The 57,671-nt window shown below is 60.3% G+C and carries 48 protein-coding genes and 3 pseudogenes (2 of these 51 cut by a window edge); 13 read left to right on the forward strand and 38 right to left on the reverse strand.

Going from position 1 to position 57,671, the window contains the following annotated elements; genetic code table 11:
- A protein-coding gene (locus BUA38_RS08595; protein ID WP_072817552.1) for an IS110 family transposase crosses the window boundary here: on the forward strand, positions 1-690 show its 3' portion. The gene continues 465 nt to the left of window position 1, outside the view; the window shows 690 of its 1,155 coding nt (coding positions 466-1,155); its start codon lies off the left edge, out of view; its stop codon occupies positions 688-690.
- Positions 691-1,231: 541 nt separating this feature from the next.
- On the opposite strand, the gene BUA38_RS08600 is transcribed toward BUA38_RS08595, so the two are convergent.
- From BUA38_RS08600 to BUA38_RS08615, 4 genes are all read right to left on the reverse strand, one after another.
- Complete coding sequence (locus BUA38_RS08600; RefSeq protein WP_072817553.1) at positions 1,232-2,281, reverse strand: SMP-30/gluconolactonase/LRE family protein; 1,050 nt, start codon at positions 2,279-2,281, stop codon at positions 1,232-1,234.
- Between the two features lie 344 nt (positions 2,282-2,625).
- Positions 2,626-2,946: a hypothetical protein gene (locus BUA38_RS36590; RefSeq protein WP_156898448.1), complete on the reverse strand. Its 321-nt coding sequence runs from the start codon at positions 2,944-2,946 to the stop codon at positions 2,626-2,628.
- A 540-nt stretch (positions 2,947-3,486) separates the two neighbouring features.
- Positions 3,487-3,876 (reverse strand): hypothetical protein, encoded by a 390-nt coding sequence (locus BUA38_RS08610; RefSeq protein ID WP_156898449.1) that lies wholly within the window; start codon positions 3,874-3,876, stop codon positions 3,487-3,489.
- Positions 3,877-3,912: 36 nt separating this feature from the next.
- Positions 3,913-5,886 (reverse strand): LVIVD repeat-containing protein, encoded by a 1,974-nt coding sequence (locus BUA38_RS08615; protein ID WP_156898450.1) that lies wholly within the window; start codon positions 5,884-5,886, stop codon positions 3,913-3,915.
- Between the two features lie 715 nt (positions 5,887-6,601).
- On the opposite strand from BUA38_RS08615, the gene BUA38_RS08620 reads away from it, so the two are divergent.
- The gene (locus tag BUA38_RS08620) at positions 6,602-9,025 is read left to right on the forward strand and encodes an alpha/beta hydrolase domain-containing protein (RefSeq protein ID WP_072817557.1); all 2,424 of its coding nucleotides are present in this window, start codon (positions 6,602-6,604) and stop codon (positions 9,023-9,025) included.
- Positions 9,026-9,440: 415 nt separating this feature from the next.
- Here the strand turns inward: BUA38_RS08620 and BUA38_RS08625 are convergent, their stop codons facing one another.
- From BUA38_RS08625 to BUA38_RS08635, 3 genes are all read right to left on the reverse strand, one after another.
- The gene (locus BUA38_RS08625) at positions 9,441-10,424 is read right to left on the reverse strand and encodes a LysR substrate-binding domain-containing protein (RefSeq protein ID WP_072817558.1); all 984 of its coding nucleotides are present in this window, start codon (positions 10,422-10,424) and stop codon (positions 9,441-9,443) included.
- A gap of 540 nt (positions 10,425-10,964) precedes the next feature.
- A complete protein-coding gene (locus BUA38_RS08630; RefSeq protein WP_072817559.1) occupies positions 10,965-13,241 on the reverse strand; it encodes an alpha/beta hydrolase domain-containing protein in 2,277 nt (758 codons plus the stop codon).
- 593 nt (positions 13,242-13,834) lie between these two features.
- A complete protein-coding gene (locus BUA38_RS08635; RefSeq protein ID WP_156898451.1) occupies positions 13,835-15,889 on the reverse strand; it encodes an LVIVD repeat-containing protein in 2,055 nt (684 codons plus the stop codon).
- Between the two features lie 247 nt (positions 15,890-16,136).
- On the opposite strand from BUA38_RS08635, the gene BUA38_RS08640 reads away from it, so the two are divergent.
- The 3 genes from BUA38_RS08640 to BUA38_RS08650 all read left to right on the forward strand — a co-directional run bounded on the left by BUA38_RS08640 (position 16,137) and on the right by BUA38_RS08650 (position 18,960).
- Positions 16,137-16,619 carry a hypothetical protein gene (locus BUA38_RS08640; RefSeq protein ID WP_072817561.1) on the forward strand — a complete coding sequence of 161 codons (483 nt, stop codon included), beginning with the start codon at positions 16,137-16,139 and terminating at the stop codon, positions 16,617-16,619.
- A gap of 43 nt (positions 16,620-16,662) precedes the next feature.
- On the forward strand, positions 16,663-18,150 hold the full coding sequence (locus BUA38_RS08645) for a hypothetical protein (protein ID WP_072817562.1): 1,488 nt from the start codon (positions 16,663-16,665) through the stop codon (positions 18,148-18,150).
- Between the two features lie 111 nt (positions 18,151-18,261).
- A complete protein-coding gene (locus BUA38_RS08650) occupies positions 18,262-18,960 on the forward strand; it encodes a hypothetical protein (RefSeq protein ID WP_156898452.1) in 699 nt (232 codons plus the stop codon).
- A 131-nt stretch (positions 18,961-19,091) separates the two neighbouring features.
- Here the strand turns inward: BUA38_RS08650 and BUA38_RS08655 are convergent, their stop codons facing one another.
- Positions 19,092-20,456 (reverse strand): sigma-54-dependent transcriptional regulator, encoded by a 1,365-nt coding sequence (locus BUA38_RS08655; RefSeq protein ID WP_072817564.1) that lies wholly within the window; start codon positions 20,454-20,456, stop codon positions 19,092-19,094.
- On the reverse strand, positions 20,453-22,240 hold the full coding sequence (locus BUA38_RS08660; protein WP_072825952.1) for a sensor histidine kinase: 1,788 nt from the start codon (positions 22,238-22,240) through the stop codon (positions 20,453-20,455). Before BUA38_RS08660 ends, BUA38_RS08655 begins: the two co-directional genes overlap by 4 nt.
- A gap of 461 nt (positions 22,241-22,701) precedes the next feature.
- Here BUA38_RS08660 and BUA38_RS08665 point away from each other — a divergent pair, with 461 nt between their 5' ends.
- Positions 22,702-23,478, forward strand: a complete 777-nt coding sequence (locus BUA38_RS08665) for a recombinase family protein (protein WP_083587511.1) — start codon at positions 22,702-22,704, stop codon at positions 23,476-23,478.
- A gap of 171 nt (positions 23,479-23,649) precedes the next feature.
- On the opposite strand, the gene BUA38_RS08670 is transcribed toward BUA38_RS08665, so the two are convergent.
- The 12 genes from BUA38_RS08670 to gspD all read right to left on the reverse strand — a co-directional run bounded on the left by BUA38_RS08670 (position 23,650) and on the right by gspD (position 35,027).
- Entirely contained in the window at positions 23,650-24,318 is a 669-nt protein-coding gene (locus BUA38_RS08670) for a hypothetical protein (protein WP_072825953.1), read from the reverse strand.
- Positions 24,318-24,839 carry a type II secretion system protein GspM gene (gspM, locus tag BUA38_RS08675; protein WP_338076348.1) on the reverse strand — a complete coding sequence of 174 codons (522 nt, stop codon included), beginning with the start codon at positions 24,837-24,839 and terminating at the stop codon, positions 24,318-24,320. The genes BUA38_RS08670 and gspM overlap by 1 nt, the downstream gene beginning before the upstream one ends.
- A gap of 29 nt (positions 24,840-24,868) precedes the next feature.
- Complete coding sequence (locus BUA38_RS08680; protein ID WP_244553216.1) at positions 24,869-25,894, reverse strand: PilN domain-containing protein; 1,026 nt, start codon at positions 25,892-25,894, stop codon at positions 24,869-24,871.
- A gap of 50 nt (positions 25,895-25,944) precedes the next feature.
- Positions 25,945-26,925, reverse strand: a complete 981-nt coding sequence (locus BUA38_RS08685) for a general secretion pathway protein GspK (protein WP_072817567.1) — start codon at positions 26,923-26,925, stop codon at positions 25,945-25,947.
- Positions 26,922-27,653: a PulJ/GspJ family protein gene (locus BUA38_RS08690; protein ID WP_072817568.1), complete on the reverse strand. Its 732-nt coding sequence runs from the start codon at positions 27,651-27,653 to the stop codon at positions 26,922-26,924. The genes BUA38_RS08685 and BUA38_RS08690 overlap by 4 nt, the downstream gene beginning before the upstream one ends.
- A complete protein-coding gene (locus BUA38_RS08695; RefSeq protein WP_072825956.1) occupies positions 27,650-28,003 on the reverse strand; it encodes a general secretion pathway protein GspI in 354 nt (117 codons plus the stop codon). The genes BUA38_RS08690 and BUA38_RS08695 overlap by 4 nt, the downstream gene beginning before the upstream one ends.
- Positions 28,004-28,034: 31 nt before the next feature.
- Entirely contained in the window at positions 28,035-28,511 is a 477-nt protein-coding gene (locus BUA38_RS08700) for a prepilin-type N-terminal cleavage/methylation domain-containing protein (RefSeq protein WP_072817569.1), read from the reverse strand.
- Positions 28,495-28,986: a type II secretion system major pseudopilin GspG gene (gene gspG / locus BUA38_RS08705; RefSeq protein ID WP_083587514.1), complete on the reverse strand. Its 492-nt coding sequence runs from the start codon at positions 28,984-28,986 to the stop codon at positions 28,495-28,497. Before gspG ends, BUA38_RS08700 begins: the two co-directional genes overlap by 17 nt.
- A 19-nt stretch (positions 28,987-29,005) precedes the next feature.
- A complete protein-coding gene (locus BUA38_RS08710) occupies positions 29,006-30,220 on the reverse strand; it encodes a type II secretion system F family protein (RefSeq protein ID WP_072825957.1) in 1,215 nt (404 codons plus the stop codon).
- 11 nt (positions 30,221-30,231) lie between these two features.
- Positions 30,232-31,932, reverse strand: a complete 1,701-nt coding sequence (locus BUA38_RS08715; protein ID WP_072817570.1) for a GspE/PulE family protein — start codon at positions 31,930-31,932, stop codon at positions 30,232-30,234.
- A gap of 235 nt (positions 31,933-32,167) precedes the next feature.
- Positions 32,168-32,647 (reverse strand): tetratricopeptide repeat protein, encoded by a 480-nt coding sequence (locus tag BUA38_RS08720; protein WP_083587515.1) that lies wholly within the window; start codon positions 32,645-32,647, stop codon positions 32,168-32,170.
- Positions 32,628-35,027, reverse strand: coding sequence for a type II secretion system secretin GspD (gspD, locus tag BUA38_RS08725; RefSeq protein WP_244553217.1), 2,400 nt, complete (start codon positions 35,025-35,027; stop codon positions 32,628-32,630). The genes BUA38_RS08720 and gspD overlap by 20 nt, the downstream gene beginning before the upstream one ends.
- 869 nt (positions 35,028-35,896) lie before the next feature.
- Between gspD and BUA38_RS08730 the strand changes: the two genes are divergently transcribed.
- The 3 genes from BUA38_RS08730 to BUA38_RS08740 all read left to right on the forward strand — a co-directional run bounded on the left by BUA38_RS08730 (position 35,897) and on the right by BUA38_RS08740 (position 40,511).
- Positions 35,897-37,210 (forward strand): MBL fold metallo-hydrolase, encoded by a 1,314-nt coding sequence (locus BUA38_RS08730; protein ID WP_156898453.1) that lies wholly within the window; start codon positions 35,897-35,899, stop codon positions 37,208-37,210.
- 222 nt (positions 37,211-37,432) lie between these two features.
- Positions 37,433-37,840: a hypothetical protein gene (locus tag BUA38_RS36595; RefSeq protein WP_156898454.1), complete on the forward strand. Its 408-nt coding sequence runs from the start codon at positions 37,433-37,435 to the stop codon at positions 37,838-37,840.
- Between the two features lie 724 nt (positions 37,841-38,564).
- Positions 38,565-40,511, forward strand: a complete 1,947-nt coding sequence (locus tag BUA38_RS08740; protein ID WP_083587516.1) for a carboxylesterase/lipase family protein — start codon at positions 38,565-38,567, stop codon at positions 40,509-40,511.
- Positions 40,512-40,946: 435 nt separating this feature from the next.
- Here BUA38_RS08740 and BUA38_RS08750 read toward each other — a convergent pair.
- The 5 genes and pseudogenes from BUA38_RS08750 to BUA38_RS08765 all read right to left on the reverse strand — a co-directional run.
- Positions 40,947-41,849, reverse strand: a pseudogene (locus BUA38_RS08750) (IS110 family transposase); the annotation flags it as partial.
- A complete protein-coding gene (locus BUA38_RS08755) occupies positions 41,821-42,534 on the reverse strand; it encodes an IS110 family transposase (protein WP_072817577.1) in 714 nt (237 codons plus the stop codon). The pseudogene BUA38_RS08750 and the gene BUA38_RS08755, both read right to left, overlap by 29 nt.
- A 201-nt stretch (positions 42,535-42,735) precedes the next feature.
- Entirely contained in the window at positions 42,736-42,984 is a 249-nt protein-coding gene (locus BUA38_RS36605) for a hypothetical protein (protein WP_156898456.1), read from the reverse strand.
- Positions 42,985-43,768: 784 nt separating this feature from the next.
- Positions 43,769-44,065, reverse strand: coding sequence for a conjugal transfer protein TraD (locus BUA38_RS08760; protein ID WP_072817578.1), 297 nt, complete (start codon positions 44,063-44,065; stop codon positions 43,769-43,771).
- Between the two features lies 1 nt (position 44,066).
- Entirely contained in the window at positions 44,067-44,393 is a 327-nt protein-coding gene (locus BUA38_RS08765; protein ID WP_072817579.1) for a conjugal transfer protein TraD, read from the reverse strand.
- A 171-nt stretch (positions 44,394-44,564) separates the two neighbouring features.
- Here BUA38_RS08765 and BUA38_RS37980 point away from each other — a divergent pair.
- Positions 44,565-44,867: pseudogene (locus BUA38_RS37980) on the forward strand (MobA/MobL family protein); the annotation flags it as partial.
- Between the two features lie 16 nt (positions 44,868-44,883).
- On the opposite strand, the pseudogene BUA38_RS36610 reads toward BUA38_RS37980, so the two are convergent.
- Positions 44,884-45,897: pseudogene (locus BUA38_RS36610) on the reverse strand (tyrosine-type recombinase/integrase); the annotation flags it as partial.
- 489 nt (positions 45,898-46,386) lie between these two features.
- Between BUA38_RS36610 and BUA38_RS08790 the strand changes: the two are divergent.
- On the forward strand, positions 46,387-47,331 hold the full coding sequence (locus BUA38_RS08790) for a hypothetical protein (protein WP_072817581.1): 945 nt from the start codon (positions 46,387-46,389) through the stop codon (positions 47,329-47,331).
- Between the two features lie 75 nt (positions 47,332-47,406).
- Here BUA38_RS08790 and BUA38_RS08795 read toward each other — a convergent pair whose 3' ends face one another.
- Positions 47,407-48,207 carry a response regulator gene (locus BUA38_RS08795; protein WP_072817582.1) on the reverse strand — a complete coding sequence of 267 codons (801 nt, stop codon included), beginning with the start codon at positions 48,205-48,207 and terminating at the stop codon, positions 47,407-47,409.
- Between the two features lie 229 nt (positions 48,208-48,436).
- Between BUA38_RS08795 and BUA38_RS08800 the strand changes: the two genes are divergently transcribed.
- Entirely contained in the window at positions 48,437-48,643 is a 207-nt protein-coding gene (locus tag BUA38_RS08800; RefSeq protein ID WP_072825959.1) for a NepR family anti-sigma factor, read from the forward strand.
- Complete coding sequence (locus BUA38_RS08805) at positions 48,643-49,188, forward strand: sigma-70 family RNA polymerase sigma factor (protein WP_072817583.1); 546 nt, start codon at positions 48,643-48,645, stop codon at positions 49,186-49,188. The genes BUA38_RS08800 and BUA38_RS08805 overlap by 1 nt, the downstream gene beginning before the upstream one ends.
- A 71-nt stretch (positions 49,189-49,259) precedes the next feature.
- Here the strand turns inward: BUA38_RS08805 and BUA38_RS08810 are convergent, their stop codons facing one another.
- The 10 genes from BUA38_RS08810 to urtE form a co-directional block, all read right to left on the reverse strand.
- Positions 49,260-50,915, reverse strand: coding sequence for an HWE histidine kinase domain-containing protein (locus BUA38_RS08810; RefSeq protein WP_072825960.1), 1,656 nt, complete (start codon positions 50,913-50,915; stop codon positions 49,260-49,262).
- A gap of 273 nt (positions 50,916-51,188) precedes the next feature.
- Complete coding sequence (gene ureG / locus BUA38_RS08815) at positions 51,189-51,842, reverse strand: urease accessory protein UreG (RefSeq protein WP_072817584.1); 654 nt, start codon at positions 51,840-51,842, stop codon at positions 51,189-51,191.
- Between the two features lie 159 nt (positions 51,843-52,001).
- Positions 52,002-52,691, reverse strand: coding sequence for an urease accessory protein UreF (locus BUA38_RS08820; RefSeq protein WP_072825961.1), 690 nt, complete (start codon positions 52,689-52,691; stop codon positions 52,002-52,004).
- Between the two features lie 64 nt (positions 52,692-52,755).
- Complete coding sequence (locus tag BUA38_RS08825) at positions 52,756-53,388, reverse strand: urease accessory protein UreE (RefSeq protein WP_072817585.1); 633 nt, start codon at positions 53,386-53,388, stop codon at positions 52,756-52,758.
- Entirely contained in the window at positions 53,388-53,687 is a 300-nt protein-coding gene (locus BUA38_RS08830) for a putative quinol monooxygenase (RefSeq protein WP_072817586.1), read from the reverse strand. The genes BUA38_RS08825 and BUA38_RS08830 overlap by 1 nt, the downstream gene beginning before the upstream one ends.
- A gap of 42 nt (positions 53,688-53,729) precedes the next feature.
- Positions 53,730-55,445, reverse strand: a complete 1,716-nt coding sequence (ureC, locus tag BUA38_RS08835; RefSeq protein WP_072817587.1) for an urease subunit alpha — start codon at positions 55,443-55,445, stop codon at positions 53,730-53,732.
- Between the two features lie 51 nt (positions 55,446-55,496).
- The gene (locus tag BUA38_RS08840; protein WP_072817588.1) at positions 55,497-55,802 is read right to left on the reverse strand and encodes an urease subunit beta; all 306 of its coding nucleotides are present in this window, start codon (positions 55,800-55,802) and stop codon (positions 55,497-55,499) included.
- A 12-nt stretch (positions 55,803-55,814) separates the two neighbouring features.
- Positions 55,815-56,117 carry an urease subunit gamma gene (locus tag BUA38_RS08845; protein WP_072817589.1) on the reverse strand — a complete coding sequence of 101 codons (303 nt, stop codon included), beginning with the start codon at positions 56,115-56,117 and terminating at the stop codon, positions 55,815-55,817.
- 24 nt (positions 56,118-56,141) lie between these two features.
- Positions 56,142-56,978, reverse strand: a complete 837-nt coding sequence (locus BUA38_RS08850; protein WP_072817590.1) for an urease accessory protein UreD — start codon at positions 56,976-56,978, stop codon at positions 56,142-56,144.
- 45 nt (positions 56,979-57,023) lie between these two features.
- Positions 57,024-57,671: the 3' portion of an urea ABC transporter ATP-binding subunit UrtE gene (gene urtE, locus BUA38_RS08855; RefSeq protein WP_072817591.1), read on the reverse strand. 48 nt of this gene lie beyond the right edge of the window; 648 of the gene's 696 nt are visible here — the last part of the coding sequence; its start codon lies off the right edge, out of view; it ends in the stop codon at positions 57,024-57,026.

The following is a 57,671-nucleotide window of genomic DNA, read 5'->3' on the forward strand; positions in this document are numbered from 1 at the left end:
GTCCGGGAGCGGAGTGAGCTGGTCTCCGAGCGCGTCGGCCTCGTGAATCGGATCGGCGCCATTCTGGCGACACTGGGCGCGGACGATTACAATCCCCTTCTTCAAAGCCGTCGCCGCCGGCTGACTGAGCTGCGGACCGGCCTTGGCAATCCGATACCGCCAAATGCATTGGCCAAGATCGCGCGTTTGCTTACGAGGCTGGAACTCGTGCTTGTGCAGATTGCGGAGTTAGAACTTGAACGTGATGCCGTCGCTAAAACTGACGCTCCGGACCAGGCCGGAAAAATGATCCAGCAACTCATCCGCCTGCGCGGCATCGGTGTGCAGAGCGCAACCGTGCTGGTGCGAGAAGCATTTGTTCGACGCTTCGCTAATGGCAAGGCGCTCGGGTCATACGCCGGCCTCACCTCGACCCCGTATAACAGCGGGGGCATCGATCGTGAGCGGGGCATCGGGAAAGCGGGCAACCGTCGGCTCAGAACAGTGATGGTCGAATTGACCTGGCTTTGGCAACGCTACCAACCGGGCACCACGCAGGTGGTCTGGTTCCGTGAGCGCGTCGGTTCGACTGGCCGCCGCGTTCGCAAGGTCATGGTGGTCGCGCTCGCGCGTAAACTCCTGGTTGCCTTATGGCGGTTCGTCATCGACGGTGTGATGCTTGAGGGTGCGGTCATGAAGCCCTCCATCTAACCGTCGCCGAAACCGGGCAGCGCTGCAACGGCACAGAGGTCCGGTGATCCGAGGGAACGTCGCCGTTGTCCGGCGTGGCGCTTCGGCGCCGTCTTCACAGAGTGGTGCCGTTCCTTCGAAGCTCTCCCGTCCCGAATGCGGGACAGTGGTCGGGATTACCATCCCGCCGGATGTGAGGTTAGCAGGGAAGCCCTGCAGCAAGAGAGCTCACCTCGGATCGCCGTCGGCAGAAAACCGTTGACAGAGGAATCATCATGTGAGGCCGGATACTTATCAGCGACTTCCGATACCTACGCTCAATCTCTGTTGCGAAACGCAGCCGGTCCATACATTTGGGTCGCAAGCCGACATGAGCGACGTGGCGGAGCGACCTCCGCTTTACGCCGATAAGGGGCAACGCAGCGACAAATGCTGCAGGTCAACAATGGGCCATAATCAGACCTGCCAATCCCTATAATCAGCGGCGTGGCAATGGGCAGACGCTAGACGGCTCGAGTGTAGTACCATTCCACGAGCAGCGCGCCGCCCACCGGCCACCGATTTAATCGCGGTCGGAGTTGAATGGCGGAATCTTCGCCCGGATCGCCGACACCGTGTATTGCTTGGCCTGTAGCGTCCAGGCCGAGTCCACGGCTGCCATCGCACTCGCAAACGGCAGGAACAAGGTCAGGTTCGAGACGTAGAGCGTTTTGCCGTCGAGCGAGAAAGCAAGGCTCGCGGGGAATAACAGGCCGCGGACCACGCCGTCCTTGTTGAAGCCGTTGAAGTCGCCCAGCTTCGCTATCACTTTGCCCGTCTTGTCGATCACGACGATATCATCTTCCTGGTTGGCGCAGATCCAGATGTTGCCGTCGCGATCAAGCGCTATTCCATCCGGCGCATTGATGCCGGTGATGAACACGGACGCCGTACCCGCGCTGCCGTTCGGGTTCACCGGAATCTGGATGATTTGGTGAAACGCCGTGTTGGCTACATAGAGGACTTTGCCGTCATTGCTGAATTCGACGCCGTTTGCGCCGAATGGTGGCGTCAGGCCGCTGCCCGGGCCAAGCAACGGGCTGTTCGACCAGACCGTCGGCGTCCCGCCATTGGGGCCGACCTTCCAGATCACGCCATTAAACGAATCCGAAATGTAAGCGTTGCCGAGCTTGTCGAAGGTCAGTGCATTGAGACCGGAGTTCGCGATCGCCGGAACGAAGATACTCGACGAGCCACTCATCGGGTCGACATGAAGTACCGTGCCGGCACCGAAATCGAGGACCAGCAAGAATCCGTTGACGGGGTTGAAGCGCAATCCAAGCGTATGGGGGCTCGAATTTGCGATCGTAACCTGGCGCACCACCTTGCCATTCGGGTTGAGGACGTAAAGCGTCGCGTTGCCCGTCAGCGCGCCGCTGGCGTTGAAGCCGAATGTCGTCACGTAGACGTTGCCATCCGGACCGACGGTCAGGCCCTCAACGCTAGATGGCTGGCCGGAGGACGTGTTGGGCAGCACCGTCAGTAGGTCGACATCGCCGCGATCCCAGGCATTGGCGGAAGGCGCCGCCATGATAAGGCCAAGCAAGACAGCGGCGCACCAAGTTCGCGTCATGTTCTCCTCCCTAATTTAACTCCAGGATTTCCTGGATAACGGCTAATTTGCCCTGCAAAATCCCAAACTGTCTACGTCGCCGACGGGTCCACAAGCAGAAATCGGGTCCCGGTGTGGGATGTGTCTGCTTAAGCTTCGAAGCGGGATTGGCTCCATCTAATTCGCACACCGCCTTACGGCCAACCTGGCACCTACGTGCCGGTTAGAGCACCGCAGCTAGCATACATCATGCCTCTCAACCCAAACTGTGAATCGTTCCGAGGCGGGCAAAGGCCGCCGCTTCGAGCCATCGTCGCCTGTCTGCCCCGTCGTGCGGCCATCTTTCGGCATGGAGCGTAGCCGCATCAATGCCGCTGCGCGCCTCTGGGTAGAGGCTGCTCGTCAACGTAATCCGCGGTATTGACGATCGGAATCGTTCCGAATGAATTAGGGACGGGCGGCGACACGGCAGCAACGCGCACCGCAGGCGCTTCTCCCGGTGGCGGATCAAGCAACAAGGTTTCCTCAACGTCCTTCACCAGGGTCGCCTCGCGCGCCTTGACCAGGCGCAGCACCCAACCCTTATGTTCCTCACCGAGGCGCAGGCGGACGATTTTACTCGTTGCTTTCTCAAGAAAAATTCCGATCTGGACGTCGGTGCCGATGACCGTTCCGATCAACGACACCGAAAGGCGCTCCGGCTCTGGCGGCTTGGCTGACTGCCGAACGGCCATTGGCGCGACATAGGTCAGCGGAGGCGGTAGCGGGCGACGGGATGGCGAAAAGATTGGCCGCTCTCGCGTGATAGACAATCGCTCGAGCGGCAGCTCCCATAATGGATTTGGAGACTCGGCGTTGGAGCTCAGCCGCTGAGATGGCGACTCTCGCCCCTCGCGACCCTCCGACAGCGGCGAAAGAAGAACGCCCACGGACCGCTCCTGTGCGGTTGCGTCCGTAAGCTTCTCCGTCGCGACCTGATAAGTCGCGACGTCGCCCTGCTGGAGCGACTGCGAGGTGCCCCGCGCTTTTTCGCCCGCCGCATCGACGACTGATGGCGGAGTGCCCGCCATCATCTCATCGAAGCCAGCGAACGCGCCGAGCAACGCGACGCCTGCCAGTAACAAAAAGGAGTGACCTGTTTTCATTCAATCCATACACGCCAACCGCAACGTGGCCCTTGCGAGGACCACAACGAGTTTATCTCGAAAATTGCTGTCGGCGATCCTCTAATGTTGGTGCTCCTTCTCGACGGCGTAGGCCAGGACCACGGGTTTAACGCCCTTTTGGATCTTCGCGACCACGCTCACCTTGCCGTCCTTGCTGAACGCCACGTGAATGCGGGAAAATTTGCCGTTTGCTTCATCGACCAAATATTCCCACGCCTCGCCGTATTGTTCTGCCTCGCAATCGGCATCGTTGCTGGTGCGCCACGGTTGGCCCATCAAGCGCGAGACGTCCGAATGGGTGGCACGGCCGACCTCGATCTTTAACGCCTGCCGGGTTGGCTCATCCTGCGCCACCACGGGACTCGTGCAGATCCAGGCGAACAGGCTGGCGACCTCCGTGTCTTGTGCCACGGAGAACGACGCCAGCCCGAACACGCCGGCCAGGATCAATGGGATCCTTGCTTTCATGGGCTATTGTCTTTCTTGCTAGTGTTGATTGCCATGGCCGTTGCCTTGATCGTTGTCATTGCCTTGCCCGTCATCGTTGCCTTGGTCGTTATCACTGCCATTGCCGGCCGCTGCCGCCTGGCCGGTGAGCCTGATGATGTGCATGCCCGTGCCAGCACGATCGGCAATGTAGACCAGACCGCGGTCATCCACCTCGGCGTTGTTGGTGTGTATGGCGTTGACGGTGTGACCGTCGCGACCCGTGTTGGCCATCGTGCAGCCCGGACCGGGCGAAGGTCCTCCCTTCGGGCCGCAGCCCGTGTCGTTGGGCGCAGGGATGAAGTAGGCGATCGCGCGCGGATCGTCGGGATTGCGAATGTCAAACACACGCAGCCCGCCGGTGAACCACGCCAGGATTGCCAACCTGCCATAGTAGGGAGGATAGAACAGCTCCGTAGACGAGTGGATGCCAAAACGGGCTCCCTGGTTGCAGAAGTTGTTCGGATTTGTGCCCTTCGGCGAATCCTGCGGTGTGACGCTGTTGCCGTAGATGCCCGACTGGGAGCAGTTCGCGGTGCCGCAGTGGTTGTCTGCGACCCCATTCCCGGGAATGATCCCCACCCACTTGTAATCGAACCCGTTCGGCACATCCATCTTGGTGCGCGCGGGATCGCTGGGATCTTCTGCGATGTATTTCGGATGTGCTTCGTCAGTCACGTCATAGAGCCAAGCCGCGTGCGGGGCACTGCCGGCCGTGCATTCGTTACCCCCTTCTTCGGAAGTGACCAGGATCAGGTTGCGAGGGCGACCATCCTGCTCGCCGTAGATGGGGAATGATGTGTGTCCGCCCTGAAGGCTGGTGCCGGGCAAGGTGAACCATCCGATCTGCGGAGCCAGCATCTCACTCTGTGTGGGACTCTTGGCGCAGTTGGCCGACGCGCCGGGTGCCTTGCAGCCGTTTAGAACCTTGTTGCGGTCGAGTATCTGCACCACACCGTTGCTGCCGACGCCATAGGCGGCGTAAACGCGATTGCCCGCAGAAATTGGTCCGTGAATGCCGGTCGGTGGCGTAACCAGCCCTTCGATGGCTGAGCCCATAGCCGTAGGCTGCTGGCCGACGAAACCAAAGTCGCGGATATACTCGGGATTTGCCGGATCGTGCAGGTTGTAGATTTTCATGTGCTGGGTGGAGCCGCTCTGCTGCCAGCCCGGCGCGGAGTCAGGGCTAACGGCCGAGGCCGTGCCGTCATTCGCCACCAGGTACGCAACGCCCGAATAGCATTCCCACCAATCTTTGTGAGTGTTCGTTGCGCCGGAGTCGATCGCCTTCAGCAAGGTCGGACTGCTGGGATTGGTAACGTCCCAGACTTCGTGCGATTCCGTGCCCGGTTGGCCGGATGCGTTGCCGTTGGTTCGGAGCATGTAGTAATGGCCGCGCTTGCGGCTAGCTTCGCCTGGCGAGGTGGACGGTAAAGTATCGCCGCCGCATACGTGGACCATCTGGTTGCCGGCAGCGTCGAGAGAGCCAGTGCAAGTCGCGCCATCCGACGGCGAGTTCGGGATGTGCGTCAGATAAATCGGATGCTGCGGATCTGTTACATCGACGAGCGACGTACCGTTCACTTCGTTGGTGAGGTTGAGCCGGTTGATTGCGCAGCCCGCATGATGGGCCATGTAGGCAATGTAACGGTTGCCCTGGTGGACGACGAGCGGTTGGTAAGTCGAGCGTCCATCCAGACTGTCGTAGCCGAGCAACTGGGTATTCCATTCGGATTGCGCCGTTCTCACGTCCTGACAACTCGGTGACAGAACAGGACACATCAGATTTGGCGGCGGCGGTGTCATATGCGGCCGTTTGCCATGATCGAAGTGCGCGAGGGGAATATCGGAACCGTACGGCGGGTAGTTCTGCGCAAGGGCGTACCCCCCGAACAGGAACGCACTGGAAGCCGCAATCGTTGGCAGAAGAGATACAAACGTCTGGCGGAGTAACTTATTCTTCTTGGGAAACATGGTCGCTCCCTCCTTTTTTCGAAGTGAATCGTCACGCCCGCTGACCACCGCGATGCGGTGCAGCCTTTCATGTTCGCGCTGATGCTTCGTTGGAAAGAATTAACTCGGCGGAATACCTCAGCCGCACTAGGCGGCCGATGCGATCCGGTCATACGCAATACTCAGACAACGTCGACGCACGTACGCGGAGCGTCGACCAAAGCCAAACCTCCCCAATCGTCTCGTTATCGCTTTCTTGATCCCGGTATCTGTCGTCACCCGGACGCAAAAAAAATAATCAGGGTGGTCAGAAGTTGTCAAGCAGCGTCGTCTTTTCGAATAGCAGGCTTGGCGCGACCGCTCAGGTCATTCTCATCACCGTCGAGATGAACGCGAACAAGTACGTGTCGCTTTTAAGTCGTAAGCAATTATGGAGCACCCGTAGGCGCGGTGCCTGCAGCAGTGAAGCCTAGCTTCGAGAAGAGACTACATTCGCGCCAGTATGAACTTCGCGGCAGCGAAGCATCGGAAGTAACGCGAGCGTGAGCAGCTCTCGCAATTGCGAATAATGTTTTTTGCGTGACAAGATTGCGAATTTTTGCGTAGCGTAAAATGCTTTGTGTGTAGTTTTTGCGTACAAGAAATCATTTTTCAGAAAAACAAATATGGCGGCGGGCATTTGGGCATCCGTCTATGAAGCTCCCGATCCCGTCATCCAACCCGACGGGGGAAACAAATGTATTCCACGACAGTCAATCTGCTGCGGCACTTCCTGCCGGCACTAGCGATCTTTGGTGCAACGCTCGGCTGGAGTTCGCCGAGCGAAGCGTATGTCCAGAAGATCGTCATCGATCAGCAAATTTCGCTCAATATCGCGCCGATCACACTGGGGACTTCGACACCCGCTCCGGCGATACCCTACACGATCTATACGGGCCGGATTTTCGGCGAACTGGATCCAAGCGATCCGCAACACTCGATCATTACTGACATCGAGCACGCGCCCAAAACGCAGGGCAAGGTCACCTACGTCGCCAACTTTCAGATTGTCACGCCGACCGATCCACGCCAGCGCAGCGGCTTGTTGATCCACGAGGTGCCGAACCGCGGCAACAACGCGATCCCGATGACTGCGCTGGTGCAGGGTGCGACCTACTTGCAGAGCGGCTGGCAAGGCGACCTTCTGGCCCAATGCTCGCCCTCTCCGGCGATCCCGTATCCTTGCTTTGACCTGAACTCCGGACCCTATGGCAGCCTGAACCCCACTAGCGGGGCGCTCGTTCCTCCAACTGTATCCGACGTTGCAGGACCTTCGGGGCTGAAGGCTTTAGCGAGTTATGTCGTTCAGGTGCCGGTCGCGACCCACGGCAACACGTCGAACAATGGCAATGGACAGGGCAATCACAACGGCGACGATCATGGCGTCGGCAACGTCATTACGGGCCAGGTGTACGGCCACGTCTGCTCCGGTACGAACGGATGCGGCTTGCCTGTCCCGACGGGCACACCTCCGAGCACCGCGCAGCTGGCCATCCAGGGCCCGGCATTTGTCCCGTATCACCCGGCGAGCCTGGACACCAAGCAGGCTCAGTTCTGGAGCGTATCGTCTCAAACCGCCGCCGGCGTAACCAGCGCGAAGACGCCGATCCCGAGCGGCCAGTGGGCCTGGGCGTACTGCCCCACTGGCTGGCCAGGCACGCCAAATCCAAACTGGATTTGCCTGAAGAACAGCACATTCAACCCGAAGCTCGAATATGAAATGGTCTACACCGGCGAGAACCCATTGGTGCTTGGTGTCGGATTTGCCGCGTTCCGTGACCTTGCGGCTTTCCTCCGTTACGGCACCGCTGCTCCGGGCGGCGGCCAAAACCCGATCGCAGGTTCGATCACCGCGGCAATGACCATCGGCGCGTCGCAATCTGCCGCGTTCATCCACGGCTTCGTCTTCTGGGGATTCAACGAAGAAGGCCGCGACCAATGGGGCCACGATCAACGGGGCCGCATTGTTTTTGACGGCGCCTGGCCGCAAATCGACGGGCGGATGATGGTGATGAACATTCGCTTCGGACAGCCGAACAACCTCATGTATCTCTACATGGGCGGCGACGAAGCTCCGGTCTGGTGGGCAGACTATCCGAACCTGGCACGTCACCTTCCGCCTGACGGCATGCTTCACCGCTGCGCGCGGGACAACACGTGTCCGGCAATCCTGGAAACGTTCGCTTCGGCGGAGCTCTACTCCGAAAAGATGGCGGTCTCGCTTTGCGGCTTCACCTGCGTAGAAGACATTCCGATCCCATCGAACGTCTATCGGTACTACACGCCAGGTGCCACCCACGGCGGCGGCGCGGTCAGCAACACTGCGAACCTGTTCAACTGGGTTTCCCCCGCCGCTGTAACCGTACCGACGGGTCAGTCGCTGGCGAACGATCCAATCCCGCTGGCGTACACGAACAACGCGCTGCAGTACAACTTCATTCAGTTGCTCATGAACGGCGTCGCAATGCCGGCCAGCGTTTATCCGACGCTGTCCAAAGGGCAGCTGGCGCCCAATACCAAACAGGGTGTCGGATTCCCCGACATTCCCAAAATGCCCTATGGAGGAGACCAGGCCTGGCCGCCGTTTGTCTACAACTTCGGTCCCAGGGAGAATTACGATCAGGAGAGCGGCGTGCCGACCATTCAGCCGCCGATCATTGAAAGAGTGCTGCCGGTCTATGCCGCCAAGGTGAATGCCGATGGCAATGAGGTTGTGGATGGCCTGCCGACGATCCTGGGTGACGCTCCGTTGGGCACTTATGTTGGTTGGAACCTCGCCACGACCGGGTGGTACGGCCCCAATGCAAGCAACGGCCCGGGAAGCGTCGGCCAGGTTTTTGCGGGGGCCGGCAACAGCGGCGGCTACTATCCCTTCTGGGATACAAAAACTAACCGTCAAGCAAATGGTGATCCCCGCCTTTCGCTTGAGGAGCGGTACGGTACCCATGCTGGCTACGTCTGCGTTGTGACAAAGGCGATAAACAAGGCGCAGCAGCTGCGCTTCCTTCTACCTTCGGACGCACAAACGCTGCTTTCGCAGGCGAACTCTTCGAATGTGCTTGTTGCGGTTGCGCCGACGCCAGCCGATACCGCATTAGCAAATTCGTTGTGCTCGAACTGACCTAGCAGGCCGACTAAACCAATGCGACCGACACAGCGGTGGATCACTCAACGGCGGATCCGGACAACCTGATCCGCCGCTTGGTTGCTGTGCCAGTATCTAGAAGTTCTCGCCGGTCCAGACCCTAACTTGAGCACGTCGCACCGGTTGCGGAGCGCATTGCGTCGACTAGGCTGGACAATGGAAGAGTCCCCGAGGTGGGGTTGATCAAAACCCGGCGCGGAAGCTAGCTATGAAGCCTTGTTTTCTGGCTGCCTGGCCGCTCGGCCGGGTTCGGTACGAGAACGCCACCTGATCCGCCCAGCGTCTTTGCCGACAGTCTCTCGGATACGTTCTCAAGGCGCATGGTAGCTAGTAATGCATGAGTACAGCCGATTCATTCCTAAGAGCTATGTCGAGGACCTTCGGGGCGGCTCTATCGAAACGAGTCAATCGGGTCGCAATTGATTGCATCGTCGGACTCCCAAGCGAACGGCAACGGTACCGAGGTTCCGTGACCCGTCTTTCGAACATGCATATTCGCCTCGATGATCGCATTTCGGATCTCCGAGACGAACGAGTAAAAGGCCAATGACTTGGGCCGGTTGGACTTCGACAGGATACCTGCGGTGCGAAGCGGTGTCGGGCTCTCCAACGGAATAAAACGAACGTTTGGGAATAGCTTTGCGAAATGCTTGGAGACTATGGCGCCGATGTTCAATTCCTGGACCAGGCTGATCATCGGCGCGGCCCCATTCATTTCGGCGACAATGATCGGCTCGGCGCCGATCGATTTGAAGTTGCTATCGAGAATATGCCGCGTATCAGAGCTCTTGGTCTGCATTACAAGCTCTTGTCGATGCAGTTCTACCAGCCTCATTCGTTTACGTGCCGCGAAGGGATGGTCCAGACCAACGGCCAGCACCATTTCGTCGATATAGAGCGGTTCAAACATGAAGCCCGGCCGCAATGCAGGACGATACGCGATGCCCAAGTCAATCTTTTCCTGATCCAGTTGCTCCTCGACCTCGTCAACGGGCAGTTCCAAAACCGTGACGCTGACCGCGGGATAGCGACGCAGAAAGGCCGCGACGGAGGACGGGACGAACTTGACGTTGAATGTGTAGGTTGAACCGATCTTGAGGGTACCCTGGCGTTGCCCCGGTGTTGCCTTCAACGATCGAACGCCATTGTCGATTTCGCGCAACCCGCGGGTCACGCCCGCCAGCAGCAGTTCGCCAGCTTCGGTGATCACTACGCGCTTTCCGATCCGCGAGAAAAGCGGCTGTCCGAGCTCATCTTCCAGTTGCTTGATCTGATGGGAAAGCGTGGACTGCGTAACGTGAACCTTCTCGGCCGCGCGGGTAAAGCTCAATTCCTCGGCCAACGCGGCGAAATAGCGAAGATGACGAAGTTCCATCGTTTCTTATCCTCACGCAGATGGCAGCTTCAAACTCGATGACCTGCCTGCTACTACTAAAACCAGGACGTGAGTCACTCTGCCGCGTCGGCCTCCCAACCAACGGGACCCAGCGCCGGTCGGAGACGACAAGCACCGAATCAAATTGTTGCCGATGTGATGGCGCTTGGTAATTTTCCGTGGCGTCGCCACCCCACCGATCCGGTAATCTCGCATGTTTTTAGGCGTGTCGACAAGTTTCTCGCGCGTCAGATCGCGGCCTGTGCGACGCTGGGCTACAGCAAGCAGATAGGTATCGCCAAGCATACGCATTCAAACAGATTTGGACGCCGCTTGGGCCGATCGGGTAAAGCCGCAACCGAGCCTCACGAAACTTGATCATGTCGGGTTTGTCGGAATTGCGAAACGGCCGCCGAATTGGCGCGCCTGATTAATCGTCAGCTCACCGACATTGAGCGACCCGCCACTCTCGAAGATACCAACAGGTAGCCAGTTTGTGCTCGCTACCTGTTGCCGGGGGATCTTGGTCAGCTTGGAGAGTTAGTGGTCGTGACTGTGATCGTTCCCATCCTCATCTCCGCGCTCGTAGTGCACGTGGTAGTGATAGTTAGGCGGCATGTGCCCCTTACACGCCGGCACCGGATCCGGAGCTGACGTACTCTGGCCTGCGGGCGGCGCGGGAACGCCGGCCGTCAGACCTGCCTGTAGCAGACGGTTCACGATGTCTTGCGTGTCGTCGCAAATCAGGAAGCGGTCCCTGACAAGTTGATCGACGGCAACCACAACCTTGGCCCGATACTCGGCGAACGAAGGATAACGCTCCTGGACCGACGGTCGCGGATCACCCGCAGTCGTGCGCGCCGCCTTCGTTGACTGGAACGGAATGTATTGGCCGGTCGCCTCACATCCGTCGTTCGCCCAGACACCGGAGCGCAGTCCCCAGCCGGTGTATGTCGCCAGCGGCACCACCAGTTCCGGCAAGCGGATTCCGGCAATATCATTGCCGTCGCTATCGGTCCTCGGCACGTAGCTTGGATAGATCTTGCCATTGGCTGGATTATCCTCGTAGGGCGACGTGAAGACCGGCGGATTGATCGTCGGCACGAATGTCTTGTAGAAGTCCGGCCCCATGTTGAACCGATACCGTGTGGTCTTCAGGCCGGTATAGGTGACGCCCGGAATGTGTGGGAAGCCTACCGCGTCCTGATTGGGCGCCACCAGCGTGTGATCCCGCAGTAATGGCACTCGCGAGGCTGGCGGCTGGATTCCGGACAATGACCATTCGTCCAGATCGGTCCAGAGCGCCCGCTGCACCGGAGCAGAGTCGAGCGGGTTTTGTAACTGCTGGCACAAGCCCTTCGAGGTCGGATCGCCGGCACCACCGTGCTGCTTGCTGGACAGCAGATAGTTTCGCGTCAGCGGATGATCCGGTAGATCGAATTTTCCGGTCGGATCGGTGCTCATCAGCGAGCCTGCTTTCACCCAGAACTCGTTGGCCGAATAGAACTCCGTGGCCAACGGGCAAGTGTGAGTTTCTTCGCACCTCTTGTAGCGCCAGTCGCTGGTGCCGGAGATCGGATCGAAGGTCGGCACGTTGGCGAAGGGGTAAAGGCCTTCGAGATAGAGTAGTTCCTGCCGGTTGCGGTTGGTCCGCTTGGTCTGCGACCAGCGGTAGTTCATGTTGATCCCGTCGCCGGCACCGATCCACTGCATCATGCCATCGAAGACCTGCCGGTGGTTCTCGTCCTCATTGAAGCCGAGGTGCACGAAGTCATTCAACGTTCGCGCGGGCTGCGAGGATGTCTCGGTGTAGATACGGCTAATGTGGCCGTTGATCGGATTCGGCGTGCCGAAGTCGTCATGCGAAGCGAACCGCAGGAAGGAATTGAAATCGCGGATCGCCGCGAAACCAAGTCCATTCACTGTCGGGTTCTTGGCCGTGTAGGAGAACTCGTAGATGTCGTTGTTGACGAAATTCCCCGTGGTCAACCTGATCGCCCGGTTGGGGAGCGTCCCGCTCGGTGGGTTCAGCGGATCGGGTGCGCTGGTATAGGCCCAGCCGCTGGCCGGCACCGGCACCGGCGGATCATCGAGATGGACACGATGGGTCAGCGTGGCCTTGCTCTGGTCGGTCGTGGCCGGCGGGTAAACCAGCGCGAAGCTGGCGGCGCCCGTTACGATGTATTCATAGGCTGGCCCGGTCACGGGATTGTTCGGATCGGTGCCGACGATCGGCAACGAGGCCGTCGCGGTGAGACCGTTCAGCGGCCCGAGATTATTTTCCCAGCCTGACCAGACTGTGGTGTAGCCGCGGGTCCACAGGAAGGAATCATCCAGAATTGTCGGATCGGTGAGCGCCTGCGGATCGTTGGTTCCAGTCGGCGTGTTGTTCAGCGTCTGATAGGTCTTGCCGCCGCGATTCGGCGGCTCATACATCATTTTGTGATTGCCCTTGCTCGGATCCACCGGCTGCAAAATGTAGAAATTGTGCGAATAGACGACATGACCCTGCGCGTTCTTCGGCGCGAGCTGGATGTCGGTGATAAGCGCATTCTGCGGATTATTGGGGTCCACCTCGCCGGTTGCAATCCCGGTAATGAACTGATACTGGCCCACGCCGGCAAACGAATGGCCGCCGAAGGCTATGCCGCTGTTCAGGATCTGGATCTTTGTGATGCGCGCCTGCGCATCGGGCGTGGCGGCCATGACACTAATCACCGCGAGGCTTGCAGCGCCGAGCCATTTCAGTTTGGGCTTTGTCAGTTTGCGCTTTGAACTGGAGACACGAAAAGGCGCACCGCTTGCGGTGTGAACCATAGGGACCTCCCGACTGTTGTTATCCGTCCTTCCGATTCTGCCAGGGCGGCAGATCGAGAACGGTTGAGCGGTAGCAACGTAAGTTGCAATTACGCGCTAGGCAAGCACGATGAATACGAATGCAATCCGGACACGCGTGCGCAACGTCAACGGCGACAGCATACGTTTCTTCGCAATGCGAAATCCGAAAAAGCCGATCATGCATCGCACAACATACGTCCAACATCAACGCGAGGCATGGCATCACAACGGCCGTCTGTCCTGAACAGCGCCGTTCGTTTCACCGCGCTTACCCCCCGAGGTCCCTTGGCTATTCCAGCCGTCGCCTCTCGAATGCATCTCCTGCGGCCATGGTCGCGCTACGGCGCGGGTAAAGCGACCGGTTTGCCTTTCTCGACGATGTAGCGCCACCACGCTCGTTTCGTACGAGACACCACTGCTTCGACTTGCGATGGAGCATCCGCGCGGCCCGCGCGTACGTAGTTGACACCCTGCCGTAGCAGCTACACGCGTTGGGTGCCGCATCTGTCAGAAGAGCCGCCATACGAGATGGCGGCTCTTCCGCAGTGTCAGATCGGTTGGGCCAACCCTGCTTATTGTTGCCGCACCTGGATGTTGCCGTTGTCGACGGCGCCGCCGACCGTATAGCTGCATCCGTCTGTACAGGTCAGGTAGAACTGGTCAGGCGTCTTGCGGATATGGGGATCGTGGTCGCGCCAGCGCGGATCGAGCCATTCGAGGTCCTGAATGAGCTCACGCAACAGTTGCTGACCATTGCTGTGCGCCAACGCGACGTGCGCCGGGCCGCCATCCCATTCTCCGTTGTCCTGGACACAAACACGGAAGCTTGCAGGCTTGCCGTTGAACAGACCATTGCCCGAAAACTCGACGGCATTGGCGCCCACCGTCACCGTGCCGCACTGATTTCGCACGCTGCCAAGCGAGACGAACTCGTTCAGGCGGATGGTGGTTCGGTTGGCCTGGTCGCTGAGTTCGAGATTACCTTCGATACGACCTAGGCCAGCGTCCACTCTCTTGGCACTCACGCTGAATTGGATATCGGCTTTATGGCCGTTGCCATTGCCTTTACCGTTGCCGGAATCCGCAGGTACATTACCCGCAATCATCCCACCGCCGGTTGCGGCTTTACGCAGACACGCATTGTACTTCGGGTCCGTGATTTCCAGAATCTCCAGGCCGTTATCGGTCCAACCCGTATAGAGGAAGCAATTCGCTTCGTCGTAAGGGATGGGCGGAGCACTATGGTCGGACGCATTGGACGGCGTCAAAGCGGGATTGGCAGGCGAGTTGTAGTAGGCGACCTCTTTCGGGTTCGTCGGATCGCTGAAGTCCACAACGCGCACACCCGACCAGTACGCCGCATACAACACCTGCGACATGTGGTTCTTGTTGTCGACGCCGACATAGTGCGGGTAGTACGTCTGTCCATTCTCCCCGATAGTGCAGTTCGCTGCATCATTTATCGCCGGATTCCACGTTGCCACGATCTTCGGATTCAATTCATCCGAAATATCGATCAGGCGTGAATAGGTTCTCTGGAGGCAATTGCCGCCCGAGTTCACCTGGAAAAGCGCCGGGCCCTCGTCCGTTGTAATGATATACGGCTTGCCGTTCTTGTGGACCACATATTGGGTGGTATGGGCGCTCGCGGACGTCCCGTTCCCATATGCCGCCGTCGGCTGATCGCACCAGGAGAACCACTTGATAAATTTCAGCTGTGGATTCGGACGGCGCTTGGCGATATCCGAAGAGTCCATGATCATCATGCCGTTGGCGCACGTGCCCACTGGATTGAAGCCGGCGCCACCGTAGAGAGCCATGTAGAGCCGGGTGCCGTCGAAGTTGGTCGTCACATCGTGGAAGTTCGACGTCGAGGCAACCATGTCACGAATCTCCGGCGGAAGTTGCAGCCGGTTCCAGTTGATATAGTCGACAGGATTCGCGGGGTCATCAAACGTCACCGCGTGCACGTCGACACGGGTGGGCTCAAGCAGGATGTTGCTTCCGATGAAGGGCACGCCCCAGAAGGTCTTGCCGTCATAGTGCAACCATCCGCCGTGATTGTCCTGAACATTATGCAATCCGGCGTATCCAGGCGTCTGGTGGGTCGACTTGAACGACGGATGCAAGCAGTCTTCTGAGACGTCATAGACGTCCACATCCGGCAATTGCTGGCCTGATCCCAGCAGAATTCCGTTCTGTGCCCTCAGCCCCTCATATGACTGCAGCATTGCGGGGGTGCGAAGAAGCACGCCAGTTGTCGGATTTGACGGGACAGACACGTCAAGCACGTACACGCCGGTGGTCGGCAAAGCCGGATTGGACGGGTTGCGTATGCTCGAATAGGCACAGGGACCCCAGATGGCAGTCGCACCATAAGTCCCGCGGTTGAACAGAACGTTCTGACCGACCTTGTTCATGCGGCACCAGAAGCCCTTAAAGCCGCCGGCCACCGTTCTCACATCTAGCGGAACATCGCCCTGCAAACCGGTTTCCGGCTGGTCTCCCGGCCCAGGCACGCATGCGGTCGTCGCCTGCGCGTGATCCGTTCCACCGAACGCTGAAATCGCCAGGGTGAGCAAAAAGGCCATCCCCACGTTTCGCGGCCTTAGCAAAAGCCTGAACATCGCTTCCTCCTAACCTCTTGTTTTTCTGCCTACCGGTGCTCGCAGCGCACAACCTTTCAGATGCGAGGACGAACACAATGCTATGGATACGCCGCGACGCAGAGCCCGATCAACGTCGCAAAATATGTACCACAATGAAAATGTCGGCTTGAGCACGCGAAGCACACGCATTTGCCGATCGAACCGCAAAGTAAGATTTGACCGGTTCGCTTTTTTTGCTAGCATTTTTCGAAATTGGAGGAATGCCATGAAGATCGTCGGACAGCGCGATGACGCAGGCGCGCTCGCCGTGCCTGATTTTTCCGGCAAACCTGAAATACATCCCGCAACGGTTGCACGATTTGCAAAGCTCGCAATAGCGGCGAGCACAGTCGTCATGCTCGTCGGCCTTTATGTCGGCATGAAGTACTCCTACGCGATTGGAACCTTCACCGCCGAACAATCCAGGGTCTTCCACGTCGACGTCAGCGAAGCTTGCCTGCACGGCACCGAGCCGGCGCCGGTGTTCGAAGCGCACGAGGGGGATCACGTTGTGCTCGCGGTCACGAGCCTTTTCCCCGGCGGCCTCTTCCTCCATGGACTGGAAACGGAGGTCGATATCGCACCCGGCATGGAGACCACGATCACATTCACCGCCGAACATGCGGGACGGTTCTTTTTGCACCTTCACGGCAATGACGCCGGCAACACCCATGCCGAACTCGCCGTTCTCGAAGTTGCGCCGCGCTAGCCATGCAATACTGTACAGTTCTTGAAGCTTCGCCGCGCCGGCCATGAAATACCGCGTTTTCCTCTTATTGGTGGTCACGTGTCTCCTGTCCGATGCCGCGCAGGCGCACTCCTTTGAAGTTCCCTACGTCCTGCCGATACCACTGTGGATCTACATGTACGCATGTATGGCCATGTTGGTGATATCGTTTGCGGCGATCGGATATTACTTTGCCACGCCCGCGGCCGTGACTTTGCCCGCGCCAGCTTCGGCCGGAACCGAAGTGAAAGATTATTCGGCGGCGGTTGGACGTTCGACCGTTCTCGTGCTGCGTACGGGTGCAATCGGACTACTGCTCCTGACGATCGTTGCGGGATTCATCGGCTCGAAGGATCCGATGACGAACATCAACATGACCCTGTTCTGGGTCTTGTTCCTACTCGGATTCGCTTACCTGACCGCAATTGTCGGCGACGTTTTCGCGATCATCAGTCCATGGGAGACGATGCTCGATATCTGTGAAACGTGCGGCCTCGACTTTTCGAAAGCACGCGTGACGTATCCGAAGGCACTTGGATATCTGCCGGCGCTATGCTGCTACATCGCGTTGATATGGATAGAGCTATTTACGGAACAAAGTCCGTTTGTTCTCTCGCTCGCCTTGGCGGCTTACAGCGCTATCGTCTTTATCGGCGCGTGGCTTTTGGGCCGAGAGACCTGGATACGCTATGGGGAGTTTTTCGGGGTCTTCTTCAGCTTGATCGGAGCGATGGCGCCCGTCGCCTATATCCGGAGTACGGTTCAGGACGAATGGCATTGGCGTTCAAGACGGCTCTTTTCCGGCATTGTTGAAGATCCAAAGAAGCACTTCAGCCTGGTGCTTTTCGTGCTCTTCATGTTGTCATCGACGGTATACGACGGACTGCATGACACGCAGGTTTGGCTCGATATCTACTGGAAGCATCTGCTGCAGCTTATCGAACCGATGTGGGGCTCGGTTGGCCTCAAAGAGAGGTCAACGCTCATCATATTCTGGCACACGGTCTACCAGCGCAGCGGTCTCATCCTACTTCTCGCGCTGTATGTCGGGGTCTACCTGCTTGTCATCGCAGTTGCGAAATGGATCGCAAGGATCGACGCCTCCGTGGCCAGCCTGGCACAGCGATTTGCGTTTTCGCTCATCCCAATCGCCTTTGTCTACAATGTTACCCATTACTTCACGTTTCTCGTTACGCAGTTCAGAGTACTGCCATGGCTGATGTCGGATCCGTTCGGCAAGGGCTGGAACCTATTGAATCTCAGTCGTCTGCCAGACCAATTCGGGCTTCTCGACATGGCGTTTATCTGGCATATGCAAGTGGGGCTGATCTTGGTCGGTCATCTGGCAAGTGTCTGCGTGGCCCATATGATCTCGCTTCGGGTCTGTCACACTCGCCGTCAGGCGCTATTGACCCAGGTTCCCATGCTCGTTCTGATGATCGCGTATACAAGCGTCGGACTTTGGATCCTTTCGTTGCATCTTTCGCAGCGGCTTAATGAGGCGGGTGGTTGAACGATGGCCATCTGGCGAAAACCAGGTCTGGGCGGCCGAGGCGGCAAACCGCCGGCTCCGACTTGCGGGCAAATGGCAGGCAGCAGCACGAAGTTGGGCCGAGCTCTGTCATTGCTGGTCGGCACGGTGCTGCTCGGAAGCATCGCGCAATTCATCGATATGCGGGCGGATGCCCAAACATCGTTACTCGACGATAATGCTCCGCCGGCTCGCACCGCGGTGCTTTCACCGCCCTTAAACCCCTCTTCAGCCCGCAACGAGGTGGCGGACGACACGGCAGGGCCACGCATCGGCGTTCGCGGGGCTGAGCTGGCCATCGGAGCCGAGGGACAGCAGCGAGACACCGCGTCGCAACAGGACGTTGATCAGGCGGCGCCGACACCGGCAAATCCGTTGTGGCGGCTGCCGCTCAATCAATTCTCGGCCACGCTCGAGCGGCCGATCTTTTCGCCGTCGCGCCGACCGCCCCCACCCGCCGTCACCTATTCCGCACCGGTCGCGGTCAAGCAACCACCCAAACCCCACGAGCCGGAGCGCCCCACCATTGCATTGACGGGAACCATTATCGGCACCGACGGCTATCGCGGAGCCGTTTTTCGGGACACCTCATCGCAAGAGGTTCTGCGCCTGCGCGTCGGAGAGAACTACCACGGCTGGGTATTGCTTCTCATCACTTCACGCGAAGCAAGGCTCGTGAAGGATGGCGAGCGGGCGCTTCTCGAATTGCCCAAGCCTGATGGTACGCCAGCACGGGCACGTAGCACGCAAGAAATCGCGCTGGACCACATATGGGCGGTGGGCGCGGAATGAGACGATACATTCGCAGGCAATTTTGGGGGGATGAAGTAGCGTGTGCCGACGCGCCTTGGACCGGCCGTTTCAACTTGCGCCACACTCGCTGACGCGCCCTCCTGCACTCATCCAACCGGTCGAACGAATAATCACTCGTGATAGTCTGCACGCGAGATGCCATGTCGTCTCAGCTTGTCATAGAAAGTCTTGCGAGGAAGTTGCAGGGTCTCGAGCACGCGCTGAAGATTGCCGTCATGGTCGCGGAGAACCGAGCGGATTACGGAAGCCTCGAAACGATTGACACGATCGGCCAGGCTGAGCTCGGACGAGTCCTCGTTTTCCCTGATCTCGACACTCGATTCCGCGGTCAAGCTCTCCGCCTCTATCCCCAGCGCGATGCGCTGCGCGAAGTGAAGTAGCTCGCGGACATTACCGGGCCAGGTGTGATCCTCCAGATGGTTGCGAACGGCGCGCGACAGTTCCGGAATTGGACGCCCGAATTGTTGCGATGCACGTTTGAGAAAATGTGCGAACAGCAGCGGAATATCTTCACGGCGCTCGCGCAACGGCGGAATACGCAATCTTACGACGTTGAGGCGGAAATAGAGATCTTTCCGAAAACTGTACCGGGCTATGGAGTCGTTCAGGTCAATCTTTGTGGCTGCGATAACGCGCAAGTCCAGACGGCGGGTCTGATTGGTCCCGAGTGGTTCGACCTGCCGTGTCTCCAGTACCCGCAGCAGCTTCACTTGCGCGGCAAGGGGCATCGATTCAATTTCATCGAGAAACAGCGTCCCGCCACTTGCATGCTCGATGCGCCCGATACGCCGCGACCTGGCTCCCGTGAACGCGCCAGCCTCGTAACCAAACAATTCGCTCTCGATTATGTTCTCGGGAAGCGCCCCGCAATTGAGGGCGACGAACGCCTTGCAGGATCGACGGCTGCGACTGTGCAGGAGTTGGGCGACCACCTCTTTGCCCGACCCCGTCTCACCCTCGACAAGCACGTCCACATCCGTGTCGGCGATCTGGTACAGCGTTTCGCGCAGCCGTGATATGGCGGGCGTTGCGCCAAGAAAAGCGCCGTCCTCGTCGCTCGCCTTTGCGATCGCCTGGTGCAGACTCCGGTTCTCAAGCACGAGTGTGCGCTTCTCGATCCCGCGCCGCAGGGCGTCGGTCAGGCGCCCGGGAATGAAAGGCTTGGTGATAAAGTCATAGGCGCCATCTTTCATCGCAGCGACGGCTAAATCGATATCACCGTGACCAGTCGTGAGAATGACCGGCAATTCCGGATCGATGGCTCGAACGCGGCCAAAGAGCTGCAAGCCGTTCATGTCCGGCATGCGAATATCCGTGGCAATGACGCCAGGAAAGCTGCCAGTGATTTCCGAAAGAGCCTGCTTTGCCGACGAGAACACGCGGGCCGCAAAGCCGCTCAGTTCCAGCATCTGGGCCGTCGCGCGACGAAGGTTATCATCGTCGTCGATGAAAATGACAAGCGGTTCAGTGCTCATTGTCCCACCCTCGGCAAAGTCAAGGTAAAGCAGGCTCCTTCGTCTGATGGTGTCAGCTCCAGATAGCCGCCGAGCTCGCGAGCAATTTCCGAAGAGATCACGAGACCAAGGCCAAGCCCGTTCTCCTTGCTGGTGGCGAAGGGCATGAACAGCATCGTTCGGATAGTTGGATCGAGGCCGGGACCGTTGTCGTGGACGATGAGCTGTACGTTCCCCGCGGACGCTGCATGTTGGATTTCAATGCGCGGATGTGGCCGACCTCGCAGAGCATCAAGCGCGTTCTGCAAGAGGTTGACGAGAATCTGTTCCAATCGGATACGGCTCGCCATAACGCGAAAGGAAGGATCACGGGATGGTATTATCACCGCGACGCCCGCCTCGCGGACGCGTCCAGACAAAAGCGACAACGCACCATCAATTGCATCATCGATCGTCAGAACCGTCGCTGCGCTCGGCGCGCGTCGGGCGAAGGAGCGAAGAGCCTCGGTCTTATTTGCAATTTGCTCCGTGAGGGCCGCGATTTGACCCAGACTGTCGACGCCGGAGTCGGATTTGCCCGACTCAAAGTAGCATTTTGCGTTGTGCGCATAGACCCCGATTGCAGCGAGCGGCTGGTTCATTTCATGGGCCACGCCCGCGGCAATCTGGCCAAGAATCGAGAGCCGATTGGCCTGTGCGAGCTCATCGCGCAAACGGTGCACCTTGGTTTCTGCGTTCTCGCGTTCGGCTATCTCGGCGGCCAGCGCAAGATTGGCGCGCTTGAGCTGATCCGTTCGCTCTTCCACTCGCTCCTCAAGTTCAGTGTTGATTTGCGTAAGAGCCGCACGACGCGCGGCCTGCAATTGCCTGCGCCGCCATGTGATTCGACCGAGTACGATCAACAGAGCGAATGCGAGAACGCCAGTGATCTGGCCGTCGAGCCTCGCACGGGTGATGATTGGATCGGCATACAGCAAAAGCATTAAACGCCAACCGGGAGCCGGACGGCCAACCGACCGAGACGTTCCAACGAGGGCGGTCGGCTTTCCGTCGATTTCAGCGATCGTAAGTTCGCCCTGCTGGCGAATGGGCACTGGCGTAAGGGGCGTGTCGTCCACTACCTGAAGATGCTCACGGACCGTACCGTTCTCAGGCTCTTTTAGCGCGGACAGTGTCGAGAAACGCCAATCGGGTATTGTCGTCCCGATGACCACTCCTTCCTCATTAATCACCGAGACCAGCGCCCCGCTCGCACGCCACGCCTTCTCAACGCCATCGAGTTCGACCTTGACGACGACAACGCCAAGCGGAGCCTTGGTTCCGTCGACACGTCGCGAAAGAAACAGACCGGGCCTCGCTGTCACCGCGCCCTGCGCGTATTGCATTCCGACGCCGTGGGTCATCGCGTCGCGAAAATAGTGACGGAACGGAAATTTGACGCCGGCAAAGCTGTCCGGCTCATTGAAATTACTCGTGGCGAGAGTACGACCATCGGCGCCGATCACGTAAATCACCGTAGATCCGGCATCCTCCGCGATGTCTTTCAGCTTCCGGTCGAGATTGGCTTCAGCATTGGCATCATATGTCTCCAATAGCGCGATGACGTCAGGATCACGTGCAAGCGTCAAAGGGATAAGCCTCTGCTTCTCGATCTCCCCGGCAAGAGTTGCTGTAGCAAGAGGCAGGCCGGCTCTGGCCTGATCCACGAGGTTGTCAACGGCGCGATTAGCAGCCAAACGCCCGGCGACCAGCGCAGCGCTCACCAATACTGCGAACGCGACCAAACCGCCAACGGCTGTCGCCAACCACCTCTGGGGGACCCACGTGTCAAGGCCGCGTGTCCGTTCATTTGATCTTGCGCCGATGAGACGAACGGATTCCATTTAAGACCACTGTGCCAGAAACCGCACATTGAATCGCAAGAGAGTGCGCGATTCCGCGCTCTCAGCTCCCTCGACGAAAATATTAAACAGTCTTTCAGCCAGTTAGCAATTCTCACGTCTGGCACGCTCCATGCTAATACTTTCATCAATGAAGCAAGATCCGTAGCAAGGACTGAGCGGGAGGATTCAAGGCGAAACGAACAAGTGACGAGACCACTTACAATCAGTGACGCTGTCGATCATCTGCTCAGGACGCTAGGGCGTAGCACACTTGATTTTCTGTTTCGACTTCGGCGCGCAGCTGGCAACCTGATGTACGGCCAAGTTAAGGGTTGCCTTCTTCATCGATAGACAAAAAACTAAGAGAAACCCGGGGGACGAAAATGACAGTGATCGGCTATGCGGTGAGCACCATCGATCAGGAGTTGTCGGCTCAGAAGGCGATACTGCGGGCCGCGGGCTGCAACGTGATCCGGACAGAAAGGCGCAGCGGCGCAACGGCAGCGAGCCGGAGACAGTTGCGCACCATTCTGAAAAACCTCCACAACTACGATGTGCTGATGGTAAGCCGAATCGACCGGTTGGCGCACAGCGTCTGCGATTTGCAGGAAATCATTCTGGCGATCAAAGCCAAGGGCGCATCACTGAAAGCACTGGAACAACCCGTCGACACGAGCACTGCCGCCAGCAAGGCGTTCCTGGACATGCTGGGTCTCTTCGCGGAGTTCGAGACAAACCTGCGCAGGGAGCGCCAGCGTGAGGGCATCGCCAAGGCCAAGGCGGAAGGTAGATATAAGGGCCGGCCGATCTCGATCGACGCCGCGAGAGTGCACGAACTCAAGGCGCAAGGCAAAGGCGTCACCGATATCGCCAAGGAGATGAATATTGCACGGTCGTCCGTGTACAGGGCGCTCAAGGAGCGGCGTGAAAAGGGCCTGCGACGGCGATCCAGTGATCGTCGCCCGGTTTCTGGCGTCTGTATGCATCAGGGACTCTTGTTGCAACCCGGAGAGAGCGTTCATGCGCAACGAGCGATTAAGCAGTACGACGTGAGGCAGACACCTCTCCTCGCTCCCGGCAGTGGCGGCAACCGGGGCTCACGAAAGGAAAAAGAGGAGAGCTTCGAAACCTTTGGATTTGAACCGGCCCTTACATCGTAGCGACGTTATCTTGTCGCCGACTACGGTTTGAGTGACAAGAAAAGGAGATGAGGCGCCAGCAGCACAAACCGGCAATTCGTTCCTCTTGTGCTAATCGATCTCCGCGCCACGCAAGCCCGCCAGTGATCGCCGGGATTGACAACCCGGTTGCCAGGCAGCTTGCGCTGCTATCTACCGCCGGCTGCCCCGGCGCTCACCCACATTAGCGGGCTTCAGCCTGATGTCATCCGGATCCTCGCGCACGGCGAAGGACGCCTGCGAAAGTCCCGGCTGCGGCAAGGCCACGACGAAGGTCAGCTGGCTCTTCTGAAACGACGCCTCGCGGCTCTGGACCGATCGAAGCTGCCAGCCCTGAAAATTCTCGCCGAGCTTCAGGCGAACGACGGCCTTGGTGGCCTGATCGACGAAGATGGCGAGCTTGGCGTCATCGCCCGAGATGGTGCCGACCAGCGAAAGCTGCGGCTGCTCGGGCTCCTTCGGCTTGGGTGGTGCAACCGCTTCCGCGACCGTCACGGCGGATGGTCGCGGCGCCGGCGGGCGGCGCGATGGGAGGAAAACCGGGCGCTCGCGCGTGACGGTGAATTGCTTGACCGGCATCGCCCACAGCGGATTGGCGCTGAGGGCACGTTCGGCAGCACGAGCGGCAGGGCTAGAAGGCGGAATGGCAACCTCGACCACGGTCGTGGTGGGCTCGCTCCAGGTCGAGGGAATCGAGGCGTTGGGTCGCGCGCCATCACCCTGATCGTCGAGCAGGGGATCGGAGGCGGTGGTTGCCGCAGACGCGCTTGCGCATAATGGCAGCGCGAGAACGAGAGTCCGGACAGCAAGTTTGCGCATCATCACCTTACCCCTTGCCACTGTGCGGAGACGCCGAGCAGAAACCGCAACTTGCCTTCGCCGGGGGTCGCCACCTGAATGTCGAGCTGGTCGACAAACAGAAACGGCATTCCGGCTTCGAGATCATAGAGCAACGATTGCAGCGCCGCCTGCTCGAGTTCGCAGTTGGCCACCATGCTGACGAAACCGGCCTTGGCGTTCGGGCCGCCTTGCACGTCAAGCTGGGACGACAACACGTTGCCGCCCGCCTTGGTCACGGCCGCCGCGACACGCTGCAAAAGCGCCGCGCCGGCTACGGTCACCGTGGCACCTTCGAGAAAGGCCGAGCCTGAGGGCACGCCGGCCTCGCCCGAACGCTTGTCGGCCGAAGGCGGCTTGCGACCTTCCAGTTGCTCCAGCATCGCGGCGGCCGACGCCACCGATGCGCGCTGGTTGAAGAGATCGATCAATGAACTGGCGGCCACCACCAGACACACGACGACAAGGCCGGCGTAAATGGCGCCCGCGATGATCGGGGAGCTCACGAGAGCTTTTCTTAAGGCAGCCGCAAAATTCATGTCTTCGATCCAAAGGACGGCGTGATACGGGCTTCGATGTGGAATTGCTCACCCGACGCGTTCTGCGCGCGCGTGGTTGGCGCAAAGAATGTCGCGCGCTCGAATTGCGGCGACTTCTCGATCAGACGGATCAACGACGGCGCATCCTGCGTCATGCCGACCACCTGAACCTTGTCGCCATCGATCCGAAGTTCGGTGACAAAGGTGCCGTCGGGCAAGGCCTTTGACAGTGCTTCCAGCACGACGACGGTAGAGGGGCTGGTTTGTTTGCGTTTGGCGAGCAGGCCGAACGCCGAACCGCCATCGGGACCGAGGCGGAGCGCGGCACGGCGCTGCGAAATCCGTTGCATCAACGCCTGCTGTTCAGAATCGAGGCTGTCGCCGAAATATAAGGCTGCCACCAGCGAAATCGCAGCCGAAAGCGCTGCAGACAACAGCACAGTTCGCAGCACACGCGACGTATCCATCATACGTCCAGACCCGCTCCACAGCGATTGATCGAGCACCTTAATCCTTCCAGCCAGCTCGTTCCCCGCGGGAGGCGCGGCAAAGACCGCGAGTGATTGAGCATTGAGGGCAGTTGCCAACTGAATAAGTGGCTCAACCTCTTGCCTCGATGCCGCGGCCAGCGTGAGTTCGATTCGTCCGTGAGGATTCGCTGATGGCGTGCTCCAGCCGAATACGGCAGCATCCGCCGACCACGGCGTCAGACGGTCGATCTGCGTATGGATCATGGCGTCTAGAAAATCGGCCGCCTGCTTGGGAAAGTCGAGAGGCCGGAACATCACCTGATCCGGCGCCAGTTCCATTTCAACATGGCTGCCGCGAAATGCCGACTGCCAATTCGAGGGCAGCGGCGGGTTTGGTCGGCCGCCCGAAATTCGAAAAGACAGATCTGAAAGCGCCTCACCCTTTTGCGACGACTTCAGCTTTGCGGTCAGCAGGCCGTCGCTGCCCGCCTCGAGCACGATATGTCGCCCGGGCGCATACCGGCCGACGGCGGAATCGACAGCACTCGCCACGGTCGCTATCCACTCATCAAACAAACCTTTCGCTTCGGATAGGACCGAAATCACCTGTTCGACCTCCTGAGAGGACGCCCCACGATCTCCCCGTAGTCGTCACGCCAGAACAATGTGCTGTAAGCGCCTTTGACGTTCTGCTTGGCGGCGGCCTGCCCTTTTGTGGTGTCGGTCTTGCTGCCGCCGCCGGCCAGCAAGATCACGGCTTCGGAGACGACGCGGCGGCCCTTGTCAAAGCGCAGCATCGTTTGAACCCGATAAGTCTTGTTCTCCGGCAAGGTCGTGGCGGCCTTGGCGGGACCGAGCGCGGCCGCGATTGCCTTCGGATCGCGGGGCAATGACGACCGCTGCTTCAGAAAATCGTTGAGCGCCTGCGGCGTCATGCCGGGCAGCGCGGCAACCACTTCCGCCGGCGCAACCAGGGGGTCGATGTCGGCGGACTTGCTGAACACGGTCACAAACGGCAGCATGCGCTCGATGATGGTCGGCGTCGCACCCAGCACCAGGCTCAGCTCGTTGACATGGACAAAAGGCGCGCTTCTTGGCGCGTAGTTGAGACCCCTGGCAAGGTAGAGCGCGGACTCATCGTTGGCGTCATTCGGCTTGGATTTGGTCCGCCAGCCTATCACGCGGTCAGCGAGTTCATCAGCTGTTGCTTGTTCCAAACCGAGAACCTGGAACAGGCCTGCGAGCATTTCCTTTGGCGCTTGATTGAGATCCACTCGCGCCGCTTCCGAGGTAAAGGTGACGAGCGCATCCGCATCGTCCATCCGGAAACTGAACGAGCCCTGCGAAGGCCGTTCTTTTTCATCAACCAACAGCAGCCGATAGGCTGTCAGTTCCAGGCTGGCCGAGACCAGAGCATCCCGTTCGATGCTTATATCGGTTGCTCCTAACGCGCGGGCTGAATTGGCGAGATAAACCGAAAAGATCATCGCAAGGGCCGCCAAAGCCATCAGAATCCACAGTACGGCAACGATGACGAAGCCAGCTTCGGACGATCGCGCCGCTTGCCTGAGGTGCCCGTTCATCGTGCGTTACCTTGCCCAGCGGCCTGCTGCGATGGGTTAGACGAATTTGGCTGCGGAGTGCCGTTTTGGTTAATTGGTGAGCTGGCGTTGTCGGCGTCTTGCGCGGCAGACTGGACGTGGATCGACGTGACGGTCGAAATCGCTCGCCCGTTCGAAGAATCTTGCACGGTCAACCTGATTCTACTCGGCAGTTTGCCGGGATCCCGCCAACTGCTTTGCCATTCCTCGTCGTCGTCGCCCGCATAGGCGAAGGTCAACCGGTAAGGCGTGCGCAAGAGCACCACGGGCTCACGAAAATGAAACTGGTTGGAAGCCAATGCGTCCGGCGGCACAGGCCGGAACTGCGTTCGTGATCGAACTGTGGCGAGGCCCGCTCTATCAGTCGTTTCAGCAAGTTGTATGACGTCGAGCTCCGGACCGGCGTTTGGACCGAGCGCGGCACGAACGAAGGTGATGGACCGCTCGGAGCCGGCGAAGAACGGTCCCATATCGCTGGCGCTCGCCGGCACGGGGAGGGCATCGGCCAGGTCCTCGGCAAGCCGTTGCAAGGTGATGCCGATCATCTCGCTGCGCTGAATGCGATCGAGGCCGCGATTCCAGTTCGGCAGCCAGCGCGCGGTGATGTTGGCGAGCGCCGACAGTACCAGACCTGTGAGCGCCAGCGCCACCAGGCTCTCGATCAGGGTAAAGCCGCCCTCACCCTTTCGTCTGTCCACCGATACCGTCATTGCTGCGACCCATGCACCAAGCGGACCGTCCTGAGATCCTTCACCGCGCCCGACGGCGAGCGGACCTGCACCCGGACGAGCGCAGGAACCCAGTCAACGTCCCTGTTTGATGCCTCCCCTTCTCTACCCATCGGACTAATGTCGATCCGCCATTGATGGTCGCTGGTCCTGCCCGACCACGTCCCGAAGCCGATCTTGGCGCGCGAAGAGACTTCGCTTGCCATCACCGAGCGTACGGCTTGGATCATCGTGACGTGCTGTTCCATCGTGCGCACCCCGCGCACATTGGTCGACATCACCGATCCGATCGCCACGATCGATACGGCGACGAGGGCGAGCGCGATCAACACCTCGAGAATCGTGAAGCCGGCGGTGCTGCCGTCAGTTGGCGACGTTCTTCGAAACAATTTCGATCCTTCCGGTCAGCCAGTTGACGCGGACCTCATAGCCGACATCCGCGCGCGTCAGCGCTACCGCGCCGCCGCAGGACATGCCGCTGGCAAAGAAGCTGATCGTCGACAGCGCCTCGCGTTGATTGCAGGTGCGGGGCAAGACCGCCTCGAAATGAACATCGTCCGGAATGCGGATCATGTCCGCGCTGGCGCCCGACCGGATCACGCGACTGCCGGGATCGACCAGGGTAGCGATCCCAGTCCCGCGCCGGATCGCCGCGTTGCGGTCTTCCTTGAACAGGGCCGCCGTTTGCAGGGCGTATCCCTGCAAACGCGACTGGGTGGTGTGACGCGGCACGAACGGCAGCAGAATAGCCGCCAGCATCGCAATCAGCGCCAGCACGCACACCATTTCCAGGAGCGTGAAGCCGCGCTGGCGCTCGGAGGCCCTATTCATTTTTGGCATTGACGAGGTTCTCGCTCGAAATGTCGGCGGCCAGTCCGCTGCCACCTTCCTGGCCATCCGCGCCATAGGAAATGATTTCATAGGGGCTGTGCTGGCCCGGGGAGCGATAGATGTAAGGATGATTCCAGGGGTCGTTCGGCAGGGTGTTGCCCTTCAGGTAAGGCCCATTCCAGGCGCCGACGCCCGACGTCCGCTGCATCAGCGCGGCAAGGCCTTCCGACGACGATGGATAGCGGCCGGCATCGAGGAAGAACAGATCGAGCGCGCTTCCGAAGCTCTGCAGCTGAATCCGCGCCGCCTTGACCTTGGATTCGCTCAGATAGTTGAGAACGCGCGGACCGATCAGCCCCATGATCAGGCCGATGATGGTGATCACGACCAGCATTTCGACCAGGGTAAATCCGGCCTGGCCGGACCCATGCCGGCGCTCGCGCTTTTCGTTTGCGGTGAAGAAAATGCCAACGTGTTTGCGCATGTGATCTGATCCTTGTGCTTTATCCAACCAACTGGGTAACCGACAGCAGTGCGGTCATGACCGATACGATCAGTCCTCCGACCACGGTGCTGATGGTGATGATCGCGAGTGGCCCGACGATGCCGACGATGCGGTCGAGGCTGCGCTGTAGTTTCGCCTCGTAGAATTCGGCAACCCTGCCGGCAAGCACCGGTAGCTGGCCGGTCTCCTCGCCGAGCCGCAGCATGCGGATTGCCATCGGCGGCATGTTGCTCGATGCCAGCAACGCGTCCGAAAGCTTGCCGCCGTGGCGAACGCGATCAGCCGCAACCGTCCACACCGTCACGTTTCCGGTTACGGCCATGATGTCGACCAGAATGCGCAACGTGGAAGTGAGATTGACGCCGCTGCCGAGCAGCACCGCGAGATTCCGGCAAAAAAGACTGGTGCGATAGAATTGAAAGATGACGGCGATGCCTGGCGTCTTCGCGACGAGCGACACCAGTGCGCTCCAGGTGCCGGGCCGGCGAAACAGCCACCACAGACCCATGATGGTACCGGCCGTGATGAGCAGCGCGGCCGTCGCATTGGCCCGCAGGAAGTTCGACAGACGGATGAAGAAGCTCAACGCCGTGTCGGACTTGGCGCCGAAGTCCTGAAGCACGGACGAGAACTGCGGCAACACGAACAGAATAAAGAACAGCATGACGCAAGCCGCGGCGATCAGGACGAAAACCGGGTATTGCAGCGCGTCCGTCACCTTGCGGCGCATCGCCTCGGAGCGCGCGCGTTCGGCGCCCAGCATCTCGAGCACCTGGTCGAGCGTTCCCGACACCTCGCCGACCTTGACGAGTGCGACATACATCGGGGGAAACAGCGACGGATGTTCGGCGACCGCACCCGCAAAGCTTTCGCCCGAAAGCACAGATGCCCGCAAGCGCGCGACCACGGGGCGAAGGCGGCCGACATCGGCATCATTGGCCAGCAGTTCGAGCGCATCGTCGAGGCGAGCGCTGGCTTTCAGCAGCAGCGCGAGGTCGCGCGTGAATGTCGTCACCTCCGCCGGACTTGGCCGGCCGAAGAAACCGAAATTATCGCCGCCTCCCCCAGATGCCTTCTTGTCCTCGACGGTTTCGATCGGCAACAGGCGCAGATATTCGATACGGCGAGCGACTTCGGCAGCCGTCGGCGCCGAGAGCGTGCCATTCACGATCTCTCCGTTCTGCGTCAGGGCCCGGTAGCGGAAATTCGGCACGATCCTCACCCTCACCGCGCTGTGGTGACACGAAGCAGTTCCGCCGGCGATGTCAGACCGGCGCGGCATTTCGCGATGCCGTCCGCGATCATCGTCGTCATTCCGGCGCGGATCGCCGCCTGGTCGATCTTGTGACCGTCGGTCTTCTCGCCGATCAGCGAGCGGATTTCGTCGGTCATTTCGAGCAACTCGAACACGCCGAGCCGACCGCGATAGCCGGTGCCGCCGCAGCGCTCGCAGCCGCAGGGCGATTGAAGGACTTCACCTGCGCGGAAGCCGAGCTCGCCGAGCCTGGGGTCTTCGGCAATATCGGCATCAACGAGCGCCTTCGGCGTCTTGCAGCGTTCGCACAATTGCCGGACCAGCCGCTGCGCCACCACCGCGCGCAGCGTCGAACGCAGCAGATATCCTTCGACACCGAGATCGAGCAGCCGCGGCACGGCCGCAGGCGCCGATTCCGTGTGCAGCGTGGTCAGAACAAGATGCCCGGTCAGCGCCGCGTGGATCGCAACATGCGCGGTCTCATTATCGCGAATTTCGCCAACCATGATCACGTCCGGGTCCTGACGCACGAACGAACGCAGCGCCGCCGCGAACGTCAGTCCGATCGCGGGCTTCACTTGCGCCTGGTTGACGCCCGGGATGTCATATTCAACGGGATCTTCGACGGTCAGGATCTTGCGGCCGGGCTCGTTCAGGATCGACAGCACCGTTGCAAGCGTCGTGGTCTTGCCGCTGCCGGTCGGCCCAGTGACGACGATCATGCCGTGGGGCAGCTTCAACAGCCGGCGTAGCTTGACTTCGTCCGCGGACGAAAAACCGAGCCGGTCGACCACCAGCAGGTTGCGGTCCTTTGGCAGAATACGGACGACCGCGGATTCGCCGTGCTGCATCGGCATGATCGCGACACGGACATCGATGTCGGTGCGGCCGATCCGCAATCGTGCGGCGCCGTCCTGCGGCAGCCGCCGTTCGGCGATGTTGAGATTGGCGACGATCTTGATGCGCGAAATCAACGCCTGCGGCAGCACGCCGGCGGGTGCCGTGACCGGTCGCAGCAGGCCGTCGACGCGCATACGAACCACAAGTCCGGTCTGGAACGGTTCGATATGAATGTCACTGGCGCGCAACTCGACCGCCTTTTCCAGGAGATCGTTAACCGCCCGGACCACCGGCGCGCCGCTTGCGAGGTCGCGCAGGCTCTCGATGTCGTCTTCCCGCGGCACAAGCTGACCGGTCGCATCCGCGGGCTCGGCGCTGTCTTCGCCAAGACGGCGATCCAGCACAACCGAGAGGTCTTCCACCGAGGCCACCGTAATCATGATATCGCGGCGGAGCACGATTTCGGCGGCGCGTTGCGCAGCGCGATCGGTCGGATCGGCGACCGCCAAGGCGGCGCGGCCGTCCGCGGTCTGATACGGAAACATCAACGTATCGCGCAGAAACCGAGACGAGAAGGATTCGGCCAGCGGTTCGACCTGTAACAATTCTTGCAACGTCACGCGTTCGTGCTCGAAAAAGCTCGCCGCTTCGTCTGCCAAATCACTGGCCGGCAGATCAATAACTTCCCATAACCGCTTTTGCGAAGCCGAGCCCGGCGAAGCTCCTTCCGGATCTTGAACCAAATAACCCGCGTCACCCGCTTTGACAGCGGCCAAACGACCTGTCTGTCGAAGGTGTTCGAAGAACTGCAATGACTGCCGGCCGCTCATAGGCGCCTCAGGTCAAACGTCTTGGATTGGTTAAAGAGTTCACTATCGATATTAGGAAATTGGGCCTACGATGCAAGCAAAGCTCATGCGGCGATGCGAAAGCGAAAGCTTCGGATGTAAATGAGCTAGCAGCGCTCACGGCCAAAGTTCCATAGTTGATGCGTTGTCTTCATCTGCCACCCGATCGACCTGAGCGCTCGATACGGACCAAATCGGCACAACCGGCGGAGTTATGTCAGCGCCGCTCTGCGGCCCAATTCGCGGCCCATATCAGAGCCAACCGCTGGCCTTCCGTCACCTGTTCAAACGACATCTTCGAGGCGACCGCATCGCGAAGCCGCTGATAAAAATCATGCTCGCGCCGAGGCGCCCGCGCGGCCGCCAGATCGAGCCATTTGTAGGAAAGAATGATATCCTTCGGTACGCCATGGCCCCTGTCGTAGCTGAGACCGAGCCTGCTCTGCGCGAAAGGATCGCCTAGCTCCGCCGCTCGCCGGTAGAGGTCAGCTGCGGCGATGTAATTCTGCGGCACGCCAAGTCCGGTTTCATAACGGAAGCCCAGCCTGCCAATCGCATGGGCGCTGCCCTGCGTCACCACCATCGGCTGAACCACTGGTCCAGGATAGCGGTTCTCTTCCGCAAGACTGCTTGCGCTGGCGGCGCAGGCAAGCCCGAGCGCAAATACCGCGAGTGCCTTATTGAAGGTGTTGAGCATAAGGGCTGCTCGCACTGACCGTACCGCGCAGCTTGGAGCGAAGTTCTTCGGCGACGGTGTGCGCGTCCACGGCGTCGCGGATAATCTGCGGGCGGATAAAGATGATCAATTCGGTGCGTGACTTCGTGTTGTCCTGACCCGAGAAGGCATTTCCAATTCCCGGTATTTGGTCCAGCACCGGAATGCCACTCTTGTTCTCGTTCTTCTGGTCCTGGATCAGGCCGGCCAGCAACACGGTTTGCCCGTTGGCAACCGAAATCGAGCTCTTGACCTTTCGTTCCGAGATGGTCGGAGTCAGGTTGGCCGACGCGCTGGTTGACGGCACGACGCTGCTGATTTCCTGCTCGATCTCAAGCCGCACATTACCGTTGGCACTGACGCGCGGCGAAACGTGCAGAATGACGCCGGTATTGCGATAATCGACGGTATTGACGACGGTGTTGTTGGCCGTCAGCACCGTCGCGCTGCCCGTCGAGATCGGAACCTGATTGCCGACCTGAAGCGTTGCCGACTGGTTGTTGACGACTACCAGCGACGGGCTCGACAAGACCTTCACGCCGGTGACCGTGTGCAGGGCGGAGAGGATCATGGCGGGCTGGGCTTCCTGACCGACAAGGAAGTTGAACCCGGGAAACGCCCGATTGATGAAGGCATTGACGGCCGTTCCCGCTGCGGCCGCGGTAGTGGTCGCGGTCGTAGCAGCCGCCGCCGAGGCCGCGGCTTGCTGCGCGGCAGTTTGTGGTGCTGCTGTCGCCGCAGTGTTGAGGAGCGACCCCTGGTCGGGCCGAAGTCCCAACGCGTGGCTGGTCAGGAAAAACTGAACCCCGTACTGCAATTCGTCGGTTAGATCGACTTCAGCAATCGTGGCATCGATGGAGACCTGTAGCTGCGGCTGGTCTACCTGGCGCAACGCGGATTCAATGATCCTGTAATTGGTTTGGTCGGCATAGATCAGCAGCGAGTTGTTGACGACGTCAGGCGTGATCCTGACGTTCTGCAAAAGCGGCGGTCCGCCGGAGCCCGCGCCGCTTCCCTTGTCGAGCTGGCCGAGATTTCCGCCGCCACCAGCGCCGCCGAAGCCCGAGCCAAAACCCGAATTGTTGCGCGAGCCGAAGCTGCCACCTCCTTGCGATGAGGAACTGGTGGTGCTGGTGGTTGTCGTGTTGCTGCTGCTGCTGTTGTTGTTGGTGTTGAACGAAAGGCGATCACTGACGCTCGCCGTGCCTGATCCTGGCGCCACCTGATTGTCGGGACTATCGAGCAGGCCGCCGGATGATCCGCCGCCGAACATGTCGGTCAGCACGCGGGCAATCTGCTTCGCATCGCCATATTTGACCTTGTAGACATGAACGCTTGTCCTCGTGCTATCGGCACGGTCGAGCCGCCTGATCCAGGTCTCGACGGTCCGCAGCAACTGAGGTCGCTTCGTCACGACCATCACGGCGTTCAGCCGGGCAACCGGGTGCAACTTGACCATGTTCTGGTTCAGGCCGTTTTCGCCGGTGTCAACGATCTTCTCGAGTTCGGTGATGATCGGTTCGGGGCCGCTGTTGCTGATCGGATAGATACCGATCGATTGTCCGCGCATCCAGTCGACATCGAAGCTCAGCGCGGATTCGACGGCGGTTCGACGCTCCGGTCCAGTACCTTGAATCAACAACAAATTCCGTGTGGTGTCGGCGCGCACCACGCCGGGCTTGGTGGCGAAGCTGTCCATCAGTTTGAGCAGCGTCTGCGCTGACACGTACTGTAGCGGAACTACCGAGACGCCGTATCCAGGCTCCGGGTTTGACGGTTGGGAATCGACGTGGCCGCCGCCAACCGCATCGCCGACGGGAGTAAGACGATAACCCGAGGTGTCACGGACCAGAACTACGCCACTGATCCGAAGGGCATTTTCCAGGACGAATACGATGTCTGACTTCGGCACCGGCCGCACCGAGACCAGGCTCACCGTACCTTGCACGCGCGGGTCGATCGTGTAGCCCGTTTGAAGGATATCCCCGAGCACCACCTTGGCCACGGTCGCAACCGGCGCGTTCTCGAAATTGAGGTCGAAGCCACTTCCGCCTGCGCCAGCCGCGGCCGGTTGCGCGCGCGGCGCACCACTGTCCGTTATTTCGGTGCCCTGGAATTCGGCCGGCTGGGCCCGCGGACCGCTTGAAGTCGTGGTGCTGCCGGTCTGCGTTGGAGAACGCGGCAGGATGTCCATCGACTTCACCTTGTCCATAACGTCGATGTCGGTCGGAGCAGACGGGCTATTACCAACCGTCTGAAAGTTACACGACGACAGGAAGCAGGAGGCACAACAAGTCAAAACGAGCGCGCTAGCACTGCGAAGAGCTATCCAACGGCTGCCCTGATTTCGGGCTCGCATCATTCGGCGCCACCCAGGATGCAGCGCAGCAAGCCAGCACGAGCGCGCGATACGGATCGGCTACTCACGGCAAAAAATGTCACACATTTGCTTGCTGCCGACGATTGTATCTTCAACTGCGCCTTTCCGGCGAGGAACGCCATTCGCAACGCTTACAAAGACCTAGTGATGGTGAACCGCTTTCCGCCGCTCGTTCAACGTGAGCACGGCCTTCCCCTCCGACGCTTCAACCCCGAAGTCCCAGAGACGCCAGACCGCGTCCAAGTGCAGGGACACACACATCATTATCCGTCAAAAGCCAAAGGAGCAAGATAATCTCCTACATGTTTTAATTCTGAGTCGGCTTCGCGACTGCCGATCCGTGTCCTCGACGCGAACAATATCGATGGCGGAACCTGCATTGAGCCGCTCGCTGAAGTCACGAGCACCCTACCCGCTTTGGAATCGGGCGATATAGGCTTCGAAGCGTCATACCACCCAGTTTGATGCATCATCCGGCCAGCTGCCGCCCTATCCCGCACTGCAACTTGCAGCCCATTTGCTGCTCGATTGAGGGCCGTCAAGTTACACGCCGCATTTTTCATTCTGATACATATTTTGCGACATTGATCGCGGCTCGCATCAAGGCGTATCCGTACCGGTGTGGTCTCCTTGCAGCCTGAAGCGTATAGGGCGACCTCTAGCTAAGAAAAATAAGGGGAGGAAGCGACGTCCAGTCGTTTAGCAGCCCGAGCCAAACTTGTTCGTGCGGCTAGCCCGATGCCGGCGGTTCTCTCGCTTACCATTCCCGATGAGCGAACAAACTTGCGAACTCACGACGACGTTCGATCGTACAAGTTACGGTAAAACTCTTACAAGAAGGGGAAACACCTATGAGAGGACTAGGCTTCACGATAGCCGCCGCGAGCCTGCTGCTCTGTTCGTTGAGCGAACCGGTATTGGCTAAATCTCATACTTCCGCCGCGACTGTCGCCGCACGGCAAAAGATATTCGGTCTCGACAACGTCGATCCCAAAAGCGGAGAGGTCCGCGACGACCGAGTAATTTTTTCCTGGCTGACCAACGCCACTTTTGCAGCGGCGGTGAAGGGCCACGTACTCTTGCTCGACACCTTCGTGACTCGCCTGGAAGTAACGCCCGGCCGCACGCCGTTCGTGATCCAGGACCTTGTCGATCTGGATCCGGATTATCTCTTTATCGGGCACGGCCATTTCGACCATGCCGACAACGCGGCCTATATCGCCCAGCAAACCGGCGCGGTGATCTTCGCCAGCCCGGAAACCTGCGATAACATGGCAATCGACGCGACGAACAACTTCAACAATCACTTTGCGAACGTGAAGACGGTGACCTGCAGGCCGCTTACCGGACGCGGCTCGCTGCCAGGCGCGCAGATCGTGTCGATCAACGATCTTGACCCGCAGGTCAGCATCAAGGTCTTCAAGCATCTGCATTCGACCAACACCGGCGTGACCGATGAGCACGCGGCGCCGGTTGCGGCGACCGTCAATGGCGTGTGCGTGCCGACGGTCTCAAAAGGGAACACGTTCCCCTGCAATCTGCAGGACCCGCGCGACCCGCAGTTATTCCCTGCCGGCACGCCACTATCGACCGTGATGAACATCGCAACCAGCCGCGCCGGTGCCGGTGGTCCCATCTCGCTGTTCTACGTGTTCACGGTAAAGGGTACCGAGAACGGACGCGACCCGTTCACCTTCGTCTGGCACAACACTACGGGCGACATCATCGACAGTTGCGCGCTTCCCAACAACAATCCTACGACCGGTCTGCCTTTCGAGCCGGGCCAAGCGGCCAACGGCTGCTTCCCTGGCGTGACGGTGAACGGCAAGTCGGTCGGCGCCAATCTCGCCTCAATCATGGACGGCCTCGGCCCAGTGCACGTCGAAATCGGCTCGGTGGTTAGCCTTGGCTTCAGTCAGAATGGCGAGCGGGATATCGTCAGCTATCTTCAGCACGTGCGGCCACGCTTCTTCATTCCGAACCACGTCACGGCGGTCGCCGTCGAAGGCTCTTCGCTGGAGTGGAAGGTAGGCTACGCACAAGCCATGACCGCGGCTGGCGTGCCACCGGCTTCACAGCCGCAGCTTCTCTGGCTCGTCGATCCCAACGACTACTTGCGGCCGATCTCTTTCGATCTCGACCATCCAAACGACCCGCACTTCTGATCTCGTAGAAACTGGACAGGCCAGCGGCGTCATCGCCACTAGCCTGTCTACCTCGCGGTCCTTCGGTTGCCGAACTCGGATGCGGCTTCCGCACTGCCGTATTCAAAAAAGGGCAAGCGATTGCGGCGGTTTGCGCTTTCGCCAGCATTCACGTGACAGATCGGCCTATTTTTCGCGCGACAGTCAAACGCGTGCCGAACGAATGTGAGGTGGAAGGAGGAGATGGAGCTTTGGCGCGAAGAACGATGTGCCACATCGAGCTACCTGGATTTGATTGACTACCTGTCTTCAAACAAGCAAGCAGCATTCAAGAAAAGAGTTGGAGAAGAAATAATTCATTATCGCGCTGCAATCGCGTTTTTGGAAGTGGTCGCCACCTCACTGAGCCTCGCATCAATGGCATCCGCAGATGATCGTCAGGATCATCAGGATGGCAACTCGCAAGGTCATTTTAATGAGGCGAGCGGCATCGGCGATCCACGCTTTACGCCCCCTCAAGCGTGCCCGCATGCATTACACGTACGATGGCGGCCGCCGGAGGCGCCGACGCTCAGGGGCGGAAAAAAACCTGCTCTCGACGAAATATTCAGAGCCTCTTCGCCACCTTGTCGCGGAACCCAACTCCATTGACGCGCGGGTGATCGATTTTGTGTGCCGGGTCCGGTGAGTTGATGCGCTTCCGCCCGTAGCAAGGCTCTCATCCAGATCAACGTCTGGAAGCTTCGTCGGCACCCGCTACGGCGATCTAACCGAAACCTCATTGTCACGACGCCTGTCCGGCGAGACCATGAGCGTGACCGAGTTCGGCGTCTGAAAGGCTCTCTCGCAGGCATTGGGTTGCGTTTGTGGGAGCTCAAGTTTGGTCCAGCTTGCCGAGCTCGTGCAGGTCTGAGTCGCCGTAGGCGAGATGCAGAGCGTCGCTCCTTCCGAGTACTGCCGGTCGGCATAGAGGCAAACGGCTTCGGCCGAACTAAATCCTGCGGTGTTCATTACCAATGCCATGCCGGCAATAACGCGTTTCATGATGGCCCCCACTTGTCTGAACACCGCTATGTTAAGGCATCAGCGACGAACAAGCGACGAAAACCTGTCCAGCGTTTGTCGCGCCGCGAGAGCCTGCTGACTGAGTTGAGCGCATCGCGAGCAATCACGATTGGCGCACGAACAGTTTCGCTGTCATTCCGCGACGAGGAATTCCCAGCGTCAAGATTCCCACGGTTTCGCTTGCATGCAGCGTTGATCGCCATCATCCTCGCGTTGCCGGCGGCAACGTTGGCAATGGATCACCGGCGCCACAAGAGATCGCCGGGAACGGGCCGGTAATACCGGCCCTTACGAAAAAGGGGAGAAGCCTATGAGAGAGCAGTCGCGGCATTTCCGGCTTGGCGTCATCGGCGCGATGAGTGTCGCTTGGGTCTTGGCTAGCACGGCAGCGTCGAAGGCGGTCACGTTGACGGCTCCTATCGTCACGACGACCGGCACCTATCAGGGCCTGATGAACTTCCAGGAATTGCCGGGAGATCCGGCGACTGGAGTCAACGCATTCCTCGGTATTCGCTACGGCCAGGCGCCGCTGGGTACGTTGCGTTGGCAGCCTCCTCAGGCGCCCAATCCAGGCCAGGGATCGATGGTCGCGGCAATTCCCGGCCACTCCTGCACGCAAGGGCGCGCAACCGATTCCGAAGATTGCCTGTTCCTGAATGTCTATACGCCGTCCAATGCCAACAAGCATTCCAGACTGCCCGTGTTCGTATGGATTCACGGTGGCGCGCTCGTCAGCGGCGCCGGCTCTGACTACGACCCGTCGGTGATGGTGGCCGACAACGACATCATCGTCGTCACGATCAACTATCGCCTCGGCAGCCTCGGTTTTCTCGCAGCCAGCGTGCTGGCGGCGGCGCAGCCCAACGCCTTCCAGAACGTGGGCGACGCCGGCAACTATGGTCTTATGGACCAGCAATTCGCGCTGGCCTGGGTCCAGCACAACATTGCGGCTTTCGGCGGTGATGCGGATGCGGTGACGATCGGCGGTGAGTCAGCCGGCGGTCTCAGCGTCTCGTCGCAGCTTGCCTCCACCAACACTGTCCGGAGCCTGACCGGCCGGCCCTTGTTCCGCGGCGCGATCATCGAGAGCGGCGCGTACATGTATCATGACCTGCCATCGCTCGCGACTTACCAGACCCTGAGCAACTCGTTCGCTCAGAAAGACTGCGGGGGCACCGCGACGCTCGCCTGCCTCCAGGGACTGACCGCCGCGCAAGTTTTCGCGAATGAAGGCGTGTTCGGCGGCTTCGGCATCGCGCCCAATTTCGGCACGAAAATCTTGCCGCGCGACCTCCACACGGCCTTCTCGACCGGCCAGTTCAACCAGGTGCCGGTGCTCCAGGGCACCAACGCCAATGAAGGCCGGCTGTTCGAGCCGGGCTTCTTCCCCGCTGCGCTCGTCTTCCCAGGCGTCAGCACTGCGAACATTGTCGCCGCCGGTGGCCCGGCGAGCTTCGGTCTTCAGGTCCCGAACGGTTTGTGTGCGACGCCGCCAGTCACCGGCCAGCCTGCGCACTGCACCTACGCACAAGAGATCGGCTTCTTTATGCAGACTCTCGTGACGGCGACACCGTCCAACAACGGTCCGACCGCGCCCTTCACCCAGGCGGTCGTCGCAGCTTCGATTGCCGCGGCGGGCGAATATCCGATCGCCAACTTCCACAACTCCGTTCCGCAGACGACCGGGACGATTCCCGGTCTCAGCAACAACTTTTTGGGCGGCGACGTCGACGAGGCGCTCTCGCAGATCTTCACCGACTTCGTGTTCGCCTGTAACGGTCTCGATTCAAACAGCGACCTGTCTAAGCACGTTCCTGTCTTTGCTTACGAGTTCAACGATCCAAACGCCCCGAGCACGCCCGGCGTGCCGGGACCGGGGACGAACAGATCGGGCTTCACGACAGCTTCGCAGCACGCAGCCGAACTCCAGTACCTCTTCAACTTCGGCTCAAACTTCACCTCCGCGCAAGCCGCGCTGGCGACCGACATGAAGACCTACTGGGCCAATTTCGTGAAGACCGGCGATCCGAACAGCAGAGGTAATGAAATCTTTGTCAGCTTCAAACCGACGCGTGACCAGCTGCCGCACTGGACGCACTTCAATGAGGGCAACCAGAAAATCCAGTCGCTCACACCGCCAGGGCTGCTCACGCCGCGAGGGCCGCATCCTTTCGACACCTTCACGAGCGAGCATTTCTGCGCGACCTGGCAGCCGCTGCTCACCTTCAACAACGGCAATGAGCCGCAGCAACCATGATCCAGACTCCAATCGGGATCGACAAACAAAGCAGTCGGTTGCAAGAGCCTCGCCTCACGGCGGGGCTTTTTTTAGCGAGTGCTCCGACGTTGACTTGGGACACGTGTGGACGGCGCCCTGGCAAGAACTTTCTGACGTTTTGCAGCATTGGTCGGGTGCGGTCACGTATCCGGCCTCACATGATGATTCCTCTGTCAACGGTTTTCTGCCGACGGCGATCCGAGGTGAGCTCTCTTGCTGCAGGGCTTCCCTGCTAACCTCACATCCGGCGGGATGGTAATCCCGACCACTGTCCCACATTCGGGACGGGAGAGCTTCGAAGGAACGGCACCACTCTGTGAAGACGGCGCCGAAGCGCCACGCCGGACAACGGCGACGTTCCCTCGGATCACCGGACCGCTGTGCCGTTGCAGCGCTGCCCGGTTTCGGCGACGGTTAGATGGAGGGCTTCATGACCGCACCCTCAAGCATCACACCGTCGATGACGAACCGCCATAAGGCAACCAGGAGTTTACGCGCGAGCGCGACCACCATGACCTTGCGAACGCGGCGGCCAGTCGAACCGACGCGCTCACGGAACCAGACCACCTGCGTGGCGCCCGGTTGGTAGCGTTGCCAAAGCCAGGCCAATTCGACCATCACTGTTCTGAGCCGACGGTTGCCCGCTTTCCCGATGCCCCGCTCACGATCGATGCCCCCGCTGTTATACGGGGTCGAGGTGAGGCCGGCGTATGACCCGAGCGCCTTGCCATTAGCGAAGCGTCGAACAAATGCTTCTCGCACCAGCACGGTTGCGCTCTGCACACCGATGCCGCGCAGGCGGATGAGTTGCTGGATCATTTTTCCGGCCTGGTCCGGAGCGTCAGTTTTAGCGACGGCATCACGTTCAAGTTCTAACTCCGCAATCTGCACAAGCACGAGTTCCAGCCTCGTAAGCAAACGCGCGATCTTGGCCAATGCATTTGGCGGTATCGGATTGCCAAGGCCGGTCCGCAGCTCAGTCAGCCGGCGGCGACGGCTTTGAAGAAGGGGATTGTAATCGTCCGCGCCCAGTGTCGCCAGAATGGCGCCGATCCGATTCACGAGGCCGACGCGCTCGGAGACCAGCTCACTCCGCTCCCGGACACACCGCCGCGCATCCTCATCGGCTTCGTCTGGGATTGGCACCATCGAACAGACGCGGGGCTCACCGCGAAGCCAGGCAAGCAAAGTGCGCAACAGCAGCTCCGCATCGATGCCGTCCGATTTGGCGCGACGCATGCGCCGGTCCACCGGTACACTCGAAGGCTGGACGACGTGCACCTCTATGTCATGCGCTATGAGCCATCTCGGCAACCAGTGCGGTGGCGCCGATCGGGCCGACACCGGGGATCTCCGCAAGCCGCCGGCTCGCCTCACACCCGCGATGCAGCGCCATGATGCTCCTGTCGATGGATGCGATCTCGACTCCGATGGCACCATACTGCCGCGCCAGCACATCGAGGATGCCACGCACGGCCGGTGACAGCCGGCTATCCGAGCCATCCTTGATGATGCTGAGCAAATCAGCCGTTCCATTGCGGCCTTTGGCCGACACGATACCAAGTTCGGCCAAGTGCCCGCGTAGGGCATTGCTCAACATCGTGCGCTGGCGCACTAGCAATTGTCGGGTCCGGTGCAGCATCAAGGCGGTCTGCTGTTCCTTCGTCTTTATCGGGACGAACCGCATCGATGGCCGCGTGACCGCCTCGCAGATCGCAGCCGCATCATTCGCATCGTTCTTACTGCGTTTGAGGTAAGCCTTCACGTAGCTCGGCGGGATCAGCCTAACCGTGTGACCAAGCGCCTGAAGTTCGCGGCCCCAATGATGCGCTGATGGACACGCCTCGATCCCAACCAGGCATGGCGGCAGATCGCTAAAGTACTCCAACACCCTTGCGCGACTGACGCGCTTGCGGATTACAACCGCGCCCGCAACATCCACCCCGTGCACCTGGAAGACCGACTTCGCAATATCGAGACCAATCGTGCTAACCTCGCCCATGGACGGCTCCCCTCAATGTGGTTTGCTTCAACGCAACCACCCTATGGCACTCCGATGCCGCAGAGTGGGCGCCGTCCACAGCATCATAAGCCGAAGCTGCCGTAACAATGCCAACGAGAACTACAACGAAATAATATCCGACCTTACGAGCGGCAGATCGCCAATGCCGACATCGACCGAGATGACGAATAGGCTGGAGAGTCACGCCCGATGCTTGGCTACCGGCGTGCCGGATACAAAGTATGGCGAAGAACTCTGCGCCTGGATCGTTTCGCACGTTGCTGCGATAATCCGAGCGGAATTCATTACAGCCGCATTGAAGTCACCGCTCCGTCCCACCCGCAAGTACCAACTTTCAAGTAGTGCAAGACGTTCGCGGCAAAGCCGCACGTTGTCGCCACCGTCGAAGCAAAGATATTGCCACTGTTGCAATTCGCCGATGTCCGTCATGCGGGCGAGGTCGGGTCCTAAATCCGGGCATTGCGATAGCTGGGAACTCACCTCTCTCTTGCCTCTTTAGGGTCCGCAGAGTGTCCTTCAGCAGGGATATGCGGTTACTGATCTCGGTTGTCGTGACCTCAAGCTCCTCGCTCTGCTTGTATGGCGCTGCCGCGTGATGACTTTGGTTCGCGCGGCCATGAACACCCGTTTAATTCGGCTTCGCGTCTCGCGCGCCGTGCGATTGATCGTGAGCCACATCGGCAACAAGATATTCAATTCGTCGGTGGTGCTTATCTCTTGGACGGTCTGAGCGGATGGGCTTGCGCCGCACCTAGAGATCCCGCTTCCAATCTATGTAGGTATTTTTGCCCTTGAAGCCGGACTTAGTGGATTACAGCAATGTGTTTGCGAATTCTCCGTACGTCACGCCGGCCGTCATCGTTTCGCGTAATCATAAGGTTCAGCACTATTCGATTGGAACACACCTTCGGCGGCTTGCGGGCACGGTCAGACCTGCGCTGTTCCACCTCCGCGAAAATCTCGCTTCCAGTCACGGACCTGCTCTCGTCGGACTAAGCTATGCGGGCGATCAAGTGCCCTGGAAGGTGTGTGGCGTCAACACGCTTGGCGCCCTCAGACGTTCGGCGCAACTTCGATTCTGCGGGTCCAGAGTGACACGGCCTCAGTAACGCAAGCAGACCCGGATACCGCGTCGCGTCATCATTTGCAAACGGTCGGTGGGCTAATCCGCGGCGCTGAAGTTTTCGCTACACAATAATTTCCCATACTGTGGTCAACTTGTCCGTTGCGGCAGGAACGTTGACGCTGATTGGCAGCGGGCGATTAAGACAAGGCTGCGTATGTGCGTCGCCGGGTCCGCCTCAAACGCTTGCTTCCCCTTTGCGGCCCAAAGCGCTCGCGCCCGTTCGCCCTGATCGCTTTGGAGCTTGTCTGCCATCCAGAGCAGCGCGCCGAGGATGATACCGCGATCGTCGCTGGTCAGGTCCACGACACGAGCCTTGACGACGAGGCCGCCCAGTTCGATCAGGTGCCGCGTGCGCTTGCGGCGCTCGACCTGCCAAGTGCGCATGTCATGTCGTGCCCTTGCGGCTTGATGTTGGTTGCGCGCCACTCGGTTGCGGCGCAGCGCCTTCCGTGTTGCGCTCAGCTGCCGGTGCATTTCGCCGCGACCGTCCTTGAAAAAACGCGGCCCCGCGCCTGGCCCATGCCTCCCTCTTTCCGGCTTCTTTTGTCTCGGCCAGCACGACAAGGGCTCCTGCCAATTCGTCGGCGGTGAATGTATCGGCTCCCGTGGCGATGACGAGTTCGCCAAGCTGCTGTACTTTACGGCTCTTGAGGTTACGCGCCTTGTCCCCAAGTGCCTTCAGTTCAGCATCAAAGTCCCGTGGCTTCCGCATCGTCGTCTCCGTCAGTGTTGATGGAGAAATGATAGTCGAGCACCCGGCACAATGCTGTAAGGTCGTCAGGACGGCCTGGGACGCGGTAGTCCCTCCCGAGATTTTTTCGAGGGAGGGCGCGCTTATACGTCGTGCCGACGTGCGCTTCGCTGTGTCAATGATCCGATCGCGATGGCGATCTATCATCTTCACGTCAAGGTCATTGGCCGCAAGTCTGGCGCAAGCGCAGTGGCATCAGCGGCCTATCGCTCAGGCTCACGGCTTCGCGACGAGCGGCTTGACCGCAGCCACGATTTTTCCGGAAAGCGCGGCGTCGTCCATTCCGAGGTGATGCTGCCGGAGAACGCGCGGCAAGCATGGAGCGACCGCGAGCGGCTCTGGAACGATGTCGAGGCGTTCGAAATCCGGAAAGATGCCCAGCTCGCCCGCGAGGTCGAATTTGCCATCCCGCGGGAGATGAGTGAAGCGCAGGGTAGACCGCCTTGAGCGCGTGGAGCACGGCATTCATGCCAAGCGGCTTCTCCCCGTTTCCCGACCACTGGCCTGCGAAAACATAAGCATCCGGTGGGGCGCCGTTCGGAACTACAGCCTCCAGGATCGCAACGGCACGCTCAGAGAGTGGCACTTCGAAACACGACCCTTCTGGATCGTCTTCCGTCTTCATTCGTTCCGCCGGAACGGTCCACAGCTTCTCCTCGAAGTCCACCTCGCGCACGCGCATAAAGCGGGCTTCGCCGGTCCGCACTGCCGTAAGAACAATAAATTCGGCCGCAAGATTCACGTCGGTGTTAGCCGTTTTGTGTCGTTCTTGAAGAGCCCGGACGATATCCGGCACATGCTTGTATGGCGCAGCCGCGTGATGACGTTTCGTCCGCCTGGCCTTCGGCAGTAGTTCTTTTAGGTTACCACGCCACATCGCGGGATTTTCACCGGAATGCAGTCCTTTGGCTCTCGCCGCCATAAACACTCGTTCAATCCGGCTTCGTGTCTCGCGCGCCGTGCGATTGATCGTGAGCCACATCGGCAACAAGATATTCAATACGTCAGTCGCGCTGATTTCTTGGAGAGCTTTTGAACGGATGGGCTTGCACCGCACCTCGAGGTCGCGCTTCCAATCTCTGTGGGTCTTTTTGCCCTTGAAGCCCGACTTAATGGATTTCAGCAACGCATCTGCGAATTCTCCGAAAGTCACGCTGGCCGCCTTTTCCGCCCGTCGCTCTGCCGCGGGGTCTTTGCCATCCGCGAGTTTCTTGCGCGCATCAGCCGCCTTCAGCCGCGCATCGGCAAGCGATAGACCATCCTTGGCTTTTCCCTTTGCTGGTCCGAGGCCAAGCTCTCTGCGCTTGCTCGTGCCACGCACACGGTACAAAAAAATCCATTGTCGTCGCGTATGTGCACCGGTCTCGATCACGAGATAAAGCCCTCCGCCGTCACTATGGCGACCGGGCTCCGCGATGGTTTCCGCCTCGCGCGCAGAAAGCTTGTGCAACTGTCTCTTGGCCATCCCCGCCCCACCATCCGCCCCACCTTTGAACACGGTTCGCTGCGGATGCCGGCGGAGTTCCGTGAATTTTGGTAGGCCTTCGAAAGAGGAATTATAGCCGAATCAACAGATAGTTAGAAGCTCACCCACGGGTGAGAGCGAACGGGCACGAAATTGCACCGCCGTCGTGGTGATGCCAGCCGCGCCCCGATTTGTTTCTATCCACTTGTCGGCAAACGATTATCCGGATCATTGGCGCGCGGTGCGGAACCCGGTCACGATTCGAGCAGGTTGAAGGCGCGCGAAAGGACGGCTGGTCGCGCGTTTTTCCACCGCCTTTTCCGTCACCGGACGCACGAAAACCCCGCAAAAAGAAGCATCGCCGCAATCAGTTGGCGAGTGTTGCACCCCGTTCCTAGACGACGCACAGCTCCTGCTCTCTAAGTGTCAGCGCGCCGGCATGGCTGGGCCTTCCCGCGCGTATCCCTTGCGACCGGCAGGAGCGGTTCCATGGCGGACGACACCTTTGCATCTGTAATTCCCCTTCATCACGTCCCGCTGAAAAAGCGGGAGAGAAAGGCAACGGCGCGCAGTGGAACCAAACGCCAGCGCAAAAGGAAGACGAAGGCCGCAGCCGAGGAGATGGAATACCCGTCTTCGGCGTCGGTGTTGCCCTCGGAGTTCCTGATCCCGCCGGAGTTTTTGCCGGCAAACGACGTCGATCCGGAACCACCCGTCACGCCGCCGCCGGCTGTCACGTCTCATCGGAATCGAGAGACCGTCGCTCCCGCACGCAGACACCTGGCTTCGGTTCTGTTGTCGATTGCAGCGCTTGCTTTGGCTGCGGTCGGTATCACCATTAACGGCTGGTTTGCCCGATCTTTGGGATCAAGCGATATCGCGGGGTGGCTTTTCCTGGCCGTCGGCGTTGCCGCTGACCTCGTCGCCCTCGTGATGCCGTCCTGCGCCGCGGGCCTGTGGCAAAGCAGGCACCGCGCGACGGCCTTGGTCGGCTGGGCGGTCTGGCTGATGACCTTCGTGTTTGCGGTCACGGCCGGCATCGGCTTTGCGTCCACCAACATCAGCGACGTGACGATCGCGCGCGCCTCCCGTGTGACTCCGGCGATCGCAGGCGCTCAGGCCGCCCTCAACGACGCCATGGCCGCGCGCGACCGCGAGTGCAAGAGCGGTGTCGGGAAATTCTGCCGGGAACGCGAGGCGGCCGTCGTCGAGCGGCGCCAGCTGCTCGATTCCGCGGTTGCTTCTGTCGGGCAGAGCGCGGACGCGCAAAGCGACGCTGCGATCAAGCTGGTGACGTGGCTGTCCCACGGCCTGCTACGGCCGACGATGGAAGACTTCGCGATGTTGCGGCTGGTCTTGCTGGCATTGCTGCCGCAAATCGGCGGAATCCTGCTCCTGGTCGGGCGCCACTCCGCACTGAAATCCCATCACTGACTTCGATCGGCGGACCACAAAAAAACGGACGCGCTTTTGGCGCGTCCGTTTTGTGCTCCTTGGACGTTATTATTGTTAGGCTACTTTCGGCGAACGGTTCCGCGAGTTTCGCTGGAAGAACAGCGCCTGGCTCGCGACCGCCGACACCATCGCCGGCTGGAACGGTTTTGAAATCAGGAACGCCGGCTCCGGACGCTCGCCGGTCAGGAAGCGCTCCGGGTAGGCGGTGATGAACACCACCGGCACCTCGAAGGTCCGCAGCAATTCATTGACGGCGTCGAGACCCGATGAGCCATCGGCGAGCTGGATGTCGGCGAGGATGAGACCCGGCCGCTTGTTCTTCGCGAGCGCCACCGCGTCGGTATGGGTGCGCGCGACACCGATCACGTGATGGCCGAGATTCTTGACCAGGCTCTCGAGGTCCATCGCGATGAAGGTCTCGTCTTCGATAATCAGGACGTCGGTGGCGATTTCGGCCGCCATTTCGCGTCCAGCCATATCGGCGAGCTTGCGGGCTTCCGCCACGTCGACGCCGAGAACGAAGGCGACTTCTTCTTCCGAAAAACCTTCCAGCGAGAGAAGCAGGAACGCCTGACGCGGCAGCGGCGTGATGTTCGACAGGCGCCTCTCCGGCGGCATCGGCAAGGTCGTCACATCGGGATCGTCATTGATCGCAACCGAATTCCAGATCTGGGTAAACAGGCGATAGAGACCGGCGCGAGGGCCGTGGCCTTCGTCGAGCAGGGACGGATCCTGAAGCAGCGCCTCGAGCATGGCTCCAACATAAGCGTCGCCTGAGGACTGATTTCCGGTCAACGCGCGGGCGTAGCGGCGCAACAACGGCAGGTGTTCGGCAACGAGCTGTGATCGGGACATCCCCACTCCATCTCTTTATCTGGGCCAAGCCTTCAAGACGGGGGCCGGCCCGAAACTTCCCGTAGATGGGAATTTACGTTTCACCGCGAGAAAAGTTCCCGCCAACAAAGGAACTTTTATGGGCACTTCGCATTAGGCCTTGGCACGGTTCAGAGCCGACGCATGGGTCATTCGAGGAATAGCCGTGAAAGTACAAAAGCTTAACCCCCGGGGAAGCGTGGGACAGGACATGAAGGAAGCGAAAAAGCAGGGCGGCCTGAATGCCGAGATCCAGTCCAGGATCGGCCATCAGTTGCGCGCCATGTACGACGATGTCGTCCGCCAGGGCGTTCCCGATCGGTTTGTGGACCTGATCCGCAAGCTTGATGTCCCGACATCAGATCCCCACCTTCAAAGCACGGGCGATCAGACGATCAAAAATGACGGGAGGGACTAATGCCTCTCACCGATTCGCTGCGGGACGACATCTTAGCGTCGGTGCCAAGTTTGCGCGCCTTCGCCATCTCGCTCTCAGGTAACGGCGATCGCGCCGACGACCTGGTGCAGGAAACCTTGTTGCGCGCGCTAGCCAATATCGACTCGTTCCAGCCGGGATCGAACCTGCCGGCGTGGCTATTCACGATTCTGCGAAACCTGTTCCGCTCGGATTATCGCAAGCGGCGGCGCGAGGTCGAGGATGCCGACGGCAGCTACGCGAAAACGCTGAAGGCGCAGCCGGCGCAGGGCGCCCATCTGGAGTTCGAGGAATTCCGCATGGCGCTCGATAAGCTGCCGCAGGACCAGCGTGAGGCGCTGATCCTGGTGGGTGCTTCCGGTTTCTCCTACGAGGATGCGGCGGCGATCTGCGGCTGTGCGGTCGGCACCATCAAGAGCCGCGTTAATCGCGCGCGCTCCAAACTCTCAGCCTTGCTCTATGTCGACGGCGCCGAGGATTTCGGTCCCGATGAAACCGTGCGCGCGGTCATCGGCGGTAACGGCTAGCGCCCCAAGGCGACAAACGCGAAGTCGCGTTTGCGCGGTCATCGGCGGCAACGGCTAGCCGGCCCGTAGCATCAAACGGGCTTGAGCGGCGCCGAAAACTTCTCCGTGCGGTCGCGCTCGGACATGTCGATGACGGTCTCCATCGGCGCGGTCAGTTCGTAGACGTAGCTGACGTCGGTGAAGGACCGCTTCGATGTGCCGCCGAGGGCCTCCGGGGCGACGCGATCGAGCAAAATCAGGCTGAAGTCGCTGTCGGGCCGCCGGGTCGCGGCGCTGGTATTGAACTCTTCCCAGCGGAAGTGAAAGACCGTTTCCGGCTCCTCGCCGGTCACTTCCCAATGCGCGACGATGTGCGGATGTTTTCCGACCAGCGAGAGCCCCTCGTCGGAATGCGACGCCAGTTCGAAAAACAACAGCGACAGCGATTGCGCGGCCCGCGCGCTCACCGTGATGTCGGGTCCGCTGACGGCGATGCGGTCGGCATGCGGTATCGCGCGCGCTTCGAACAACCCCTTCAGGTTGACGCCCTGCCACTGGCTCTCGCTGAGCAGCGAGACTACGTTTGACATCGCGTGAATCCGGCCGATCAGGAGCTCGCGAGCGACGTCGATATCCGCCCCGTGGCGCAGCGTGCGCGTCACGATCGACTGGATCACCGCCAGGATGTTCTTGACGCGATGGTTGAGCTCGTCGATGACCGCCGTCAGACGCCGCTCGAAGCCGATCCGCACCTGAATTTCGCGACTCAGGCGCAGGTTGTTGTAGGCGACATAGCCGAACAGGCCGCAAACGATGGCCGTCAAGGCAAGGCCGATGGCCGCCACGATCGCCGCAGTCTGCCGCGCGCGGTTCATGGTGTTGGTCTTGGCGTAATAGGTCAGCGTCCAGTCGCGGTCACCGAATGAAACGGTCCGATACACCGGCGGGGCCGGGCTTTGCGGATCGACGGTTCTGGAAACGACGCTGCTGCGCTCGGTTGCGGTCAGCTCGGTATTGTCGCTGCGCGGGTCTTTCAACGCCACCGAAAACAGCGACAGGTCGTCGTTAGTCAGCATCAACGGCGCAAGCTCGTACGAAAATGTCACGAATCCCGCCGGCTGGGCTCCGTTGTCCTGCAAGACCGGCGCGGCAAGCACGACACCGACCGGTCCATCGGCGCGCAGCAGCGGCAACGGGTCGGATGCCACCGGCTTCATTTCCGACATCGCCCGCGCCAACATCGGCCCCAGGATCGGCTGCTCGTCGAAACAGCGGCCCGGAAAGCCCATGGTCTCCGCGTTGCGGGGTTCGACGTCCATTAGAAGATCGACCGGCCTGCCAAGACCCGCCGTCTGGAGCGGCGTATCGTCGTATCTGCGGATGGTCGGATTGGTAAATCCCGCATTGGCAAGTTCAGTGCGCGCGGCTGCCAGTTCCTCGGGACGAAGCCGCGCGATCCAGCCAGCCACCACGAAGTCGGTCTTGAAGGCGTAGATCGATGAGCGCAGAGGCTGAAGCATGTTGGCCTTGATCACCGACGGCGAGCGAAAAAGGCCGGAGGCCACGCTCGCCAGCAACTCGCGCTCGGTCAGGCGATCCTGCACCAGGCTGGCGTGAACGTCGATCGCGCGCGCCAGCGCAATGCCGTCGACCGTCAGCTCCTGGTCATGAACACGATAGGCCGCAAGACCGGAGAGCAGAACCCCGATCAGTGCAATGAAACCGGTGATGAAGCCCAGCCGAACCACTCGTTCACTCAAATAGGATGCGTTGGTAAATGGATCGAACAACCATCCGATGACGGCCCGGACGGCCGTTAATCGGAATGTAATGATAACCGACCGCTCTGCATGGGAAAGCCGTCATCGATGTGGGACGAACGCTGGCGGGGCGGGATCTAACACGGCGGACACAGCGGCTACCACGTAAAAGAGGTTAACGGCGTCGGAGGATGATAACGGCGGCCGGCCGACTTTGTTCCCGCTCATCTGGCGACGGCGGAGATATGAAGACGGGCGGGATCAGCGCCCGCCAACCCCGCGCTGCTTGGCGGATATAGCCGAGGTGAGGCCGCCTTTGGCCTCGATGAAGCCGATGATGCGATCCAGGCCCTCGCTCTTCTTCAGGTTGGTCATGACGAACGGCCGCTCGCCGCGCATCCGCCGGGTGTCCGTTTCCATCTTCTCCAGCGATGCCCCGACATAGGGCGCCAGATCGATCTTGTTGATGACCAGAAGGTCCGAACGGGTGATGCCAGGCCCTCCCTTGGACGGAATCTTGTCGCCGGCGGCCACATCGATCACATAGATGGTGAGATCCGCAAGCTCGGGCGAGAATGTCGCCGCGAGGTTGTCGCCGCCCGACTCGATCAGCACCACGTCAAGACCTGGAAACTTGGCGCGCATGTCGGCAACCGCTGCCAAATTCATCGAGGCATCCTCGCGAATGGCCGTATGCGGGCAACCGCCGGTCTCGACGCCCGCGATCCGGTCCGGCGTCAGCGAGCCCGACCGCACCAGAAACTCGGCGTCCCATTTCGTATAGATGTCATTGGTGATCGCGGCGATGTCGTAGTGCTCGCGCATCGACTTGCACAACAGGTCCATCAGCGCGGTCTTTCCCGAACCAACCGGTCCTCCGATGCCGACGCGAAGCGGACCATGCGAAGATGCCATTTTAATCACCCTTTCGTCGTCCCTGCAAAAGCAGGGACCCATCATCACAGAGTTCAATTGTTTCACCACGCTGAGGCCATAGCCCGACGCAACCATCCTTATTAACGGTTATGGGTCCCCGCGTGCGCGGGGACGACAGCGGAGTGTGTGGCACTTTGATCATGACCGGAACAACCGCGTGTACTGGGTTTCATGCCGCATGCTGGCGAGATCGGCGCGGAAGATGGCACTGCCGAGGTCATCGAGCGAAGCGGCGAGCGCGCGTTTTGCGGTATCCGCCACGACCACTTCAAGCTTGGCCAGCAGGCGCTGGCTGTCGGTCTGACCCAATGGAATGAGACGCGCGCCGGCCGAGATCCAGTTCGACGTCACCGCATGCAGGAAGGCGTGAACGGTGGGCGCGGGCGGAATCGCATGCGCTGCGCCAACGAGACCCACCGCAACCGGATAGACGATCGCGGTCTTGCAAGCACCGACCAGCCGATCGAGTTGCGCGGTGTGCCACGCCGCGCGTGCGATTTCGATGAAGGCCCGGCCCTGCGCGGTGGTTTCAAGATGGCGCTCGCGCGACGGCATGAAGGCGGAAGCGAGTTCGGCAACTTCTGCAAGCCGCGCATCGTCACCGGATGACGCGGCCCGATAGCTGTAGGCCAGAAAGATGCTATCGCAAATTCCCGCACCATCCGTCAGCATGGCGGCGAGCCACTCCCGCAACGATGCGGCATTCGTCACGTCGCCGGCTTCGACTGCCCACTCGATGCCGCTGGAATAGGAGAACGCGCCGACCGGAAAAGACGGCGAGAGCCAGGTCATGAGGCGGTAAAGCGCGGCCGCCTCGCTTTCCGACATTCCGGCCGATTGCTCGCTCGACCCCGCCGCATCGGACACCACGGCGCGCCGCTTTTGCGGCGGTTTATTTATCTTCATGAGCATGGGAATGGCCGTGATGATGGTCGTGACCGCAATGCTCGTCGTGGTGATGGTGGTGGCCGTGATCATGCGTATGATCATGATGATCGGCATGATCGTGGGCATGATCATGCGACGCGTGGTCATGAGCAAGGTGGTCATGGGCGTGATGGTCGTGCGCGTGGCTTGCCGCATGCGCGTGGTCATCGCCATCATAGGCGCCGCCTTCGGGATCGAACGGCGCTTCGATTTCGATCACCCGCGCGCCCAACCCCATCACCATTTCCTCGATCACATGGTCACGCCGGATGCGCAGCGCTTTGGCCAAAATCTGCGTCGGCAAATGACGGTTGCCGAGATGCCAGGCGACGCGAACCAGATGCTGCGGATCGGTGCCACGGATTTCCGCCAGGCGCTCCGCCGCTGCGACCACCTCGATCAGACGGCCATCCTCGAGCACCAGCGCATCGCCGCCACGTAAGGCCGTCGCATTCTCGAGATCGAGCAGGAATTCAAGTCCGCGGGTGCCCGTCATCGCCATTCGGCGCCGATGACGGTCGTCGAAGTCGAGAACGATGGTATCCGCTGGAGGCTCGCTCCAGCGGTGATGCTTCGAGACCTTGATCGCGCGGACCATTAGAACTTCTCGACCTTGGCGTCGCTGATGATCTCGATCACGGTGGGTGTGGCCCGGTAAGGAGCGGCATATTCGCGCCAGACCTTCATGTGCGGCGCCTTGCCATGCGCATTGAGATCCTCACGCGTCTCCCAGCGCTCCACCACGACATAGAGATTGGGATCGTTGACACTGACATGGCCGTCATAGGAGAGGCAGCCCTTCTCCTTCCGTGTCTCGGCAGTGAATTTCTTGTGGCCCTCGATGAACGCATCGCGGCCTTCCGGCTTCATCTGCGTGGTGGCAACAACGTAGATCATGATCTCCTCCCGGTACTTTTTCGTTGATTGACCGGGCCGACCTTAGAACATGAAGTAGCGCTGCGCCATCGGCAGCACCTCGGCCGGCGCACAGGTGAGCAGCTCTCCGTCCGCCCGCACCTCGTAGGTTTCCGGGTCGACCTCGATGTTGGGCGTGGCGCCGTTATGGATCATGCTCTTCTTGGAAATCTTGCCGCGGGTGTTCTGCACGGCATAGAGCTTCTTGGAGATGCCGAGCTTGCGCGCAAGGCCTCCGGTGACAGCCGCCTTTGAGGTGAACACAACCGACGAAGCCGTCAGCGACTTGCCGAAAGCCGCGAACATCGGCTGGTAATGCACCGGCTGCGGCGTCGGGATCGAGGCGTTGGGATCGCCCATCGGAGCGGCGACGATCGAACCGCCCTTAATGATGCATTCGGGCTTCACGCCAAAGAACGCCGGCGACCACAGCACGAGATCGGCGAGCTTGCCCTTTTCGACCGAGCCGATCAGCTTCGAGACACCGTGCGCGATCGCGGGGTTGATGGTGTATTTGGCGATGTAGCGCTTGACGCGGAAATTGTCGTTGTCCTTGCCTTTGTCTTCGGGCAAGGCGCCGCGCTGCTTCTTCATCTTGTCGGCGGTCTGCCAGGTGCGGATGATGACTTCGCCGAGCCGGCCCATGGCCTGCGAATCCGACGACATCATCGAGAGCGCGCCGAGGTCGTGCAGGATGTCTTCCGCCGCAATGGTCTCCTTGCGAATACGGCTCTCGGCGAACGCCAGATCTTCCGCAATCGACGGATCGAGGTGGTGGCACACCATCAGCATGTCGAGATGCTCGTCGATGGTGTTGCGGGTGAACGGCCGCGTCGGGTTGGTCGAGGACGGCAGTACGTTCTTCAGGCCCGCAATCTTGATGATGTCAGGCGCATGGCCGCCGCCCGCGCCTTCGGTGTGGAAGGCATGGATGGTGCGGCCCTTGAACGCCTTTACCGTGTCCTCGACGAAGCCGGATTCATTCAGTGTATCCGAATGCAGCATCACCTGGACGTCGTAGTCGTCGGCGACCGAGAGGCAGTTGTCGATTGCAGCCGGTGTCGTGCCCCAGTCTTCATGCAGCTTGAGCGCGCAGGCGCCGGCCTTGATCATTTCGACCAGCGCAGCGGGGCGCGACGCATTGCCCTTGCCGGAAATGCCGAGATTGACCGGAAAGGCGTCGAACGACTGGATCATCCGCCCCATGTGCCACGGACCGGGCGTGCAGGTCGTCGCGTAAGTGCCGTGCGACGGCCCGGTGCCGCCGCCCAGCATCGAGGTGACGCCCGACATCAGCGCGTGCTCGATCTGCTGCGGACAGATGAAATGGATGTGGCTGTCGAATCCGCCTGCGGTGAGGATCTTGCCTTCGCCGGCGATCACGTCGGTGCCGGGCCCGATCACGATGGTAACGCCGGGCTGAATGTCGGGATTGCCAGCCTTGCCGATCGCCGCAATCATCCCTTCCTTGATCGCGACGTCGGCCTTGACGATGCCCCAGTGATCGACGATCAGCGCATTGGTGATGACGGTGTCCGCCGCGCCCTGTTTGTTGGTCACCTGCGACTGGCCCATGCCGTCGCGGATCACCTTGCCGCCGCCGAATTTCACTTCCTCGCCATAGGTCGTGAGGTCCTTCTCGACCTCGATGATCAGGTCGGTGTCGGCGAGCCGCACCTTGTCGCCGGTGGTCGGGCCGAACATGTCGGCATAGACGGAACGTTTGATCTTGACGGACATGGTTTCTACCCCCTCTCCCGCCAGGCGGGAGACAGCCTGAACCTGATTGCGCTACAGCTTGCCCATCACGTCGCCGCGGAAGCCGTAGATGGTCTTCTTGCCCGCGAGCGCAACGAGATGCACCTCGCGGGTCTGGCCAGGCTCAAACCGAACCGCGGTGCCGGCCGCGATGTCGAGCCGCATGCCGCGCGCCTTTTTGCGATCGAATTTGAGCGCCGGATTGGTCTCGAAGAAATGGTAGTGCGAGCCCACCTGAATGGGCCGGTCTCCGGTATTGGCGACCGAGAGCGTCACCGTCTTGCGACCGGCATTGAGCTCGATCTCGCCGTCCTTGATGAAGAGTTCACCGGGTATCATCTTGATGCGCTCCTATCGGATCGGCTCGTGCACCGTGACAAGCTTGGTGCCGTCCGGAAACGTCGCTTCCACCTGAATGTCGTGAATCATCTCGGCAATGCCGTCCATCACCTGCGCGCGCGTGAGCACCTGCGCGCCCGCCTGCATCAGTTCGGCCACCGTGCGGCCATCGCGCGCACCTTCGACGATGAAGTCGGAGATGATGGCAATGGCCTCGGGGTGATTGAGCTTGACGCCGCGTTCCAGACGCCGGCGCGCCACTATCGCCGCCATCGAAATCAGCAGCTTGTCCTTTTCGCGGGGAGAGAGATTCATGCGAGCACTCTGATTGATCCAGAATCAATTGAGCCACAACCTCGGCAAGGCCGAACCGCTGGCGCGGCCGAGCACCGCCATCATGTCGGCGCGCAGCCGGGCCGCATCTTGGGCACAGAAGCGCGCCATTGCAAATCCATTCCATGCCGAGAGACCGACTTCGCCGCCGAACGACGGTGCGAGTTCGCGAATCCGATCGAGCAATGCCTCATCGCCAGGCACAATCAAAGCGGTCCCGATCGCGACGCCGCCTTTGGCGATCGCGGGATTAGCGAGCTTTGCGCCGATATCACCGTCGAGACGGATGTTTTCGGCGAAAATCAGCTTGTCGCCGCGGCGAAGCCGCCAGTGGTCGAGAAACTCGCCCTCGCGCATACGCTCGCCCATCGCAAGACGGCCGAATACGACGATTTCGCAGAGTAGCAAGGAGGCAGTCTCGGAAAGGCTGATGTCAAAGCGGCGATGGATCCGTGTGCGGTCGAACAGAATGGTCTCCTGCGGCAGCCACGATAAATGCGAGCTGCCCTCGGCCCTGAGCGTGACATTGAGCGTCGCCGCCGGTCCGGCCGCGCGGTAGATTTTCTCTGCCGCAGCCGTGGTGACAGTCAGCCGTGCGTCGCCGCTGCTCGCGATATCGATGTCAAAGCGATCGCCGCCGGCGATGCCGCCCGCAGTGTTGACCAGCACCGCCGAAAGACCATCATCTTCCGGCGAGGGAAAACGCACCCGCAACGAGCCGGCCTCGTGAATCTGACGGCGGCGCGTCACGCCATCGACGCCGGCGACGTCGAAGCGAACCGCGCCCCTCGCGCGGTTGGCGGCGAAAATCGCAGCGCTTTGATTTGCGGTATCGGTCTGCATCCGGCCCCAACCTTACCTCAACCGTCGACCGCCGCGCCGACCCGTTTACAAAGCCATCTGACGGCTGATCTCGCTCGGATCGAGGTTCGTTCGATCGCAGGCGTATTTGACCGCGCCGCGGTCCATGACCGCGAAATTGTCGCCGAGCTCGCAGGCAAAGTCGAGATACTGTTCGACCAGAACGATCGCGATACTGCCGAGGCTGCGCAAGTAAGTGATCGCGCGGCCGATGTCCTTGATGATCGAGGGCTGGATGCCTTCGGTCGGCTCGTCGAGCAGCAGCAATTTCGGCCGCATCACCAGCGCCCGCCCGATCGCGAGCTGCTGCTGTTGCCCGCCCGACAGGTCGCCGCCGCGGCGCCCCAGCATCGATTGCAGCACCGGAAACAGCGAGAACACGTCGTCGGGGATGTTGCGGTCCTCGCGCTTCAAGGGCCCAAAGCCGGTCTTGAGGTTTTCTTCCACCGTCAGCAGCGGGAAAATCTCGCGGCCCTGCGGCACGAAGCCGATGCCCTTGCGGGCGCGTTCATACGGCTTGAGGCCGGAGATATCGGCGCCGTCGAAGGTAATCGATCCGCCGGAAATCGGGTATTGCCCGACCATGGCGCGTAGCAGGCTGGTCTTGCCGACACCGTTGCGGCCAAGCACGCAGGTCACCTTGCCCGGCTCGGCCGAAATCGAGACCCCGCGCAG

The organism is Bradyrhizobium erythrophlei, from assembly GCF_900142985.1.
Taxonomy (GTDB): Bacteria; Pseudomonadota; Alphaproteobacteria; order Rhizobiales; family Xanthobacteraceae; genus Bradyrhizobium; species Bradyrhizobium erythrophlei_B.

What these genes read in the sequence shown, in the direction of transcription:
- BUA38_RS08825 (WP_072817585.1), bottom strand. Translation starts at nt 53,388, where the DNA reads ATGGTCCGCGCGATCAAGGTCTCGAAGCATCACCGCTGGAGCGAGCCT.
- gspG (WP_083587514.1), bottom strand. Translation starts at nt 28,986, where the DNA reads ATGCGCAAACACGTTGGCATTTTCTTCACCGCAAACGAAAAGCGCGAG.
- BUA38_RS08755 (WP_072817577.1), bottom strand. Translation starts at nt 42,534, where the DNA reads ATGGGCGAGGTTAGCACGATTGGTCTCGATATTGCGAAGTCGGTCTTC.
- BUA38_RS08790 (WP_072817581.1), top strand. Translation starts at nt 46,387, where the DNA reads ATGGCGGACGACACCTTTGCATCTGTAATTCCCCTTCATCACGTCCCG.
- BUA38_RS08715 (WP_072817570.1), bottom strand. Translation starts at nt 31,932, where the DNA reads ATGAGCGGCCGGCAGTCATTGCAGTTCTTCGAACACCTTCGACAGACA.
- BUA38_RS08760 (WP_072817578.1), bottom strand. Translation starts at nt 44,065, where the DNA reads ATGCGCACTTGGCAGGTCGAGCGCCGCAAGCGCACGCGGCACCTGATC.
- BUA38_RS08690 (WP_072817568.1), bottom strand. Translation starts at nt 27,653, where the DNA reads ATGACGGTATCGGTGGACAGACGAAAGGGTGAGGGCGGCTTTACCCTG.
- BUA38_RS08850 (WP_072817590.1), bottom strand. Translation starts at nt 56,978, where the DNA reads ATGCAGACCGATACCGCAAATCAAAGCGCTGCGATTTTCGCCGCCAAC.
- BUA38_RS08635 (WP_156898451.1), bottom strand. Translation starts at nt 15,889, where the DNA reads ATGTTCAGGCTTTTGCTAAGGCCGCGAAACGTGGGGATGGCCTTTTTG.
- gspD (WP_244553217.1), bottom strand. Translation starts at nt 35,027, where the DNA reads ATGATGCGAGCCCGAAATCAGGGCAGCCGTTGGATAGCTCTTCGCAGT.
- BUA38_RS36595 (WP_156898454.1), top strand. Translation starts at nt 37,433, where the DNA reads ATGGAGCTTTGGCGCGAAGAACGATGTGCCACATCGAGCTACCTGGAT.
- BUA38_RS08795 (WP_072817582.1), bottom strand. Translation starts at nt 48,207, where the DNA reads ATGTCCCGATCACAGCTCGTTGCCGAACACCTGCCGTTGTTGCGCCGC.
- BUA38_RS36605 (WP_156898456.1), bottom strand. Translation starts at nt 42,984, where the DNA reads ATGACGGACATCGGCGAATTGCAACAGTGGCAATATCTTTGCTTCGAC.
- BUA38_RS08840 (WP_072817588.1), bottom strand. Translation starts at nt 55,802, where the DNA reads ATGATACCCGGTGAACTCTTCATCAAGGACGGCGAGATCGAGCTCAAT.
- BUA38_RS08800 (WP_072825959.1), top strand. Translation starts at nt 48,437, where the DNA reads ATGAAGGAAGCGAAAAAGCAGGGCGGCCTGAATGCCGAGATCCAGTCC.
- BUA38_RS08615 (WP_156898450.1), bottom strand. Translation starts at nt 5,886, where the DNA reads ATGTTTCCCAAGAAGAATAAGTTACTCCGCCAGACGTTTGTATCTCTT.
- BUA38_RS08630 (WP_072817559.1), bottom strand. Translation starts at nt 13,241, where the DNA reads ATGGTTCACACCGCAAGCGGTGCGCCTTTTCGTGTCTCCAGTTCAAAG.
- BUA38_RS08765 (WP_072817579.1), bottom strand. Translation starts at nt 44,393, where the DNA reads ATGCGGAAGCCACGGGACTTTGATGCTGAACTGAAGGCACTTGGGGAC.
- BUA38_RS08685 (WP_072817567.1), bottom strand. Translation starts at nt 26,925, where the DNA reads ATGAACGGGCACCTCAGGCAAGCGGCGCGATCGTCCGAAGCTGGCTTC.
- BUA38_RS08670 (WP_072825953.1), bottom strand. Translation starts at nt 24,318, where the DNA reads ATGATGCGCAAACTTGCTGTCCGGACTCTCGTTCTCGCGCTGCCATTA.
- ureG (WP_072817584.1), bottom strand. Translation starts at nt 51,842, where the DNA reads ATGGCATCTTCGCATGGTCCGCTTCGCGTCGGCATCGGAGGACCGGTT.
- BUA38_RS08645 (WP_072817562.1), top strand. Translation starts at nt 16,663, where the DNA reads ATGAAATACCGCGTTTTCCTCTTATTGGTGGTCACGTGTCTCCTGTCC.
- BUA38_RS08700 (WP_072817569.1), bottom strand. Translation starts at nt 28,511, where the DNA reads ATGCCAAAAATGAATAGGGCCTCCGAGCGCCAGCGCGGCTTCACGCTC.
- BUA38_RS08805 (WP_072817583.1), top strand. Translation starts at nt 48,643, where the DNA reads ATGCCTCTCACCGATTCGCTGCGGGACGACATCTTAGCGTCGGTGCCA.
- BUA38_RS08720 (WP_083587515.1), bottom strand. Translation starts at nt 32,647, where the DNA reads ATGCTCAACACCTTCAATAAGGCACTCGCGGTATTTGCGCTCGGGCTT.
- BUA38_RS08845 (WP_072817589.1), bottom strand. Translation starts at nt 56,117, where the DNA reads ATGAATCTCTCTCCCCGCGAAAAGGACAAGCTGCTGATTTCGATGGCG.
- BUA38_RS08740 (WP_083587516.1), top strand. Translation starts at nt 38,565, where the DNA reads ATGAGAGAGCAGTCGCGGCATTTCCGGCTTGGCGTCATCGGCGCGATG.
- BUA38_RS08730 (WP_156898453.1), top strand. Translation starts at nt 35,897, where the DNA reads ATGAGAGGACTAGGCTTCACGATAGCCGCCGCGAGCCTGCTGCTCTGT.
- BUA38_RS08620 (WP_072817557.1), top strand. Translation starts at nt 6,602, where the DNA reads ATGTATTCCACGACAGTCAATCTGCTGCGGCACTTCCTGCCGGCACTA.
- ureC (WP_072817587.1), bottom strand. Translation starts at nt 55,445, where the DNA reads ATGTCCGTCAAGATCAAACGTTCCGTCTATGCCGACATGTTCGGCCCG.
- BUA38_RS08600 (WP_072817553.1), bottom strand. Translation starts at nt 2,281, where the DNA reads ATGACGCGAACTTGGTGCGCCGCTGTCTTGCTTGGCCTTATCATGGCG.
- BUA38_RS08655 (WP_072817564.1), bottom strand. Translation starts at nt 20,456, where the DNA reads ATGAGCACTGAACCGCTTGTCATTTTCATCGACGACGATGATAACCTT.
- BUA38_RS08625 (WP_072817558.1), bottom strand. Translation starts at nt 10,424, where the DNA reads ATGGAACTTCGTCATCTTCGCTATTTCGCCGCGTTGGCCGAGGAATTG.
- BUA38_RS08820 (WP_072825961.1), bottom strand. Translation starts at nt 52,691, where the DNA reads ATGTCGGAAAGCGAGGCGGCCGCGCTTTACCGCCTCATGACCTGGCTC.
- BUA38_RS08640 (WP_072817561.1), top strand. Translation starts at nt 16,137, where the DNA reads ATGAAGATCGTCGGACAGCGCGATGACGCAGGCGCGCTCGCCGTGCCT.
- BUA38_RS08830 (WP_072817586.1), bottom strand. Translation starts at nt 53,687, where the DNA reads ATGATCTACGTTGTTGCCACCACGCAGATGAAGCCGGAAGGCCGCGAT.
- BUA38_RS08665 (WP_083587511.1), top strand. Translation starts at nt 22,702, where the DNA reads ATGACAGTGATCGGCTATGCGGTGAGCACCATCGATCAGGAGTTGTCG.